The organism is Pseudomonas syringae group sp. J309-1 (assembly GCF_032582135.1).
In the GTDB taxonomy this organism is placed as follows: domain Bacteria; phylum Pseudomonadota; class Gammaproteobacteria; order Pseudomonadales; family Pseudomonadaceae; genus Aquipseudomonas; species Aquipseudomonas quasicaspiana.
In genome coordinates, this window is sequence record NZ_JAWHNU010000018.1 from 1 (window position 1) to 46734 (window position 46734).

At 58.1% G+C, this 46734-nt stretch carries 37 protein-coding genes and 1 pseudogene; 26 read left to right on the forward strand and 12 right to left on the reverse strand.

Going from position 1 to position 46734, the window contains the following annotated elements; genetic code table 11:
- Window positions 1–126 precede the first annotated feature (126 nt).
- From mmsB to RX972_RS12310, 3 genes are all read right to left on the reverse strand, one after another.
- Window positions 127–1014, reverse strand: a complete 888-nt coding sequence (gene mmsB, locus RX972_RS12300) for a 3-hydroxyisobutyrate dehydrogenase (protein ID WP_263268760.1) — start codon at window positions 1012–1014, stop codon at window positions 127–129.
- 135 nt (window positions 1015–1149) lie between these two features.
- Entirely contained in the window at window positions 1150–2676 is a 1527-nt protein-coding gene (locus tag RX972_RS12305; protein ID WP_231676889.1) for a CoA-acylating methylmalonate-semialdehyde dehydrogenase, read from the reverse strand.
- A 36-nt stretch (window positions 2677–2712) separates the two neighbouring features.
- On the reverse strand, window positions 2713–4041 hold the full coding sequence (locus RX972_RS12310) for an MFS transporter (protein WP_099269026.1): 1329 nt from the start codon (window positions 4039–4041) through the stop codon (window positions 2713–2715).
- Between the two features lie 277 nt (window positions 4042–4318).
- Here RX972_RS12310 and RX972_RS12315 point away from each other — a divergent pair, with 277 nt between their 5' ends.
- A complete protein-coding gene (locus tag RX972_RS12315; protein WP_099269025.1) occupies window positions 4319–5266 on the forward strand; it encodes a LysR family transcriptional regulator in 948 nt (315 codons plus the stop codon).
- Window positions 5267–5376: 110 nt separating this feature from the next.
- Here the strand turns inward: RX972_RS12315 and RX972_RS12320 are convergent, their stop codons facing one another.
- Together RX972_RS12320 and RX972_RS12325 are read right to left on the reverse strand one after the other, a co-directional pair.
- Window positions 5377–7317 (reverse strand): putative bifunctional diguanylate cyclase/phosphodiesterase, encoded by a 1941-nt coding sequence (locus RX972_RS12320; protein ID WP_410478226.1) that lies wholly within the window; start codon window positions 7315–7317, stop codon window positions 5377–5379.
- A 166-nt stretch (window positions 7318–7483) separates the two neighbouring features.
- Window positions 7484–10114 carry an EAL domain-containing protein gene (locus RX972_RS12325; RefSeq protein ID WP_316875679.1) on the reverse strand — a complete coding sequence of 877 codons (2631 nt, stop codon included), beginning with the start codon at window positions 10112–10114 and terminating at the stop codon, window positions 7484–7486.
- Between the two features lie 267 nt (window positions 10115–10381).
- Here RX972_RS12325 and RX972_RS12330 point away from each other — a divergent pair, with 267 nt between their 5' ends.
- From RX972_RS12330 to RX972_RS12340, 4 genes and pseudogenes are all read left to right on the forward strand, one after another.
- Window positions 10382–10807: a hypothetical protein gene (locus RX972_RS12330; RefSeq protein WP_316875681.1), complete on the forward strand. Its 426-nt coding sequence runs from the start codon at window positions 10382–10384 to the stop codon at window positions 10805–10807.
- Window positions 10808–11299: 492 nt separating this feature from the next.
- Window positions 11300–12184, forward strand: a pseudogene (locus tag RX972_RS29505) (methyl-accepting chemotaxis protein); the annotation flags it as partial.
- Window positions 12185–12382: 198 nt separating this feature from the next.
- Window positions 12383–13087 carry a methyl-accepting chemotaxis protein gene (locus RX972_RS29510; protein ID WP_410478228.1) on the forward strand — a complete coding sequence of 235 codons (705 nt, stop codon included), beginning with the start codon at window positions 12383–12385 and terminating at the stop codon, window positions 13085–13087.
- Between the two features lie 353 nt (window positions 13088–13440).
- On the forward strand, window positions 13441–14232 hold the full coding sequence (locus RX972_RS12340; protein ID WP_255885599.1) for a substrate-binding domain-containing protein: 792 nt from the start codon (window positions 13441–13443) through the stop codon (window positions 14230–14232).
- 135 nt (window positions 14233–14367) lie between these two features.
- Here the strand turns inward: RX972_RS12340 and RX972_RS12345 are convergent, their stop codons facing one another.
- Window positions 14368–14826, reverse strand: coding sequence for a metallophosphoesterase family protein (locus RX972_RS12345; protein WP_316875686.1), 459 nt, complete (start codon window positions 14824–14826; stop codon window positions 14368–14370).
- A gap of 490 nt (window positions 14827–15316) precedes the next feature.
- Here RX972_RS12345 and RX972_RS12350 point away from each other — a divergent pair, with 490 nt between their 5' ends.
- The 8 genes from RX972_RS12350 (at window position 15317) to RX972_RS12385 (ending at window position 23507) form a co-directional block, all read left to right on the forward strand.
- Window positions 15317–16570 carry an OprD family porin gene (locus RX972_RS12350; protein ID WP_027900142.1) on the forward strand — a complete coding sequence of 418 codons (1254 nt, stop codon included), beginning with the start codon at window positions 15317–15319 and terminating at the stop codon, window positions 16568–16570.
- Window positions 16571–16851: 281 nt separating this feature from the next.
- On the forward strand, window positions 16852–17679 hold the full coding sequence (locus RX972_RS12355) for an NAD-dependent epimerase/dehydratase family protein (protein ID WP_122705403.1): 828 nt from the start codon (window positions 16852–16854) through the stop codon (window positions 17677–17679).
- A 35-nt stretch (window positions 17680–17714) separates the two neighbouring features.
- The gene (locus RX972_RS12360) at window positions 17715–18602 is read left to right on the forward strand and encodes a glucurono-1,5-lactonase (protein WP_122805794.1); all 888 of its coding nucleotides are present in this window, start codon (window positions 17715–17717) and stop codon (window positions 18600–18602) included.
- A 54-nt stretch (window positions 18603–18656) separates the two neighbouring features.
- Entirely contained in the window at window positions 18657–19667 is a 1011-nt protein-coding gene (locus RX972_RS12365) for a TRAP transporter substrate-binding protein (RefSeq protein ID WP_027900139.1), read from the forward strand.
- A gap of 75 nt (window positions 19668–19742) precedes the next feature.
- Window positions 19743–20270 (forward strand): TRAP transporter small permease, encoded by a 528-nt coding sequence (locus RX972_RS12370; RefSeq protein WP_027900138.1) that lies wholly within the window; start codon window positions 19743–19745, stop codon window positions 20268–20270.
- On the forward strand, window positions 20271–21551 hold the full coding sequence (locus tag RX972_RS12375; RefSeq protein WP_316875692.1) for a TRAP transporter large permease: 1281 nt from the start codon (window positions 20271–20273) through the stop codon (window positions 21549–21551). It begins immediately after the preceding gene.
- Window positions 21552–21691: 140 nt separating this feature from the next.
- Window positions 21692–22606 carry an EamA family transporter gene (locus RX972_RS12380; protein WP_231676869.1) on the forward strand — a complete coding sequence of 305 codons (915 nt, stop codon included), beginning with the start codon at window positions 21692–21694 and terminating at the stop codon, window positions 22604–22606.
- A gap of 31 nt (window positions 22607–22637) precedes the next feature.
- On the forward strand, window positions 22638–23507 hold the full coding sequence (locus tag RX972_RS12385) for an aldose 1-epimerase (RefSeq protein ID WP_316875696.1): 870 nt from the start codon (window positions 22638–22640) through the stop codon (window positions 23505–23507).
- Window positions 23508–24098: 591 nt separating this feature from the next.
- On the opposite strand, the gene RX972_RS12390 is transcribed toward RX972_RS12385, so the two are convergent.
- Window positions 24099–24812, reverse strand: a complete 714-nt coding sequence (locus RX972_RS12390; RefSeq protein WP_316875697.1) for a cupin domain-containing protein — start codon at window positions 24810–24812, stop codon at window positions 24099–24101.
- 15 nt (window positions 24813–24827) lie between these two features.
- On the reverse strand, window positions 24828–25691 hold the full coding sequence (locus RX972_RS12395; protein ID WP_316875699.1) for a GNAT family N-acetyltransferase: 864 nt from the start codon (window positions 25689–25691) through the stop codon (window positions 24828–24830).
- A gap of 207 nt (window positions 25692–25898) precedes the next feature.
- Between RX972_RS12395 and RX972_RS12400 the strand changes: the two genes are divergently transcribed.
- From RX972_RS12400 to argE, 11 genes are all read left to right on the forward strand, one after another.
- The gene (locus tag RX972_RS12400; protein ID WP_316875701.1) at window positions 25899–27371 is read left to right on the forward strand and encodes an aldehyde dehydrogenase family protein; all 1473 of its coding nucleotides are present in this window, start codon (window positions 25899–25901) and stop codon (window positions 27369–27371) included.
- A 407-nt stretch (window positions 27372–27778) separates the two neighbouring features.
- Window positions 27779–28447 carry a haloacid dehalogenase type II gene (locus tag RX972_RS12405; protein WP_316875702.1) on the forward strand — a complete coding sequence of 223 codons (669 nt, stop codon included), beginning with the start codon at window positions 27779–27781 and terminating at the stop codon, window positions 28445–28447.
- Window positions 28448–28492: 45 nt separating this feature from the next.
- Entirely contained in the window at window positions 28493–29767 is a 1275-nt protein-coding gene (locus tag RX972_RS12410) for an FAD-binding oxidoreductase (protein ID WP_316875704.1), read from the forward strand.
- A 94-nt stretch (window positions 29768–29861) separates the two neighbouring features.
- A complete protein-coding gene (locus RX972_RS12415; protein ID WP_099269008.1) occupies window positions 29862–31499 on the forward strand; it encodes an ABC transporter substrate-binding protein in 1638 nt (545 codons plus the stop codon).
- A 34-nt stretch (window positions 31500–31533) separates the two neighbouring features.
- Complete coding sequence (locus RX972_RS12420) at window positions 31534–32490, forward strand: ABC transporter permease (protein WP_316875708.1); 957 nt, start codon at window positions 31534–31536, stop codon at window positions 32488–32490.
- Window positions 32487–33362 carry an ABC transporter permease gene (locus RX972_RS12425; RefSeq protein WP_122706587.1) on the forward strand — a complete coding sequence of 292 codons (876 nt, stop codon included), beginning with the start codon at window positions 32487–32489 and terminating at the stop codon, window positions 33360–33362. The genes RX972_RS12420 and RX972_RS12425 overlap by 4 nt, the downstream gene beginning before the upstream one ends.
- 1 nt (window position 33363) lies before the next feature.
- Window positions 33364–35208, forward strand: a complete 1845-nt coding sequence (locus RX972_RS12430) for an ABC transporter ATP-binding protein (RefSeq protein ID WP_316875711.1) — start codon at window positions 33364–33366, stop codon at window positions 35206–35208.
- Entirely contained in the window at window positions 35205–35513 is a 309-nt protein-coding gene (locus tag RX972_RS12435) for a (2Fe-2S)-binding protein (RefSeq protein WP_099269005.1), read from the forward strand. Before RX972_RS12430 ends, RX972_RS12435 begins: the two co-directional genes overlap by 4 nt.
- Entirely contained in the window at window positions 35495–36871 is a 1377-nt protein-coding gene (locus RX972_RS12440) for an NAD(P)/FAD-dependent oxidoreductase (RefSeq protein ID WP_122706590.1), read from the forward strand. Before RX972_RS12435 ends, RX972_RS12440 begins: the two co-directional genes overlap by 19 nt.
- A complete protein-coding gene (locus RX972_RS12445; protein ID WP_027901149.1) occupies window positions 36868–38022 on the forward strand; it encodes an NAD(P)/FAD-dependent oxidoreductase in 1155 nt (384 codons plus the stop codon). Before RX972_RS12440 ends, RX972_RS12445 begins: the two co-directional genes overlap by 4 nt.
- Window positions 38019–39176: an acetylornithine deacetylase gene (argE, locus tag RX972_RS12450; RefSeq protein WP_316875716.1), complete on the forward strand. Its 1158-nt coding sequence runs from the start codon at window positions 38019–38021 to the stop codon at window positions 39174–39176. The genes RX972_RS12445 and argE overlap by 4 nt, the downstream gene beginning before the upstream one ends.
- Before the next feature lie 155 nt (window positions 39177–39331).
- Here argE and RX972_RS12455 read toward each other — a convergent pair whose 3' ends face one another.
- The 4 genes from RX972_RS12455 to RX972_RS12470 form a co-directional block, all read right to left on the reverse strand.
- Window positions 39332–40258, reverse strand: a complete 927-nt coding sequence (locus RX972_RS12455; RefSeq protein WP_316875718.1) for a glyoxylate/hydroxypyruvate reductase A — start codon at window positions 40256–40258, stop codon at window positions 39332–39334.
- A 422-nt stretch (window positions 40259–40680) separates the two neighbouring features.
- A complete protein-coding gene (gene aroA / locus RX972_RS12460; RefSeq protein WP_316875720.1) occupies window positions 40681–41943 on the reverse strand; it encodes a 3-phosphoshikimate 1-carboxyvinyltransferase in 1263 nt (420 codons plus the stop codon).
- 52 nt (window positions 41944–41995) lie between these two features.
- Window positions 41996–42949, reverse strand: coding sequence for a GGDEF domain-containing protein (locus tag RX972_RS12465; protein ID WP_099268999.1), 954 nt, complete (start codon window positions 42947–42949; stop codon window positions 41996–41998).
- A 3-nt stretch (window positions 42950–42952) separates the two neighbouring features.
- A complete protein-coding gene (locus tag RX972_RS12470) occupies window positions 42953–43951 on the reverse strand; it encodes a response regulator (RefSeq protein ID WP_027901154.1) in 999 nt (332 codons plus the stop codon).
- 490 nt (window positions 43952–44441) lie between these two features.
- Between RX972_RS12470 and RX972_RS12475 the strand changes: the two genes are divergently transcribed.
- Together RX972_RS12475 and RX972_RS12480 are read left to right on the forward strand one after the other, a co-directional pair.
- Entirely contained in the window at window positions 44442–45968 is a 1527-nt protein-coding gene (locus RX972_RS12475) for a sensor histidine kinase (RefSeq protein WP_263268832.1), read from the forward strand.
- A complete protein-coding gene (locus RX972_RS12480) occupies window positions 45958–46611 on the forward strand; it encodes a response regulator transcription factor (protein ID WP_316875726.1) in 654 nt (217 codons plus the stop codon). The genes RX972_RS12475 and RX972_RS12480 overlap by 11 nt, the downstream gene beginning before the upstream one ends.
- Window positions 46612–46734 lie beyond the last annotated feature (123 nt).

Genomic DNA, 46734 nt, shown 5'->3' on the forward strand with positions numbered 1-46734 from the left:
CGGGCAAGCGCGCTCCTACAGGGTCCGTGTTTGCTGCGCGACAGCGTGGTGTCAGGGACACCGGGGCGACTCCCACAAGATATTGTAGCCAGACATAGAATCTCCTACACAAGTCTGGCATCAGCTTCAGATTTTCTTGCGATACCCCTCAACAATCGCCGAGAAGTCCTTGCCGCCCTCGCCGCGCAGGCTCATCGCCTGATAAAGCTGCTGCGCCACTGCGCCAAGGATTACCGGTTGATGGGCGACGCGTGCCGCTTCGGTTGCCAGGCCCAGATCCTTGAGCATCAGCTCCGCACCAAAACCGCCGGTATAACCTCGGGAAGCAGGCGCGGTGTCGACGATGCCTGGCCATGGGTTGTACATCTCTGAACTCCAGCAGCGACCTGTCGAGGTGTTGATGATTTTCGCCAACACTTCGGTGTCGATGCCCAGCGAATCGCCCAATGCCATGGCTTCAGCAACGCCGATCATGGTGATGCCCAGCAGCATGTTGTTGCAGATTTTGGCGATCTGCCCGGTGCCGATGTCACCGCAGTGGACGATGTTCTTGCCCATCTGTGTCAGCACCGGCTTGAGCGTTTCGAAATGCTCGTGGCTGGCTCCGACCATGAAGGTCAATGTGCCCGCCTGCGCGCCTCCGGTACCGCCCGATACCGGCGCATCACCGAGGCTGACGCCCTGCTTCGCCGCGATAGCCGCAACGTCGCGAATGGTCTGCGGATCAATGGTGCTGCAGTCCACAGCCGGTACACCGGGACCGATGCCTGCGAGCACGCCGTCTTCGTTCAGGTACACGCTGCGCACATGGGCCGCGGCGGGCAGCATGGTAATGACCAGCTCAGCGCCCTGAGCGGCATGTTTCGGCGATTCGCTGATGCGCCCGCCCAATGCAGCCAGCTCATTGAGGATGGTGGTGTTAAGGTCGAACAGATGCAGATGATGCCCGGCCTTGAGCAGATTACGGGCCATGGGCGCGCCCATGTTACCCAGGCCGATGAATGCGATTTTCATTGTTGTTCTCCTGATTCCGAAATCACCCGGATCTCATGTGGGAGCGGTGCTTGCCCGCGATAAGGGCGACGCGGTTTAAAAGGGAATTGCGGTGCCCTTATCGCGAGCAAGCTCAGCTCCCACAGAGTTGTCCTTCTACTTCAGGTTTATGGTGGTATTCACCCCGTCATTCACACTGTCATCGTCAAACCAGCGACTGGTGACAGTCTTGGTCTGAGTGTAGAACTGCACCACCTGTTTGCCGTACGGGCCGAGGTCGCCGAGTTTGGAACCGCGTGAACCGGTGAAACTGAAGAACGGCACGGGCACCGGAATCGGGATGTTGATCCCCACCTGCCCAACGTCGATCTCACTCTGAAACTTGCGCGCCGCCGCGCCGCTCTGGGTGAACAGGCCGGTGCCATTGCCAAAGGGGTTAGCGTTGACCAGCGCGATGGCCTGATCCAGCGTGTCGACCTCCAGCACCACCAGCACCGGACCGAAGATTTCCTGGGTGTAGATCTGCATCTCAGTAGTGACACCAGAGAACAGCGTCGGCCCGACAAAGTTACCGTCCTCAAAACCCGGCACCTTAATGTCGCGGCCGTCCAGTTCGAGCTTCGCCCCTTCGCGCACGCCACTTTCGATCAGGTCCAGAATCCGCTGTTTGGCGCGCCTGGAAATCACCGGCCCAACATCGGTGCCCGCCTCGCTACCGGCGTTAACCTTGAGTTGCTGCGCCAGGGCTTTGAGGTCCGGCAGCCATTGCTTCGCCGCGCCGACCAATACCACCACCGAAGTGGCCATACAGCGTTGACCGGCAGCACCGAACCCGGCACCGACCAGGGCATTCAGCGTTTGTTGACGATTGGCGTCAGGCAGCACCACTGCGTGATTCTTGGCCCCCATCATCGACTGCACGCGCTTGCCGTGTTGACCGGCCAGGTTGTAGACATGGGTGCCGACGGCGGTAGAACCCACAAAGGAAACAGCTTTGATGTCCTTGTGAGTGCAAATGGCATCAACCACCTCTTTACCGCCATGCACCACGTTAAGCACACCCGGCGGAACACCCGCATCTACAGCGAGCTCGACCAGCAACATGGTCGACATCGGGTCCTGCTCGGAGGGCTTGAGCACGAAGGTGTTACCGCAGGCGATGGCCATCGGGAACATCCACAACGGGATCATTGCCGGGAAATTGAACGGTGTGATGCCCGCGCAGACGCCCAAGGGCTGGCGCAAGGTGTAGGTGTCAACACCGCCTGCGACGTTCTCGGAGAACTCGCCCATTTGCAGGCTACCGATGGAGCAGGCGTGTTCAACCACTTCCAGGCCGCGAAAGATATCGCCCTCCGCATCGGCGATGGTCTTGCCCTGTTCGGCGCTGAGCACTGCCGCAATGCGCGACGAGTGTTCACGAATCAACGCCTGCAACTTGAGCATGATGCGCATCCGCGCACCAATCGGCGTATGACGCCAGCTCTGAAAAGCCTTCTGCGCGGCGGCCACTGCGGCATCCACTTCACCGGTCGTGGCAAACGGCACTTGAGCCAGCACGTGCTGGGTTGCCGGGTTGATGATGTCGTGCCATTCGGTGCTTTGCGATTCAACCCATTCGCCATTGATCAGCAGCTTGACTCGATCCACGGTGTTGTTCTTGTTGTTCGGGGAAGCGTTCATGAAAATCTCCTAATCAAACAGTTATTCAGGACTCGCTCAGGACACCCTGTGTCGAGGCGGATCGCGCTTCATTAGCGCGGTGCAGAACAACGCCACAACGCCCATACCCACCAGATAAACAATCACGTAATGCGGGCTGCCATCGGCATAGGCCAGTAGCTTGGTGGCGATCATCGGTGCGAATCCGCCGCCCAATACACCCGCCAGTTGCACCGATACCGAAATGCCGCTGTAGCGAATTTCTGCCGGGAACTGTCGGGCGAACAGCAATGATTCAGGGGCATAAAGAATCGGGAACACCACACCCACCGCCAGCACCATCGCCCACCAGACCAACAGCGGTTCGCGGGTGCCGAGCATCGCGAAGAACGGATAGGCAAACGCGCACAGCAGCAATAAACCGGCGAAGTACAACCGGCGCTGGCCGACCTTGTCCGAGAGGTAGCCGCAAAACGGCATGGTGATCAGTGACAGCGCTGCACCCGCAGTAATCGCGTTGAGGACGTCGGCACGAGGGATCTGCAATTGATTCGCGGCATACGCCAGGGCGAAGGTCACTGACATGTAGAACCAGGCGTTCTCGGCAGTCCGTGCGCCGATGATCGTCAGGGTTTCCCGCGGGTGTTCACGCAGCACCTTGAGCAGCGGCACCTTGACTGCAATTTTGTCTTTCTTGAGCTTTTCGAAGTCCGGCGACTCCGGCACTTTCAGACGGATCAGCCATCCCACGCCCAGCAGCACGATGCTGGCAATGAACGGCAGCCGCCAGCCCCAGCTGAGCATGTCTTCTTCGGGCAATTTGGCGACCATGCCCATGGCCAGCGTTGCCAATACAAGGCCTGCACCAACACCGGTTTGCGGCAAACTGCCGTAGAAGCCTTTTTTGCCTTCAGGCGCATGTTCGACGGCCATCAACACCGCACCGCCCCACTCGCCTCCCACCGCCATGCCTTGCAGAAAGCGCATGACCACCAGAATCAGCGCCGCCCAATAGCCGATCTGTTCATAGGTGGGGATCAGGCCGATGATGATCGTCGGAATACCCATCATCATCAGGGTCATCAGCAGCATGGATTTGCGCCCGATGCGGTCGCCGAAATGCCCGAATATGATCCCGCCTAGTGGCCGCCCGAGAAAGCCCACAGCGTAGGTGGCAAATGCCGCCAAAACGCCGCTGATCGGGTCCAGTGCAGGGAAAAAGATTTTGTTGAAGATCAGCGCGGCAGCCGTGCCGTACAAGAAAAAGTCGTACCACTCGATGGTCGTGCCCGCCATGCTCGCGGCACCGGCAAGGCGATAGGATCTGGCTTTTTTCGCGGGCCCGGCATCGAGTGCGCCAGCGTCCGCCGTGAGTGCGTCCTTCATAAACTCCTCCGCTTATTTATTGTTGTGCAGGGTGTTATGTCGTGGGGGTGTTGCCTGGGGTTGCAGGGTGACGCTCTAAGGCAATTCAATCCTCGTGTTCCGAAATCCATTCCCTGTAGGAGCTGCCGAAGGCTGCGAGACGTAAAGCCTGACACACCGCCATCGCAGCCTTCGGCAGCTCCTACAGATTCATTCCAACAGGCTCTGTGTTTACCGGCTGCATCGGAGTATAGATGTGCAAACTTCTAACAAGAACGCACATAAAAGCAGGACCAACATGCAAAAAAACATCACCTCCCTGAGCAGTCTGAACTGGGATGACCTGAAGTTTTTCCTTGAGGTGGCCCGTACCCGCAAAGCAAGCAGTGCTGCCAAACGCCTCGCAGTGGATTACACAACGGTGTCGCGGCGAATCACGTCGCTGGAGAATTCGCTGGGGACGCTGCTGTTCGAAAAGTCTCGCGGTAACGGTTTCGTACTGACCGCCGAGGGCCAGCGATTGCTGGGCTACGCGGAATCCATTGAAAGTACGTTGCATTTGGCCTGCGAGCAGGTTTCGGGCTCAGGCCTGGCATTGTCCGGGCACATCCGCATCGGCTGTACCGAGGGCTTCGGCAGTTTTTTCATTACGCCGCAGCTTAGCCATTTCCTGGATGACTACCCCGACATCTCGGTGGATATCCTGCCGCTGCCGCACTTCATCAGCCTGTCCAAACGCGAAGCCGATATCGTCATTGCCCTGGAGCGACCGGAGCATGGGCCTTATGTTTGCTGCAAATTGTGCGATTACAACCTGCGCCTGTACGCGACTCAGGAATACCTGGACAGCCACACACCGCTCAACAGCACGGCGGATCTGGCCGAGCATACTTTCATCAGTTACGTAGACGATCTGGCCTTCAGCTCGGAGCTGCTTTACCTCAGCAACCTGCTCCCCGGCGCTCAGGCTCAGTTACGCAGTACCAGCGTCATCGCCCAATACCTCGCTGCGCTGCAAGGCCGTGCGGTGGCGATTTTGCCGTGTTTTCTTGCTGCCCAGGATTCGCGGTTGATACCGGTACTGGCAGAGGAAGTGAACATCACCCGGCACTTCTGGATGTACTGCAGGGAGGATCTGCGCAAGCTCAAGCGGATTACAGTGCTGTGGGATTACATTCGGGAAGTGACGGAGTTGAATCAGGGGTTGCTGCTGGGGCGGTCGCGGGAAGTGATGTTTGCAGAATAGTCATGTCCACCGAATACCCGTAGGAGCTGCCGAAGGCTGCGAAGCATTTACTCCTGACACGCCGCCATCGCAGCCTTCGGCAGCTCCTACAGAGGCTTTTGAATCAGGAACTAGGCCGCAGAAACCTGCTCATGCTCGAACCACCCTCCAATCTCCTCCAGCGGTATCGGTCGCGAAAACAGGTAGCCCTGTGCGGACATGCAGCCAAGGCTCCTCAGTGCGCCCAGTTCTGCTGTCGTTTCAACCCCTTCGACGATGCATTCAAGCTGCATGTCCTGGCACAACGCAACCAAGGATTTGACGATTTTGAAGCTCGCAGGGTTGAGGTGGATGTCGGTCACAAACGTACGGTCAACTTTGAGCTTGGTCAGTGACAGCGCATGAATCTGGCTCAGGCTTGAGTACCCGGTGCCGAAGTCATCCAGGGAAATACCACAGCCTAGACTGCGGAACAACCCGATGGCCCGCTGGGTCTGGGCAAGGTCCTGAATCACCGCGGTTTCAGTAATTTCCAGATCCAGACACGACGGATCGAACGCGCTGTCTTTGATGGCCTGGACAATAACCTGAGCAGCCTCTTCCGACCCGCAATCATGGGCGGAAAGGTTGAACGAAAGGCGAATACCGGCAGGCCAGGACGATGCCGCCTCCAGCGCCTTGCTCAACAGTGGCACGGTCAAGCGGTTAACCATGCCGATACGTTCGGCGATGGGAATGAACTCACTGGGCGGCACATTCCCCAACTCAGGACTCCGCCAACGAGCCAGTGCCTCGAACGCGACGGTTCGCTGGCTATGAATATCGACGATGGGCTGGAACACCACGTGAAACTCTTCATTCAGGTTCGCCCTGCGCAGCGCTTGTTCGGTCAAACCCTGCTGACTCAGTTGCTGACGATGTACACCGGAGAACATGCACACCGTGCCCGGTCGGTTGCGCTTGCTTTGGTAAAGCGCGTAGTCAGCGTATTCGTAAACTTCGGTTTCGCTGACGGCCAGGTCGGGAAAGGTCGCGATGCCCATCGAAGCGCTGATCTGGATCGGAATATCCACCAGCAGAAAAGGCTCACGCATCCGTGCACAGATCAGCTCACCGAAAGCGCGCAACTGCTCGTCGCTTTTGGCATCGGTCATGATCAACGCAAATTCGTCTCCGCCCAGTCGAGCCAGATGTACGCCATCGTTCAATAAGCCCGTCAAACGTTGGCCCACTTGATACAGCAGCTTGTCGCCAATGCTGTGGCCGTAGAGATCATTGACCGGTTTGAAGCCGTCCAGGTCGATCAAGCCGACCGCCAGGCGCGCATCCTGTACCCGAGCGTCTTCAAGCAAGATGTCGAGCAAAGAAAAAAACTGTCGACGATTGGCCAGGCCGGTCAGGCTGTCCATATTGGCAAGGCGGCGGTTCTCGTTACTGAGCCTTTCAGTGCTGGCCTGCATGTTGACCAGTCGCTTGAAGTCGCCGTACTGGGCCTTGAGGATCACGAGCATCGCGATGGAAACCAGCACGACATCAATCGCGGTCGCAATAAATGTGATGTTGTTGGTCGAGGCGAAGAACACCACGAACGCCGTATTGACCACGACCGTGGTTGCCAGCGCCGCAGGAAGCAAATGCATCATGCAGAAGATGCAGGCGATGACCGTAATCGCCATGAAGAAGGCGACATGAGCCTGACCGTAGCTGTCGCCATAAGGAAACAGCGCCAGCGACCAGGCTGTAAAGCCCGCAGCAACGAGTGGCGCCAGGCGATTTGTGCGTTTCAGGGCGGTCAGCATCTGTGCCGGACTGGCAATGCGTGTGCGCGTACGCCACCACTCCACGGCGCGGATAACACCGAATACCGTCATGACCAGCGGGCAATAAACCGCCAGCCAGGCCGGGGCAGCTGAGTAATGAGTACCCGCTAGCACCAGCGTATTGACCAGCAGGATGAAGTACATCATCGGCAGTTGCCGGGACAACGCGATGTATTGGGCTTTGACCAATCCAGGGTTGTCTTGAGGCACAGACATGAGCGCTCGCAAATTGGCGAACAAGGATTTATTCATCAGGCGTGACTCTGAAAGTTCAACCAGTTATAACCGACCAGATATCCCTTCCAGTTTTGGTCAAGTACATCGATAGACCGTGCACTTATCTATTCGTGTCGGCAGCGCGAGCGGTTTGTGCACGTCTTCCGATGAATGGTGGCATTTTGACTGTAGACCATGATTTTCAAATCAGCACAGACTCAGCCAACCAGGCTTCAAACTCTTCCAGCGGCATCGGTCGGCTAATCAGATAGCCTTGCCCGGTGTCACACCCTGCCTCGCTCAGGAACGCCAGTTGCTCGACGGTTTCGATACCTTCGGCGGTGACGGTGTAGCCCAGCGCATGCCCCAGCTCTATGACGGCCTGAGTGATGGCGACGTAGGCTTTGTCATGAGGCAGACCGGAAATGAACGTGCGGTCTATTTTCAGGTTGTCGATGGGCAAATCTTTCAGGTAAGCCAGAGAGGAATAACCGGTACCAAAATCATCAATGGCTACGCTCAGGCCCATGTTGCGCAGTTGACTCAGCACCGTGTGCGCCAGCTCCTGACGATTCATGATCAGGCTTTCGGTGACCTCTACCTCCAGCGCCCAGGCGGGCAAGTCATAGCGCGCCAGGGCCAGCCGTACGTCCTCGACAAAATCGCTGCGTTCTATTTGCATGACGGCCACGTTGATTGCCACGTGCTGGTTGTACTGCCCGGAGTCGAGCCAGAGCCTCGACTGCCTGCACACCTGGTCGAGCACCCATTGGCCGATCGAGACGATCAACCCTGTGCGCTCAGCCAGCGGGATGAAATCGGCAGGCGACACCAGACCCAGCGTCGGGCTGCGCCAGCGAATCAATGCCTCTGCGCCTTCGACCTTGCCAGTTCTCAGATCGCGCTTGGGCTGGTACCAGACTTCAAATTCATTGCGCTCAAGCGCCTGACGTATCGCTGCCTCCAGCGCCACCCGCGCCTGAATCAGGGTGGTCATATGCGGCTGGTAGAAACAGAAATCGTCACGACCGGCCTCTTTGGCGGCGTACATTGCCGTATCGGCCTGGGTCAGAAGCGCCTGGGCCGTGGTGCCGTTTTCCGGATACATCGTGACGCCGATACTGGCAGTCACTAACGCGGCGGTCCCGTCCAGATCGAATGGCTTGTGCAGCGACTGCAGGATCCTGCCCACCACCGGTACCACGTCCGCCTCGCACTCAAGCCCGTCAAGGATAAAGCCGAACTCGTCGCCACCCAGTCGAGCGACAACATCCCCAAACCTTGCTGCGTCGACGAAGCGGTGGGTGGCCTGCTGCAACAACAGATCGCCCATCGGGTGGCCCAGGCTGTCGTTGACCATCTTGAAGCCATCCAGATCCAGCATCAGCACGGCCATGCAGTTGTTCTGACGTTTGGCCTGCTCGATGCCCTGGATCAGTTGCGTGTGAAACAACACACGGTTAGGCAAGCCGGTCACCGAGTCGAAGTGAGCCAGCCGCTCAAGCCCGCGTTCGGCTTCTCTACGAACCGTAACGTCTCGCACGATCGCGTAAGTCACCAGCTCTTGCGCCAGTTGCATGGTGCACAGCGTCACCTCGGTTGGAAACACGCTGCCATCCACACGTTTGTGATCCCACTCGAAACGCAGCGAGCCCTCACGTTCTACTTCGACTCGAAGCGCTGCGGCTTTGACTACCGAGGACTGCCCGTCAGGCTGGAACTGTGGAGAGATGTCGGCCACGGTGACACTGGGGAACGAGTCACCCTCGAACCCCAAGGCCTTCATTGCGGCAGTGTTACCCAGATTGATCCGCCCATCCTGGCCCCTGATCCAGATGGGGTCCGGTGAACGCTCGAACAACATGCGGAAGCGATCTTCACTTTGTATCAGCGAAGAGGTCACAACTTCCCGCTCGGTAATCTCTTTACACAGCTCGGCGTTTCGCCGCTGAATAAGTCGGTGATTCAGACTGGCCTGCAGAATGAAGAGGCTCAAGAGTATGGACGTCGAAATTGCCAGGAGGAAAAGCGAGGAATCAAGGATTGAACGTTCTACCCAACCGTTTTTGGGCTGGGCCGCCAACTGCCAGCGGCCACCGGGGATACTGACGTCGACCATGATCGGATCGCTGTCGAACAAAGCTGGATCACCATAAATCAACTGACCTGCAGCACCGAGGCCATCGTGGCCGCGCAACGCGATTTGCAGCCCTTCCTCCTCTTCAAGTCCGGCTGCCTTCAGCAAGGCGTCAGTACTGGTGACTACGGAAATAACGCCCCAGTAAGCCTCATGCTCCCGATGTGCAGAGAGGAAAACAGGACGGCGATAGATCAATTCCCTGCCCCCCTGATACAGCGTCAAGGGCCCGGCCAGCAACGCGGCCCCGGTCACGCGGGCTTTTTCTATCAGTGGGTACTGGTTGAGCAGGCTTCGATAGTCCAGGCCGATGATGCCTTCATTGCCTGCCAGGGGGTACGTATCCAGAATCACTTCATCGGGCGCGATGACGATGTTGCGAATGTAAGGCACAGCGTCAATAGCGCTGTGTGCCATACGCCTGAAATGCTGAGGCGAGATACTCCCGTCAATACTGATCAGTTGAGCAATGCCTTCGGTGCCGCTGAACGCAAATCGCACACGCTCCGCCAGTTGCGTGCCGAGACTGCTGAGTTGAAGGGCCAGGCCTGCCCGATCGTTATCACGGTGACGTGCATTATCCAGTGCCCCCAGGCCATAGGATAGAAATGCGCCGATGAGCAGCACCCCGAGAGGTAAAAAGAAGGTGCTATACGAGCCCTTGTCACGGCTCGCTGGTGCCTGGGCTTTACTCACATGCTGCCATCCGGTTGGGTAATTCAAAGAACATTAATACCCGATGCACTATCCGCGCTCGCGCAGGACAGTGGCTGATAGCTCAAGGGCAATGTATCCGTATGAGTGCATATCGTCATCGACCAGAATGACAGATCCTTTAGAGACATTTTCAACTATCAATTTGGACGATGATGGGTAGTAATCGCATTGACTTCTTAATAAATACCAGCGGCGTAGCATTGCCTCCATACCGAGTTAACAACTAACCGATCTGGAGCAACTACCATGAAAACTTCAAACGTGATTTTTGGCTTTACCTTCTCCCTGCTGGCTGCAAGTGCTTTCGCCCTTCCAGCCATAAATGTACAAAACCAGTTGAACGCCCCGATAGTTGCTGAAGGCGGTTCGGATCATGTCGGTGCAAACCGTGTAGCTGCTGACGGTGCTGACCGCGTAGGTGCAAACCGTGTAGCTGCTGATGGTGCTGACCATGTCGGTGCAAATCGCGTCGCTGCTGATGGTGCTGACCATGTCGGTGCAAATCGTGTAGCCGCTGATGGTGCTGACCGCGTAGGTGCAAACCGTGTAGCCGCTGATGGTGCTGACCATGTCGGTGCAAACCGTGTAGCCGCTGACGGTGCTGACCATGTCGGTGCAAATCGTGTAGCTGCTGACGGTGCTGATCGCGTAGGTGCAAATCGCCTAAGCTGATTTCTGATCTGCTTTTCTACAGCCCGGCTTAGTGCCGGGCTTAATTTTGTCCGTAATAAAGTTGTTTCACTCAGCACATATATACAAAGTTATAATCACCCCGTTATTAAACACGATAATTGGATCCAATTATCATTAGCCATTCTCCTCGACAAGTATGACGTCTGATCACAAACCGGCACACTAAAAAGCCTGATCAAACAACTGCTTGAAACTTTGTCCTGCTTTTTGACAGTCGGCCATTAAGGTTCGAAAGTCAGTGCCGATAGGGTGTTGTACAGATGCCCTCGCTGCCTTAAAAAAATAATGCTCCGGCTGTGATTGATCTTCAAAGCAAAAAATTCGTGGAGAAACACAATGAACAGCTGGTTTGCCAACATCAGCGTCAACATGAAGCTCGCCCTTGGTTTTGGGCTGGTGCTTGTTTTTACTGCCATTCTTGCTCTGACTGGCTGGAACAGCCTGAGCAAACTCATCGACCGTAGTAACTGGATGAGTGACATCACCGAACTCAATGCCCAATTGACCAAATTGCGGGTCGCGCGCCTGCAATACATGGTTGCCGACGGCGACGACGCCGTGGCTCAGAGCGTTCAGGTCGCTTTGGACGGCTTCAAGGCACAGCAGGAAAAACTGCTGAAAAGCTTCAAGAGCCCGGAAAACATTGCGCTATTGAAGCAATTGAGCACCGTAATCGCCGAATATGAAAAAGGCCTCGCTGACATGCGCTCTGGCTACAAGGCCAGCAACAGCGCGCGCGATTCAATGGGCGGCCATGCAGACAAAGGCACCGCGCTGATTGATCAGCTTTACGCAGACGTACTGAGCCTCGGCGCAGAAGACGAGCGCCGCTTCGAGCAGTATCAAGCCATCAGCAAGGTCAAACAGGACCTGATGCTGGCGCGTTACGCGACGCGTGGTTACACCGGCAGCACCACTCCGGAGAACGAACAGAAAGCATTGAGCGAGATCGAGAACGCAATCAAAGGCCTGCAGGCTACACAGTCAACATTCAGCGGCGTACAAGCTGACCGCCTTAAACAGCTGGAAGCCGAACTGGGTGAGTACCGCAATTCATTGATGGCCTTCAAGACCACCATTGGCAACCTCGCTGTGCTGCGCAAGAACATGACGACCCAGGGCGCGACCATCGTCAAACTCAGCGATGACATGTACAAAATCCAGCTGGACCGCCGTGACATCGAGAGCGCCGACGCCCGCAATATGCAGCTGATCTGCACCTTGCTTGCACTGGTGCTGGGTGTATTGGCAGCAATTATCATCACCCGTCAGATTACTCGTCCGCTGAGAGACACCCTGGAAGTTGTGGAGCGCATCGGTTCTGGCGATCTGTCGCACACCATGGTGGTGACCCGTCGCGATGAATTGGGCGAGCTGCAACAAGGCATTCAGCGCATGGGCACCACGCTGCGCGACCTGATCGGCAATATTCGTGACAGCGTTGTGCAAATTGCCAGCGCCGCTGAAGAGCTGTCTGCCGTTACTGAACAGACCAGCGCCGGTGTGAACAGCCAGAAGGTCGAGACCGATCAAGTAGCCACCGCGATGCACGAAATGTCGGCCACGGTGCAGGAAGTGGCGCGTAACGCCGAACAGGCCTCTCAAGCAGCATCGGTCGCCGATAAAGAAGCTCGTAACGGTGACAAGGTTGTTGGCGAAGCCATTGTGCAGATCGAGCGTCTGGCAGCTGAAGTGGGCCGCTCCTCCGACGCGATGACCCAGCTTGAACAGGAAAGTGACAAAATCGGCAAGGTCATGGACGTGATCAAGGCCGTTGCCGAACAAACCAACCTGCTGGCGCTCAACGCTGCGATCGAAGCAGCACGTGCCGGTGAAGCCGGACGTGGCTTTGCGGTGGTGGCTGATGAAGTTCGCGGCCTGGCGCAGCGCACTCAGAAGTCCACCGAGGAAATTGAAGCCCTGGTCGCCGGTTTGCAGAACGGCACCCGTCAGGTTTCAAGCATCATGCTCAGCAGCCGTGAGCTGACCGAAAGCAGCGTAACCCTGACTCGTAAGGCTGGTACCTCGCTGGAAAGCATCACCCTGACGGTTTCCAACATTCAGGCGATGAACCAGCAGATCGCCGCAGCCGCTGAAGAGCAAAGTGCAGTGGCCGAGGAAATCAGCCGCAGCATCATCAACGTACGAGATGTTTCCGAGCAGACCGCTTCGGCCAGCGAAGAAACCGCCGCATCCAGCGTTGAACTTGCCCGCCTGGGCAATCAGCTGCAAATGCTGGTCAGCCACTTCAAGGTCTGACCCTCGGCAAGCAGTCGCCACACACCTCAAGCCCGGCTATTTGCCGGGCTTGAGCGTTTCTGAAGTTCATACTTTCGATACGCCCTTTAGATTTGAGAGTGGTCGTGGGACCGGCTTTAGCAGGGAAGAGGCCAACACAGCCACTGGATATCAATTGTCAGAAATTTCTGACTTTCCGATCAAAACCAGCCAGCCGGGTAACAGGCATCACGCCAAGCAGGTAGACAATCGATACTTGCTTGACGCCGCTTGACTCAAGGTACCGGCTCTCCACTCCCTACCGATAGACGCGCATTATTAAGGGCTTTGCCACATAATCGTCGGGCTTTCTCCACTGCAAGGTCTATCTTCACATGCCAAAAATTCTTTCCTGCCTGCTCGGCGCTGTCCTTTCTTTCTCTCCTGTGGCGCTGGTCAGCGCCGCGACGGTAGCCAAGCCAGTTTCTCTGGTCGTCCTCAGTTCCGGCGGCATCATGGGCGCGTTCAACGCGATAAGCAGCGATTATGAGCAGCGCACGGGCGTGCGTCTGGTGGCGGAGGCTGCGCCGTCAATGGGTGCTACGCCCCAAGCGATACCTAACCGCCTGGCTCGCAATGAACCTGCCGACGTTGTTCTCATGGTTGGCTCAGCACTGGATAAACTGATCAAGAACGGCCAGATCGATCCCAAGAGCCGCGTCGATCTGGGGAAATCCTACATTGCCATGGCCGTGCGTCACGGTGCCCCCAAGCCTGATATCAGCACCATGGAAGCCTTCAAGCAGACGCTGGTTGATTCAACCTCCATCGCTTATTCAGACAGTGCCAGCGGCGTTTACCTGTCCCGTGTGCTCTTCAATCAGATGCATATCGGTGAGCTGATGCAGACCAAAAGCCGCATGATTCCTGCTACCCCGGTGGGTGAAGTGGTCGCACGTGGTGAGGCCCAGCTTGGCTTTCAGCAGTTGAGCGAACTCAAGCAGGTTGAAGGCATCGACATCGTTGGTTTGATTCCCGATCAGGCTCAACAAATGACCCTGTATTCAGGCGGGGTTTCTTCGCGCAGTACTCATCCGGAACAGGCTAAACAGCTGCTGGAATACCTGGGCTCGCAGGCTGCAGCTGACGCGATCAAAAAAAGCGGGCTGGATCCCGTGGCGAAGTAACGGCTCATTATTGCCTGAGCTGACGCAATTTGTAGGAGCTGCCTAAGGCTGCGATGACGGCGTGTCAGGGAAAAAACATCGCAGCCTTCGGCAGCTCCTACAAGGATATCGTCAAGCCAAAGACTTAGAGATCGTTCACACCACCAACTCAATCAGCTCGGCCCTTATGCCTTGCTCGTCGATATGCAGCAAAGCGGCTGAAATCGGTAATTTGAAACGCCGAGGGCCAGCGCTGCCCGGGTTGATGAATAACACACCGTCCCGCTGTTCGATCAGCGGTTTGTGAGAGTGCCCCACGACGACGACCCGTATATCGTCCGGTAAGGATTGGGGGACATCAGCCGGAATGTGGGTGACGTATATCCCGATGCCTGCCACGCGCAGCACCGCCGAATAAGGCACGTCGCTGGCCCATGCATCGTCCTGGTCGTTATTGCCGCGTACAACAGTCAGCGGCGCGATGGCGCTCAAGGTTTCCAGAATAGAGGCCTTGCCAATGTCACCGGCATGAATCAGTTGCTCACAGCCTTTGAGTGCGTCCAGAGCCTGCGGGCGCAAAAGGCCGTGCGTATCGGATATCAGGCCAATTTTCATCGTGGATACTCGGTCTTTTTGAAGATGGAAGTACGAGGATATCGATAATCAGCACGACCGCACACCTGCAAAATCCCGAGCTTTGCGCCGCCCGGTCATTCGTCAAACACGTCCGAATGGCTTATTGACAAACATCAGGCGGACTGCAAATATCGCGAAAAGTTGTACGACGACAGATAACAAAAATAACAATAATCAGGGAATCACACGTATGACGAACCTCGTTCGCACCCCGCAATACTCGCGCGTCAAGCGGCCCGTACACTCAGTGTCCAGCGGTAGCTTTTGCTCGCGTTCCCGATCAAGTCCGGGATCCCCCCTCTTTTATCAAATTCGCTGACGGTTAATCCGTTTCGAAGTGAAGACTCGTCTGCAGTAGCGGCCCGAGTCTGAAGCCCCAGCATGGGGGCACCTTGCACTTTTCCACAGGACAGGCCGTTCAAGTGCCGGAGGAGAAGTGCTTTGTCAAAAAAATGGGAGCACTACAATAATGAGATCTAAAAACAAGCGTTCGCTGGCCCTTCTCGGGCTGGGCACCATGAGCCTGACGTTCCCGCTGATGGGCATGGCCGAAGGTTTTGTAGACGACACCAAAGCGACGCTGACTTTTCGTAATGCCTACTTCAACCGTAACTTCGTCGACCCGGCGAATGCACAGAGCAAGGCGGAAGAGTGGACGCAAAGTTTTATTCTTGATGCCAAATCCGGGTTCACTCAAGGCGTAGTTGGTTTCGGGATCGATGTTCTGGGCATGTACTCGGTGAAACTCGATGGCGGCAAAGGCACAGGCGGCACACAACTGCTGCCGATCCACGATGACGGTCGTCCGGCCGATGACTTTGGACGCCTGGGTGTCGCGGCCAAAGCCAAGGTTTCCAAAACTGAATTGAAAGTCGGCGAGTGGATGCCGGTTCTGCCAATCCTGCGCTCGGATGACGGCCGTTCGCTGCCACAGACGTTCCGTGGCGGGCAGATTACCTCCAAAGAACTCGATGGCCTGACCCTGTACGGCGGTCAGTTCAGGGGCAACAGCCCGCGTAACGATGCGAGCATGGAAGACATGTCGCTCAACGGTCGGGGCGCTTTCCAGTCTGACCGCTTCAACTTTGGTGGCGGTGAATACGCCTTCAATGAAAAGCGCACTCAAGTCGGCCTGTGGTACGCCCAACTCGAAGACATCTACAACCAGAAGTTCATCAACGTGCTGCACAGCCAGCCTATTGGTGACGTGACGCTGGGCGCGAACCTGGGTTACTTCTGGGGTAATGAAGACGGCAACAAACTGGCTGGCGATCTGGACAACAAAACCGCATACGCTTTGTTGTCTGCCAAATACAAGGGCAACACCTTGTACGTGGGCCTGCAGAAAGTCAGCGGTGATGACGGCTGGTTCCGGGTCAACGGGACGAGCGGCGGCACGCTGGCAAACGATAGCTACAACGCCAGCTATGACAACGCCAAGGAAAAATCCTGGCAACTGCGTCACGACCTTGACTTCGCCATCTTCGGCGTGCCCGGCATGACTTTGATGAACCGCTACATCAGCGGTGACAACGTCCACACTGGCGCGATCACCGATGGCAAGGAATGGGGTCGCGAATCAGAACTGGCGTACACCGTACAAAGCGGCACGTTCAAGAGCCTGAACTTCCGGTGGCGCAACTCTTCCATCCGTCGCGACTTCAGCACCAACGAGTTCGACGAAAACCGGGTATTCATCAGTTATCCGCTGTCGCTGCTTTAAGCAACAAACTCTACTCCCTGTAGGAGCTGCCGGAGGCTGCGAAGCATTTGTTCTGACACACCGCCATCGCAGCCTTCGGCAGCTCCTACAAGTATCCTGTTGGCCGGGCGACTGTGGTGTGTCAGAGATACAAGACGATCCCGGCGGTCGTTCGTCTTCGTTTCGCCAACCAGCCATCATTTCGACCTAAGTCGCGTTGACAAAGCCATACACGACTGCAAATAATCACCGGAAGTCATACGACAACAGATGACAACTAATAAGAATTGCAAGGGAATCTCATGACAACGACTCATACCGCCCAAACTCCCTTCAATCGCCTGCTACTGACAGGTGCAGCAGGCGGTCTGGGCAAGGTTCTGCGACAAAGTCTGCGGCCTTACGCCAAGGTCCTGCGACTGTCCGATATCAGCGAAATGGCCCCCGCCGTTGACGCCAGCGAAGAAGTACAACACTGCGATCTCTCCGACAAGCAAGCCGTTCATCAACTGGTTGAAGGTGTAGACGCAATCCTGCATTTCGGCGGCGTCTCGGTAGAGCGTCCGTTTGAAGAGATCCTCGGTGCGAATATCAGCGGTGTCTTCCATATCTACGAAGCCGCCCGTCGCCACGGCGTGAAGCGTATTATTTTCGCCAGCTCCAACCATGTCATTGGTTTCTACAAGCAGGATGAGACCATCGACGCGCTCTCCCCTCGCCGTCCGGACAGTTACTACGGTCTGTCCAAATCATACGGCGAGGACATGGCCAGCTTCTATTTCGACCGCTACGGCATCGAAACCGTGAGCATCCGCATTGGCTCGTCGTTCCCGGAACCGCAAAACCGCCGAATGATGAGCACCTGGCTAAGCTTCGACGACCTGACGCAACTCATCGAGCGCTCGCTGTATGCGCCGAACGTCGGCCACACCATCGTCTATGGTGCTTCCGCCAACAGCAACGTGTGGTGGGATAACCGTTACGCAGCCCACCTCGGCTACCACCCCAAGGACAGCTCGGAAGTTTTCCGGGACAAGGTTGAAGCGCAGCCGATGCCTGCTGCTGACGACCCGGCGATGGTTTATCAGGGTGGCGCCTTCGTTGCATCAGGCCCCTTCGGCGACGACTGAGAACCGATAAAAAAACAATAAAAGGACAGGGCGACATGGATGCTGAATTGATTCTCGACGCACAAAACGCCACGGGTGAAAGCCCGGTGTGGAGCGCCAGGGATAAGGCTCTTTATTGGGTTGATATCCCGGCGGGTAAGCTTCATCGCTGGGACTCGGCCCATGACAGCACCCAAAGCTGGAAAGCACCGCAAATGCTTGCCTGCATCGCTCGTTACGATAACGGCGACTGGATTGCCGGTATGGAAGACGGTCTGTATCGCCTGACCGAAAGCGCCGACGGCACCCTGAGCAGTCGTTCTCTGGCCAGCGTCGATCATGCGTTGCCTGGCATGCGCTTCAACGATGGACGCTGTGATCGCCAGGGCCGCTTCTGGGCCGGCACCATGTTGATGGACATGGCCGCAGGCGCATCGGTCGGCGCGATGTATCGTTACAGCGCAGGCCAGAGCGAAGCGCTCACGGCACAACTTACCGACTTCATCGTACCCAACGGCCTGGCGTTCAGCCCGGACGGCAAGACCATGTACTTGTCCGACTCGCACCCCAGCGTGCAAAAAATCTGGGCGTTCGATTACGACACCGACAGCGGCACGCCCCACAACCGCCGCCTCTTCGTGGACATGAACCACTATCTGGGCCGCCCTGATGGCGCAGCGGTCGATGCCGAAGGCTGCTACTGGATCTGCGGCAATGATGCGGGGCTGATTCACCGCTTCACACCGGCTGGCAAGCTTGACCAGTCACTGGTTGTGCCGGTGAAGAAACCCACTATGTGCGCCTTCGGCGGATCGAATCTGGACACGCTGTTCGTGACCTCGATTCGTCCCGGTGGCGACATCAGCGACCAGCCACTGGCCGGTGGCGTCTTTGCCCTGAGACCCGGAATCAAAGGCTTGGAGGAGCCTGCCTTCAAGGGCTAATGCATCACACACAAATCCACCAGCACCACAAAAACAACAAAACTGGAGTTATCCATGGATTTCAAACGCAAGCTTCTCATCGCTGCACTCCCGCTGGCCTTCTGTATGTCGGGCCTGGCTCAGGCAGAAGTCAAAATCAAATTCGCCGAAGTTCACCCCGCCGGTTATGCCCCGGTAGTGGCCGAACAGAACATGGGCAAAAAGCTCGAAGAGCAGTCCAAAGGCGAGATCAGCTTCAAGATGTACGCCGGTGGTGTGCTCGGCTCAGAGAAAGAAGTGGTTGAGCAGGTACAGAGCAACGCCATCCAGATGACCCGCGTCAGCCTGGGCATCGTGGGTCCCGTGGTGCCTGACGTGAACGTCTTCAACCTGCCGTTCGTATTCCGCGATCAGGCGCACATGCGCACCATCATCGACGGTGAAATCGGTCAGGAAATTCTCGACAAGATCACCAACTCGAACTTCAACATGGTCGCACTGGCGTGGATGGATGGCGGCACTCGCAACCTCTACACCAAAAAGCCGGTACGTCAGATCTCTGACCTCAAAGGCATGAAGATCCGTGTTCAAGGCAACCCGGTGTTCATCGAGACCATCAATGACATGGGCGGCAACGGTATCGCCATGGCCACTGGCGAGATTTTCAGCGCTTTGCAGACTGGCGTTATCGATGGTGCCGAGAACAACCCGCCGACTTACTACCAGCACAACCACTATCAAAACGCCAAGTTCTTCACCATCACCGAGCACTTGATCCTGCCTGAGCCGATCGTGATGGCCAAAGACACCTGGAACAAGCTCAAGCCTGACCAGCAGGCACTGGTAAAAAAGCTGGCCCGTGAGGCACAGGCTGAAGAACGCGTGCTGTGGGACAAATCTTCTGCTGATGCCGAAACCAAACTCAAGGCCGCAGGCGTGGAATTCATTACCCTGACGCCTGAGCAGAAGAAAGCCTTCTACGACGCCACCCAGCCGGTTCGCGACAAGTTCGGTGCACCTTACAAAGACTTGATCAGCCGTATCGAGGCTGTGCAAACCGACGCATCCCTGGCCGCCAAAAACTAAGCAGCCTGACAAGCCAGTCCGATAACGCCGCGGGGGCGAGCGCAAGCTCGCTCGCCGCCGCAGTGGTGAGCCTCCATGAAAAATACGCTGCTACGTCTCAACGATGTTCTTTATCGGGTCTGCATTGGAATCGCCGGTATGTCGATTCTGATCATGACGCTGATTATTCCATGGGGCATTTTTGCCCGTTATGTCCTGGGCAGCGGCTCCAGTTGGCCAGAACCCACTGCCATCCTGTTGATGGTTGTATTCACCTTCTTCGGAGCTGCAGCCAGCTACCGTGCCGGGGCACACATGGCCGTCTCGATGGCCGTCGATCGTATGCCCGCTCAGGTGCGCAAAATAGCTGCGGTGGTGGTGCAGGTTCTGATGGCCACCGTTGCCCTGTTCATGATCATCAAAGGCTTCAAGCTTTGCGGTACGACCTGGAATCAATACATCGGGGAGTTGCCCTTCCTGCGTGTTGGCATCTCCTACCTGCCGATTCCGATTGGCGGCATCGTGACCCTGATTTTCGTCCTTGAAAGACTGTTTCTGGGCGACCAAAGCCACCGGGCTGTCATGCGGTTCGACGTGATTGAAGAAAGTGAAGGGGCCGCATAAATGGACGCTCTTATACTGTTAGGCAGCTTTATCGCGCTGATCCTGATCGGCATGCCGGTCGCTTACGCGCTGGGGCTTTCAGCGCTGATCGGCGCATGGTGGATCGAGATTCCCGCAGACGCACTGATGATTCAGATCGCAGGGGGCGTGAATAAATTCTCGCTATTGGCGATCCCGTTCTTCGTCCTCGCGGGTGCGATCATGGCCGAAGGCGGCATGTCTCGAAGGCTCGTGGCGTTTGCTGCGGTACTGGTCGGTTTCGTGCGCGGCGGCCTGTCGCTGGTGAACATCGTTGCATCGACGTTCTTCGGCGCTATCTCCGGCTCCTCGGTCGCGGACACCGCCTCGGTAGGTTCGGTACTGATTCCGGAAATGGAACGCGCAGGTTATCCCCGTGACTACTCCACGGCCGTGACGGTCAGCGGCTCGGTTCAAGCCTTGCTGACACCGCCGAGCCACAACTCGGTGCTTTACTCGCTGGCGGCGGGCGGCACGGTCTCCATTGCTTCGCTGTTCATGGCCGGTATCGGTCCGGGTCTGCTGCTCAGCGCGGTGATGATGGGCCTGTGCATGATCTTCGCCCGCAAGCGCAACTACCCGAAAGGTGAAGTGATCCCGTTGCGCCAGGCGATCAAAATCGCCGGTGAAGCACTCTGGGGTCTGATGGCCATGGTCATCATCCTCGGCGGTATCCTGTCGGGTATTTTCACGGCGACCGAGTCGGCGGCGATTGCCGTGGTCTGGTCGTTCTTCGTCACCATGTTCATCTACCGCGACTACAAATGGCGTGACCTGCCCAAGCTGATGCACCGGGCGGCGCGTACCATTTCCATCGTGATGATCTTGATCGGTTTCGCCGCCAGCTTCGGTTACATCCTGACGCTGATGGAAATCCCGATGAAGATCACGACAGCGTTCCTGACGCTGTCGGATAACCGTTACGTGATCCTGATGTGCATCAACGTCATGTTGTTGCTGCTGGGCACCGTGATGGACATGGCACCGTTGATCCTGATCCTGACGCCGATCCTGCTGCCGGTGATCGTCGGTGTGGGCGTAGACCCTGTGCACTTCGGCATGATCATGCTGGTGAATCTGGGTATCGGCTTGATTACACCGCCGGTTGGCGCGGTGCTGTTCGTGGGTGCTGCGGTGGGTAAAGTCACCATCGAAGCCACCGTGAAAGCCCTGCTGCCGTTCTACGTAGCATTGTTCATGGTGCTGATGCTGGTGACCTACATCCCTGCAATCTCCCTGTGGTTGCCGAGTGTGGTGTTGTAAGAAACACCGATGATCCAGGGTTGGAACGATGATTTGTGGGAGCGAGGCTTGCCCGCGATAAGGTACACACCGATCGCGAGCAAGCTCAGCTCCCACCGTTGCCTGGATTCGCGCCCCCCAGCCAAGGAGGCTGGTTGCTCATGTCTGCTCCTGCTTTGTTTCCCCGCCACATCGCTGTATTGCTCCTCGCCCTTCTCGCCTGTGCTTTTGCAGGCAATCACATCGCCGCGCGTATCGCCTTCGATCATGACACCGGCCTGCTGCTGGCGATTTTGTGTCGATCGGGCGTGACCTTGCTGGTCCTTACTGGCCTGGTGCTCTGGCAGCGGGAACGCCCGAACCTGACCGCCAGAACGTGGCGCTGGCAACTCCTGCTGGGCGTGCTGATTGCGGCACAAAGTTTCTGCATCTACTCGGCTGTTGCTCGCATTCCAGTCGCGCTGGCGTTGCTGATCGCCAACGTGGCTCCCATCCTGTTGGTCTTGCTCACATGGGCGTTAGGCGGCGCAAGGCCGACCGCTCGTGCCGCGTTGCTGATGGGTTTTATTCTGATTGGTCTGGTCTTTGCGCTGGACGTACCAGAGCGCCTGTCCAGCCAGCACAGTACCGAAGCTCAGTGGCTCGAAGGCATTGCCTTCGGCTTTGGCGCTGCCGGGGTTTTCGCCTGTGCGCTGTGGATAACAGACCATAAACTCTCGTCCTTACGCGGCACCGTACGCAGCATGCTGACCATGTTGATTGTGTTCAGCGCCGCTGCATTGGCGGGTTTCAGCGGCGTGCTGCCTGGAGGTGTTTCATTGCCATCCACCGCCACCGGCTGGACCGCACTGGCCTGTCTGGTCACGCTTTATGGCGTTGGGTTTTCCCTGCTGTTCATTTGCGTCAACCGTCTGGACATGGCCCGCAACGCGCCGGTGATGAACATCGAACCGGTGGCGAGTCTGTTGTTTGGCTGGTTAATCCTTGATCAATTGCTCAGCGGCGGCCAGATCATTGGCGGCCTGATCGTGGTCACCGGTATTGTGCTGCTGACCTGGCGGCGTAAAACGGCTTGAGCCCTCATCTGTACTCATACGGCGAATCATCATGCTCCCGGCAATCCTGACGCTTGAAGATGGCATCACCCGACTGACGCTCGCCCCGCAAACCGGCGGCAGCATTGTTAACTGGAATGTGATCGCCAGCGGCCAACCGCTACTGCGCCCCAGCAATGACGAAGCACTGGGTGCCGGGACTGCACGGAAGCTGGCCTGCTATCCGCTGGCACCGTGGTCCAACCGGATCAGCAACGGAGGCTTTGAAAGTCCCGATGGCTGGCTCGCGCTTGAGCCCAACAGCCCCAACGACGCGTTGCCGATTCATGGCAGCGCCTGGCAGCAGCCATGGGAGGTGATTGAGCAAAGTGCGCAACATGCCTGCCTGCAACTGAACAGCAGCATCCCTTTTGCTTATAGCGCGCAACTGCGCTTCAGCCTGCTGGACGGCACGCTGAGCATCACGCTGAAGGTGACCCATCTGGACGCGCGGGCCGCCTGGCACGGGCTGGGCTTGCATCCTTATCTGCCACGCACCGCCAACACCCGGTTACGGGCCACGGCGTCACAGGTCTGGCTGACCGATGAAGCAGGTCTGCCCACGCAACTTGAGAATCTGCCAGCCGAGTGGGACTTCAATGCGTTGAACAGCCTGCCGCACACCCGACTGGACAACGGCTTTACCGAATGGGATGGCAGCGCCCTGATCAGCCAGCCGGACCTGGGTTATGAGCTTGAATGCCGGGCAACGGGCAGTGAGTTCTTTCTGGTGTTCTGCCCGCCCGGGCTGGATTTTTTCTGCTTCGAGCCTGTTAGCCACCCGGTGAATGCCCACCATTTGCCGGGGCATCCAGGGTTGCGGCTGTTGCGACAGGGAGAGTCGGCTGAGCTGGGTTTCAGCCTGAGTTACCGCGCGCTGTAACAATTTCATTCAGGCGGATCGCAAATCCCTGTGGGAGCCGGGCTTGCCCGCGATGCTGGCGACTCGGTTTCAAAGCCATACCGCGTTATCGTTCATCGCGAGCAAGCTCAGCTCCCACAGGTGGGTAGCCTCTCAAGCTCATGCAAAACCTGTGCAGACTGTGTGAAAACCCTCAGACAAAAACAAACTGCGCGCGCTCACGTGAAATCTTTAAAAGTTTGTGTGGGTCACAGACCTCAAACTCACGTAGGAGCGCGGTTTTTTGAGCGTTTTTTAGCCAGCTAATTGGCTCGTAAGGTTTTCACACAGCCTGTGTGGGACCGAACTTATTCGGCAAAGGGCTGGCAGATTCAATACTTCTGTTGCCTGACATGACGCATTCGCGAATGAATTCGCTCCCACCGGGATCAACCCTTGCAGGCCAACATAGAACCTCCCGCAGACAACCGTCTCAGGCGGATCGCAAAATCCCTGTGGGAGCCGGGCTTGCCCGCGATATAGGCGACGCGGTTTCATGGCTATAACGCGTTATCGTTCTTCGCGGGCAAGCCTCGCTCCAATAGGGAAACGTATTCCAAACGATACGGCCAATCAAACCACCACGTAGTACTTGCGCACATACACCGTGCTTTCCCATGCGCAGCTCGCGCCTAGCGGAACAAACACGGTGTCGCCGGTGTTCACGATCAGCGCTTCGCCGTCTACACCGGTGAGCGTCACCTGACCTTCGATCAGATGCATCAACTCATGCACTTTGTGCGGTCGGCCGCCACGGGCATAAGGTGTCGAGTCCCAGACGCCGATGCGCAGGGAGCTGTTCGAGGCTTCATAGGCGTTGTGTGAGCGGCACTGAGGCGTCGGGCCAATCAGGATGCTGGCCTCGGGGGCTGCCGAAGGTGCCAGTGGAACTCGCTTGTCGATCCAGGTCAGCGCCGGTTGCGTCGATGGCGCGGAGTCACTGATTGCGCAAAAAGCCCAAAGGCTGCCATCTGCCGCATCAACCTGACAGGCGACTCCCTGCTCCACTACAACGCTTTCGCCGGGGCCGACTTCGAGGGTTTCACCGTTAACGTGCAGGCTGACGCGCCCGCGGTGGACCACCAACATTTCCGTGAATGGATACGATTGACTGCTACGTACGCCAATGGCGCTGACCAATCCGGCACTTACGCCATCATCAGCGACATAAGCGATATCGCGCACGTCGGCAAACGGATCGCCAGCGCTCAAAGCACCGCGCTTCAACGGTGCATCGGTTTGACTGCCGTCAGCGCGGACCAACAACAAAGCTTTTAGCTGTGACATTAAACACTCTCCGGATTAGCCAACGGCCTGGGTGACTAGGGCAAACTGTGCGACGCCAGCAGTGGCCTGCGGAGCCTTGCCTTTAGCCATTTGTGTGACGCTGTCGACAGCTTTAAGACCTGCAGCATCCAGCCAGTCTGCCAAGCCGCTATTCGTAGGAATATCGATACGCACAAAGGAATACGGCACTCGCGACAGCAACTGACTGATCAGGTACCTGGCCTGCTCTACGTTTTGAGCGATCACCGGGCCGATGCACAGGCCGCGACCAAAAGGGCGCAATAGAGCAAACGCCTGTAATTGCCCATTGCGCTCGATAGCTGCCGAGTGTTCTACGCTCGGCAGCAGGTCTTTGAGGACCGCAGTGCGATCAAGCCCGCTGCCCACGTTGGCCAACTCGAACAGGCGCTTGTAATCCGCCTGGCCCACTGAGCGGCAGCTTTCGCTGAACGCGAGCGCGGGCGCTGACGGTGCTTCGGCTGGAGCCTGACCCTGACGTTGTTCGACGCTGCCGAAATCAACAAATCCCAAACTGGCGTACAGCGGGGCTCCGGCCAGGGTCGCGTTGAGAACAGGAATACGAGGTGTGGCGGCCTCAATCGCCAGGTTCATCAGTTGCCGACCAATCCCCTTGCCCTGATATTCGTCGCTGACGATCACCAGACCAATGGTTGAGAAATCCCCCTGATGGCAAGTGAATGCACTGCCGATCACCCTCCCCTTGTCTTGCGCAACGAAACCCTCGCTAACGCGTTGCAGCATCGCCCAGTCCTCACGACGATGCGGCCATTTCAACTGCACTGAAAGTTGGTGTGCAGCATCCACATCGGCCGCAGTCATAGGGCGATAGGAACATGAAGAACGTTGCGAGTCAGCCATGAAAAGCTCTCCGGTCAAAGGGGCACTAATGCCTGTATCCCATCTGTTTACCGCTCATGGCAAGAGCCCCGGAACGATTCGGCAGATTGCGCAAAGCGCGCTGCCGTTTACCACAGTTACTGCTTAAATCGACACTAAGGTCGGCAGCAAATGCTTGGGCTTTTTTCCTAGGATGGACGTCTCGCTTTTTATCGGCTGGAGTCCTTCATGGATAGCTTTGATCCTCGTCAAATTTCTGTTCGCAGCGCGCACTTCATCGGCGGTCATTATCGCGATGCCCAGTCAGGCATGGACGTCTCACGCCCCTCCGACGGGCAGGTCTACGCCGGGCTGCCGATTGCTGACGCGGACATGGTGGACGAAGCCGTCAGTAATGCCTGGCAGGCGTTCAAGCACAGTGACTGGGCCAGCCGCCCGCCTCGCGAGAGAGCCCGGGTCATGCGTCATTGGGCCGACTTGATTGAAGCCGATGGCGCGATCCTGGGGCCACTGGAAGCCGTCGGTTCGACGCGTCCCCACAAAGACGTGCTCGCCTGGGACATTCCTTATGTCGCCGAAGGGATTCGTTTTTTCGCCGAGCTGGCAGACAAGCATGGCGGCGAAGTGGCGGCGACTCAAAGCGACCGGCTGGGCATGCAGATCGCCGAACCTTACGGCGTGATTGCCGCCATTGCACCGTGGAACTTTCCGCTGAGTATGGGCCATTGGAAAGTCGCCCCGGCGCTGGCAGCGGGTAACGCCGTAGTGCTCAAACCTTCGGAACTGACGCCATTTTCCAGCCTGCGCTTTGCCGAGTTGGCCGTGCAGGCCGGGCTCCCTGCCGGGATGTTCAACGTGGTTCAGGGTGACGGACGCACCACAGGCGACGCGCTGTGTCGTCATCCGCGCATCTCGAAAGTAACCTTCACCGGTTCGACGGCCACAGGCTCCAGCATCATGTCCACTTGCGCACTGGTCGGCCCCAAACCCGTGACACTGGAGCTGGGCGGTAAAAGCCCGCAACTGGTGTTTGCTGACGTGCCTGATCTGGCCAAAACCGCACGCACCGTTGCGCTAGCCATTACCGGTAATGCCGGACAGGTGTGTGTTTCGGGTTCACGACTTTTGATAGAACGCTCGATCATGGCGCCGTTCATTGAGCATCTTCAGGGCTACTTCGCTTCTTTGCGCCCCGGCCCGACCTGGTCACCAGACGCCACGCTGCCGCCGATCATCTCCCATTTGCAGGGCAGCCGCATCGACAACATCGTCCAGCGTGCGCGCCAGGCCGGAGCCGAAGTGCTGGCCGGTGGCAGGCTGTTCGAAGGCATGGGCGGCGCTTATTACCAACCGACATTGCTGACCGCAGTGGACAGCCAAAGCCCGGCAGTCTGCGAAGAGATTTTCGGCCCAGTGCTGACCATTCAGGCATTCGACACCGAAGAACAGGCGCTGCAAATGGCCGAACACGACACCTATGGTCTGTGCGCAGGCGTGCATACGGCGGACCTGAATCGCGCGCTGCGACTGATTCGTAAACTGGAAGTCGGCACCGTCTGGGTCAACCGCTACGGGCGCAGCAACGACTACATCCTGCCGACCGGGGGCTATAAACGCTCCGGCATTGGCAAGGACCTGGGACGTGAAGCGTTTGAAGCCAATCTACGCTTTAAAAGCGTGTTGATCGATATCGCGGAGTAACAGCAATACGATTTCTGTGGGAGCCGGGCTTGCCCGGCTCCCACAGGAACTACGCAATTTCAGGACTATGTCTACAAATCAACGGGAGCAGCTTTCTGGCTGCTCCCGTTTTTTATTGGTTTGACGCAGTTTGTGCTGCGCTGGCACAGCATCTGTTCGGCTTCAGCACCATAAGTGCTCATAAAGGCACATAAACACGAGGCTCGCCCAAGGCTGGAGCGCTCCGCAAAGTGTGCTGAGGGCAACCCCTAAAACGGCGTTTTCTATCAAGCAGCCGACGCTTTTAACGTCATCTGCTGATTTCACGGTGTTGTAATGAAGGTGTGGTGCAGCGTTGCATCACGCGCTTTGAATCCGAAGCACAGAGATGCCTCGCCCAGACTTAACGAACTTCAGGACCGCACTCAATGAGCTTTCTTCGTCCCAAATTCATTACGTTCGATTGCTACGGTACGTTGACCAACTTCCACATGGGCGCCATGACCCGCGAACTCTTCGCGGACCGTGTCCCCGCTGAACGCATGGAAGAGTTCGTCAAGGATTTCTCCGCCTATCGCCTGGATCAAGTCATGGGCGACTGGGTGCCTTATGACGAAATCATCAAGACTGCGCTGGAGCGTACCTGTAAACGTTGGGGCATCGAATACCGCCAGGAAGGCCAGCTTTACTACGACGCGGTTCCAACCTGGGGTCCGCACGCCGACGTTCCGGCAGGTCTGGCAAAAATTGCCGACAAGATCCCTCTGGTGATTTTCTCCAACGCCAGCGACAGCCAGATCATGTCCAACGTGAACATGCTCGGCGCGCCGTTCCACAAAGTCTTCACCGCTGAACAGGCTCAGGCCTACAAGCCTCGCCTCCGTGCGTTCGAGTTCATGCTCGACAACCTCGGCTGCGGCCCGCAGGACGTGCTGCACGTTTCCTCCAGCTTCCGTTACGACCTGTTCCCGGCGCATGACATGAAGATCAAGAACCGCGCATTCGTTGCCCGGGGCCATGACGTGCCTGCCAACGAGTCCTATGGCTATCACACCATCAAAGACATCGGTGGCCTGCCTGCGCTGGTCGGTCTGTAAGCAGAAAAGCACTGGTCACCCAACGCCACAGGTAAGGACAGCACCATGCGAAGTGAATCCTACTGGCTTGATACCGCACCGGCATTTGCCGGGGCGCAGACCGGCGCGGTAGAGGGCCAGGTGGATGTCGCCATTGTCGGGGGCGGCTTTACCGGTCTTTCGGCAGCCCGCGCCCTGGCGATGAAAGGCGCAAGGGTAGCGGTCCTGGAAGCTGACCGGGTGATCGGCGAAGCGTCCGGGCGTAACGGTGGCCAGTGCAATACCGGCGTGGCTCAGGATTATTCAGCGCTGACCGCCAGTCTGGGCGCCGACCAGGCCCGCGCGTATTACCGGGCTTACGAAAGCGCTGTAAAGAGTGTCGTCGCGGTGGTCGAGCAGGAGCAGATTGCGTGTGACATGACCCGTAACGGCAAGCTGAAACTGGCCGCCAAACCGATGCACTTCGACGGCATGGCCCGCACCTGCGAGCTGATCCGTCGGGAAGTGGACGCGGACGTCGAGCTTCTGTCCGCGCAAGAAACCCGCGCCGAAGTGGACTCGGCTGAATTCCACGGCGGCTTGTTACAGCGCAACGGCGTGCAGATGCATGTAGGGCGCTTTGGTGTCGGGCTGGCCGATGCTGCCGTGCGTCACGGCGCACAGGTTTTCCAGAACGCCGCCGTAAAAAGCTGGAAAGCCAACGCTTCAGGCTATCTGCTCAACACGGCCAAGGGCTCTATTCAGGCCAAACAGATCCTGCTGGCGACCGGTGCTTGCCAGCATGGCGGTCCAGGCTGGTATCGACGGCGCATCGTGCCGGTGGGCAGCTTTGTGATTGTGACCGAGGTGCTGCCTCAAGCTTTGATTGATCAATTGCTGCCGCAGCATCGCGCCTATGTCACCAGCCGCATGATCGGCAATTACTTCCGCCTGACGCCGGATAACCGTTTGCTGTTTGGTGGCCGGGCGCGTTTTGCCATGTCCAATGCAACCTCTGACGCCAAGAGCGGCAAGGTATTGCGTGCCGCCATGGTGCAAATGTTCCCGCAACTGGCCAGCGCCAAAGTGGATTACTGCTGGGGCGGTCTGGTGGACATGACCTCCGACCGCTTGCCGCGTGCGGGTGAACATGAGGGCGTTTTTTACTCCATGGGCTACAGCGGCCACGGCGTACAGATGTCCGTCCACATGGGCCAGGTCATGGCCGACGTCATGGATGGCAATCCGCAAGCCAACCCGTGGCGTGAGCTTGACTGGCCAGCCGTTCCAGGACATTTCGGCACCCCGTGGTTCCTGCCGCTGGTGGGCGCGTGGTATCGATTTCAGGATGCCCGGCACTAGATTTTGCGCTTCACCGTCGTTGTGTGCGTTTCAAGGACGCTCCGGTCAACCGTGAGCAACTCATGCATTCCCTTAATCGACAGGTAGAACTGATATGGCTGACAACAAAGACGATTCCCCATTGATCTCAGGCCAGGACAGCCTGCGCGTATTCGAAGGGCTCAATCGCGGTCTTTCACGTCGTGATGCATTACGCATGCTGGGCGTTGCTGGCGTCGTCGCCAGCGGTGCGACGAGTCTGTTCGGTACCGCGGGCAAAGTCTTCGCCGACGAAGCGGCAGCGCCTGGCAAAGGCAAACCCGGTGGGCGTATTCGTGTAGCAGGCATGTCCAGTTCTACCGCCGACACCCTTGACCCCGCCAAAGGCGCACTGTCCACCGACTATGTTCGGCACTTCATGTTCTATAACGGCCTGACCCGCTTCGACTCCCATCTGGTGCCGCAGATGGAGCTGGCCGAGCGCATCGAAAGCGACGACGCCACCCTGTGGACCGTGACACTGCGCAAGGACGTTACGTTTCACAACGGCAAACCGCTGACACCTGCCGACGTGGTCTTCTCGCTGAACCGCCATAAAGACCCGCTGACCGGTTCAAAGGTCATGCCGTTGATGGCTCAGGTCAGTGAAGTCAAAGCCAGCGGTCCGAACGAAGTACAAATCCGCCTCAGCGCCGCCAACGCCGAGCTGCCGTCGATTCTGGCGGTATCGCACTTGTTGATCGTTCCGGAAGGCACCACCGACTTCAATCAGGGCATCGGCACCGGACCGTTCAAGGTCAAGGAGTTCAAACCGGGCGTGCGCTCGATCAGCGTGCGCAACCCGAACTACTGGAAGCCGGGCCTGCCCTATCTGGACGAAATCGAATTCATCGCGATTGGCGACGAGCCTTCACGGGTCAACGCGCTGCTGTCCGGCGACGTGCACCTGATCAACGAGGTCAACCCACGCTCAACCGCGCGCATCACTGCCAGTGCCAAGCACAGCGTGTTCGATGCCCCCTCGGGCAACTACACAGACCTGATCATCCGTCAGGACCAGATGCCGGGGCAGAACCCGGACTTCACCCTGGCGATGAAGTACCTGCTGGACCGCGAACAGGTCAAATCGGCGGTGTTCCGGGGTTATGCCCGCGTCGGTAATGACACGCCAATTTCTCCAGGGTCGCGCTACTTCAACGCTGATTTGCCGCAGCGTGTGTACGACCCGGAAAAAGCCCGCTTCCACCTGAAAAAAGCCGGTATGGAAAAAATTACGATGGCCGTGGCGGCATCGCCTGCGGCCACCGGTTCAGTGGACATTGCGGTATTGCTGCAACAGTCCGCCAAGGAGGCAGGCCTGACGCTCAACGTCAACCGTCTGCCCAGTGACGGCTACTGGTCCAACCACTGGATGAAGCACCCGCTGAGTTTCGGCAACATCAACCCACGGCCGAACGCCGACGTGATCTTCTCGCAATTTTTCCAGTCCACCGCGCCCTGGAACGAGTCGGCCTGGAAGAACGAGCAGTTCGACCAGTTGCTGATGCTGGCACGCGGTGAAACCGACGAAGCCAAGCGCGCCAAGATGTATGGCGACATGCAGACGCTGGTTCATGACCACTGCGGGATCGGCATACCGGTGTTCATCAGTAATATCGACGGCGTCGACAAGCGCATCAAAGGCTACGGCAGTAACCCGCTCGGCGGCTTCATGGGCTACATGTTCAGCGAGCAGATCTGGCTGGATGCTTGATTGCGGGTAGTTTCCCCTTTGCCGGAGCAATGCCATGAATAGCAACACACTCTGGTTGATCGGCAAGCGCTTCGGCGCTGCGATCCTGACCCTGCTGATCGTTTCCATGGTGGTCTTCGCCATTACGGCGGTGCTGCCCGGCGACGCGGCTCAAGCTGCCCTCGGGCAGTTCGCGACGCCTGAACAGGTCGCGGCATTGCGGATAAAAATGGGCCTGGATCAACCGGGTGTGGTGCGCTATCTGAGCTGGTTGATGAACCTGCTCAGTGGCAATTTTGGCGAGTCGGCGTCCAACGCCATGCCGGTTGCCGAACTGGTTGGCAGCCGCTTCCCCAACACTTTGATGCTGGCCGGGGCCACCGCGCTGGTTTCAGTCCCGGTGGCATTGGTGCTGGGCATCGGTTCGGCCATGGGCCGTGGCGGCCGACTGGACAGCGCATTGAGTTTCATCACGCTGGCGCTGGTCGCGGTACCGGAGTTTCTGGTGGCGACCCTCGCGGTGCTGATTTTCGCGGTTAACCTGGGATGGTTGTCGGCGTTGTCCTATGCCAGCGATACCCACTCCCCTCTGGAATTCATCCGCACTTATGCACTGCCGGTGATGACCCTGTGCTGCGTGATTGTTGCGCAAATGGCACGCATGACCCGCGCGGCCGTCATTGATCAACTGGACAGCCCGTACGTGGAAATGGCCCGCCTGAAAGGCGTCAGCCCGATGCGCATCGTGTTGCGCCACGCGTTACCCAATGCCATCGGTCCCATTGCCAATGCCATCGCATTGAGCCTGTCGTACCTGCTGGGCGGCGTGGTAATCGTCGAGACCATCTTCAACTATCCGGGCGTCGCCAGTTTGATGGTCGACGCCGTGACCAACCGGGACATGGCCCTGGTTCAAGCCTGCACCATGTTGTTCTGCTCAGCGTATCTGGGCCTGGTGCTGATTGCCGACCTGTGCGCCATTCTCTCCAACCCGAGGCTGAGAACCCAATGAATAACCTCATTGTAAAATCGACGCCACCCGGTGCTGATCTGTCATTGGGCAAGGTCGCGCACAGCACATCCTGGCTGGGGCTGGCAGGCGCGTTCGTGTGCATCTTCTGGCTATTGGTGGCGCTGTTAGGGCCATGGCTCGCCCCTCACCCGGTCGGTGAAGTGGTGTCCAACAACGTATTCGACAGCATGAGCGGCATGTACCCCTTTGGCACCGATTATCTGGGCCGCGACATGCTCAGCCGGGTGCTGGCCGGATCGCGCTTCACTGTCGGTCTGGCGCTGATTTCCGCTGTGCTGGCGAGCGGTCTGGGCACCAGCCTGGCGCTGCTTGCCGTGGTCGTACCGAAATGGCTGGATGAAGTGATCAGCCGCCTGATGGACGCTTTTATCTCGATCCCCAGCAAGATGCTGGCGCTGATCATGGTCTCCGCGTTTGGCTCATCGGTCACGCTGCTGATCACTACCGCAGTGCTGAGCTTTGCTCCCGGCGCATTCCGGATCGCTCGTAGTCTGGCGGTCAACATCGAAGCGCTGGAGTACGTGCAAGTCGCCCGCACCCGCGGCGAGCGCCGCTTGTACATCGCCTGTGTGGAAATCCTGCCCAACATGCTCAATCCGGTGCTGACCGATCTGGGCTTGCGCTTCGGTTTCATCGTGCTGCTGCTCAGTGGCATGAGCTTTCTCGGCCTTGGCGTGCAACCGCCCGACGCCGACCTGGGTTCGCTGGTTCGGGAAAATATCGGCGGTTTGAATCAAGGCGCGCCTGCCATCGTGATTCCGGCGCTGGCCATCGGCACCCTGACGATCGGAGTGAATCTGTTCATCGACAGGCTCTCGTCACGGCGCAGCCGACGTTCCGGGGGGCATTGATATGAGCCAATTGATCAAGGTCCAGGACCTGCGAGTCGTCGCCAGCGCAGACAGCGGCGACATTGGGATCGTCAAAGGCGTGAGCTTCGCCCTGGAAAAAGGTGAAGTGCTGGCGCTGATCGGTGAGTCCGGCTCTGGCAAAACCACGATTGCGTTGGCCTTGCTCGGCTATGCCCGACGCGGCTGCCGTCTGGCCAGTGGCACGGTGCAGATCGCCGAACACAACATGCTCGACTTGCCGGAAAGCATCCTGCAAGGGCTGCGCGGCAATCGGGTTTCGTACATTGCACAGAGCGCAGCCGCGGCATTCAACCCGGCAAAAAGACTGATAGACCAGGTGATCGAAGGTGCGTTGATTCACGGATTGGGCAAGCGCGCGGCGCTGGAAGCCAAAGCCATCGAACTGTTTCGCGACCTCTCGCTACCCAATCCGGAACAGATTGGTCAGCGCTTCCCGCACCAGGTCTCCGGCGGCCAGCTGCAGCGGGTCATGGCGGCCATGGCACTGATCAGCGATCCGTTGCTAGTGATCCTTGACGAACCCACGACCGCACTGGACGTCACCACTCAGATCGATGTGTTGCGCGCTTTCAAGCGTGTGGTGCGTGAGCGCGGGGCGACGGCGGTCTACGTCTCTCACGACCTGGCCGTAGTGGCGCAAATGGCCGATCAGATTGTGGTACTCAAGGGTGGCCAGATCGTCGAGCAAAGCAACACCGCGGCGCTGCTCAAAGGCCCGGAGCATCCTTACACTCGCAGCCTGCTGGCCGCCGCCAGGCCGGATGCAACATTGCGCCCGGCCAGTGAGGTTGCACAAGACAGGCCGTTGCTGACCATCACGGGGATGTCTGCCGGTTATGGCAATAAAGACCTGCAGGGAAGGCCGATGATTCGCGTGCTGGAAGACATTGATCTGACCATCAATCGGGGCCAGGCGATTGGCGTGATTGGCGAGTCAGGCTCCGGCAAGTCCACCCTCGCCCGGGTCGTAGCCGGGTTACTCGATCCTGCGCGGGGCAGCTTGAGATTTGATGGCGAGCCGCTGTCAGGCGATCTGGCCGGTCGTACGGACGATCAGTTCCGGCGCATTCAAATGGTCTTCCAGAATGCCGACACCGCGCTGAATCCAATGCACAGCATCAGCACTATTCTCGGCCGCCCATTGAAGATGTACTTCAATCTCAAAGGGGCTGCCTTGCGCGAGCGTATCGATGAATTGCTCGATCTGGTGCGCCTGCCCCGGGACATGGCTGAACGACGCCCCGGCGAACTGTCTGGTGGCCAAAAGCAGCGCGTCAATCTGGCTCGCGCACTGGCCGCCAAACCAGACCTGATCCTCTGCGATGAAGTGACGTCAGCACTGGACACTGTGGTCGGCGCAGCGATTCTCGAATTGCTGGGCGACTTGCGCCGGGAACTGGGTGTCTCCTACCTGTTCATCAGCCATGACATCTCCACCGTCCGGGCCTTGTGCGACGACATCGTGGTGATGTACAGCGGTCACAAGGTCGAAGAAGGCAGCCGCGAATCCTTCAGCCAGACACCGTTTCATCCCTACACCGACCTGCTTGTGCATTCGGTTCCCGAATTGCGTCAGGGTTGGCTGGAAACCTGCGGCACCACCACTTGCGGTACGCTGCCAACCATCAGCGCGCCGACCAACACACGGGAACTGTGTACCTTTTTGAACCGCTGCCCGCAACGCGTCGAAGGGTTGTGCAACCGCACCGCGCCGGGTCGCCGCGAGATCACTGGTGGCAGTCAGGTGCTCTGCCATCTGGACAGCGGCGAACTGCGGCAAAATCAACAAGAACTGGAAAACATGATCGTGGGAGCCTACGCATGAACGGGCGTTTTGTAAGGCTGGGCGAGCGCGACCGAACCACCGTGAATCTCTTGGTAGATGGCGCGCCGATTGAAGCGTTGCAAGGCGACACCTTGATGGTGGCGCTGCTGACCCAAGGCGTATCGCTGCGCCAGTCGGAGTTCGATCCGGGACGTCGCGCAGGGTTCTGTCTGATGGGCGCGTGTCAGGACTGTTGGGTCTGGACTCGCTCTGGGGAGCGTTTGCGTGCCTGCTCCAGCGAGGCCCGCGAGGGTCTGGATATTGTCACCACACAACCGGAGGCGACATGGCCACTCCACGGGTAGTCATTGTAGGGGCCGGACCAGCCGGTACACGTTGCGCACAGACGCTCCTCGCCGCCGGGATCAAACCGATCCTGATCGATGAAAATCGCCGCGATGGTGGGCAAATCTATCGTCGTCAGCCTGAAGGTTTCAAACGAGATTACGCGGCGCTGTACGGTTCCGAAGCCGACAAGGCGCGGGATCTGCACCAGAGCTTTGACCGCCTGCGCGAACACATCGACTACCGTCCCGACACGCTGGTCTGGAACCTCAGCCAGGGGCAACTGTGCTGCGTCCATCAGGGCCAGCATTCAGTTCTCAACTACGACGCGCTGATTCTCTGCACCGGTGCCACTGACCGGTTGATGCCCATCAACGGCTGGCAACTGGCCGGGACTTACAGCCTCGGCGGCGCGCAGATTGCACTCAAGGCGCAATCCGTTTCCATCGGCCACAAAGTCGTGTTCATGGGCAGCGGTCCTTTGTTATATCTGGTCGCCAGCCAATACGTGAAGGCCGGTGCCGAAGTCGCTGCGGTGCTGGACACCTCGCCGCTGAGCAAGCGGATCATGGCCACGCCCAAACTGCTGGCACGCCCCGGCGTGCTGCTCGAAGGGATGAAGCTACTCGCGCGCCTGCGCAGCGCCAAGGTGCCGGTCCATTTGGGTGTCGAGCCTTTGCAGGTACTGGGCGACGCTCAGGCCGGTGTCAGTGGTGTGCGCTTCAAGGACGGCAAAGGCACCCCGCAACAGCTGGATTGCGACGCCGTGGCCCTGGGATATCACCTGCGACCGGAAACCCAACTGGCAGATCTGGCCGGGTGCCGCCTGCGCTTCGACGAGGTTTCCAGCCAGTGGCTGCTGGACGTCGATGAAGCAGGCCGCACCTCGGTCAGCGGTGTTTATGCCGCAGGCGACGGGGCGAAAATTCGTGGCGCGGACGCCGCTGAGCAAGCTGGTCGTCTGGCGGCGCTGGCAGTTCTGCAGGACCTTAAACTTCCGGTAGATGTCGCCGTGATGCAAACGCAAACGCGCCAGCTGGCGGTCATGGATCGCTTCCGGGTCGGGCTCGCCGAGGCCTTTCCATGGCCGTCGGCACAAGCCAGGGCGCTGCCTGACGAAGCGATTGTCTGCCGCTGCGAAATGATCAGCGCAGGCGAACTACGTGGCGTAGTCCGGGAAAAAGGTGCCTGTGAAGTCAACCGTGCCAAAGCCTTCAGCCGGGTGGGAATGGGCCGTTGCCAGGGGCGTTATTGTTCGCAGGCCGGGGCAGAAGTGATCGCTGCCGAAGCGGGCGTCGCCGTGGAGCTGGTCGGCCGTCAGCGTGGACAGGCACCGATCAAGCCGTTGTCGATGCTTACTGATGAGGTCGTGTCATGAAACAGCAAAAATCCGATGTACTGATTGTCGGCGGCGGCTTCATGGGCTCGGCTACGGCGTTTTTCCTGCGCCAGCGTGGCCAGTCGGTGACGTTGCTGGAACGCGACATGATCGGCCAGTACGCCAGCGGCGTTAACTTCGGCAACGTGCGGCGCCAGGGTCGTTTCCTGGGCCAACTGGAACTGGCCAACCGCTCCCGCGCCTTGTGGGGCCGTCTGCCGGAGCTGATTGGCGAGGATCTGGAGTTTCTGCCGAGCGGCCACATGCGCGTCTGCTATCGCGAGGATGAAATCGCCGAGCTGGAAGCCTATGCCGCAGCACCCGAAGCCCGCGAGCTGGACCTGCGTATTTACAGTGGCCGCGAACTGCATCAGCGTTTTCCATTCCTTGGGCCGGTGGTCAAAGGCGGCTCTTATGCGCCTCACGATGGTCACGCCAATCCACGCCTGGCGGCCCCCGCCTTTGCCCGCGCAGCGATCCGCGCCGGGGCGCGCATTGAAGAACGCACTGAAGTCACCGAGGTGCAGAAAGTCGGCAGCCAGTTTGAAGTCACGACCCGCGACGGTCGCGTGTTCAGCGCCGATCAGCTGCTGATTACCGCGGGCGCCTGGGGACAAAAGCTGTCCACACAGTTCGGCGAGCCGGTGCCACTGGAAACGTTTGGCCCGCAGATGGCAGTCACCGAACCCGTGCCCTACGCCCTGCCAACGGTCATTGGTGTCTTCACCAAAATCGCCGAGGAGGTGATTTATTTCCGCCAGATCCCCCGTGGCAACATCATCATTGGCGGTGGCTTTCGCAGCAAGCCGGACATGGTCAACAAACGGGCCGTGGTCGAACCACGCAGCACCATCAATCAATTGCAGCAGATGCGGCGTTTATTGCCCGGCGTCGCCAACCTGAACATCATCCGGGTATGGAGCGGCATCGAAGGCTATCTTCCGGATTCGCTGCCAGTCATGGGCCGTAGCGGCAATGTCGATGGCCTGTTTTACGCGTTCGGCTTCTGCGGCCACGGCTTTCAGCTCGGCCCTGGTGTCGGCGATGTGATGGCCGAATTGCTCAGTACCGGCAGCACCAGTACCTCCATTGCGCCTTTCGATATCCGTCGCTTTGCCAGCGCCAGCAATCAACAGAGCAAAGCCTCATGAAGCCGCGTGTACGGGAGATATTCAACCGCCTGCTGGCATTCGATACCGTGTCATCTCAGTCCAACATGGCTCTCATTGAATACGTGCGGGATCTGCTGGCTGTCAAAGGGATTGACGCGCTGATCGTCAAGGATGAAACCGGGCTCAAAGCCAATCTGTTCGCCAGCACCGGACCAAAAGATCAGCCGGGGATTTTGCTCTCTGGTCACACAGATGTGGTGCCGGTCGCGGGCCAGGCCTGGACCATGCCAGCGTTTCAGGCCACCGAGCGCGACGGGCGGATTTACGGGCGCGGCAGTTGCGACATGAAGGGCTTCATCGCCTTGGCTATTGATTGCATGCTCGATGCCGCCGACCTGAACCTGACCCGCCCGCTGCAACTGGCGTTGTCCCATGATGAAGAAATCGGCTGCGTGGGTGTGCGACGCTTGCTGGACGTGTTGCATCTGGCGCCGCAACGGCCGTTTCTGTGCATCGTCGGTGAACCGACCAACATGCAGTTTGCGCTGGGTCACAAAGGTAAAAGCTCCTTCCGGACCTTCTGTCGCGGCCAGGAAGCGCACTCCTCTCTCGCACCGCTGGCCGTCAACGCCATTCATCTCGCCAGCGATTTCATTGCCTCGCTGCGTCTCAGTCAAAAGCAACTGCAGCAACATGGCGCACAGGACGCCGACTACGACATTCCGTACAGCACAGTGCATGTCGGGCGGATCGACGGCGGCAAAGCGCTGAACATCGTGCCGAATCTTTGCACGCTGGATTTCGAACTGCGCAATCTCAATGCGGATGATCCAGAACTGTTTCTCGACCAGTTACGCGGACAGGCTGAAGCCATCGTTCACGAAGCACGCAAGGTCTCGGCAGTGGCCGCCATCGAGATCGAAACCCTGAACGAGTATCCCGGTCTGGACACCCATCCCAGCATTGAAGCCGTGCGTTTGCTGCAAGCGTTTGTCCCGGCGGAAACCTCACGCGTCAAGGTGTCCTACGGTACCGAAGGCGGCCTGTTCGCTCAGCGTCTGAATGTTCCGGTTGTGGTCTGCGGCCCTGGTTCCATCGAGCAAGCGCACAAGCCGGACGAGTTTATCGAGGTCAGTCAAATGATTGCCGGGGAGAAATTTTTAGGCGGTTTGCTGGGATCGTTGATGCGTTGATGTGATCGCGATTCCTGTTGGAGAGATGTCCCTGTGGGAGCAGAGCTTGCTCGCGATAAGGCTGGAAGCTATTTACTTTAGATCGCATCCAGCCTTATCGCGGGCAAGCCCTGCTCCCACAGGGATTGTATTTACAGATCAATGTAGAATCGCCATCAATACCCCTGCCCGCGATCCACCTGACCCAGCATCGGCTCGCCACGCTCGAAGCGGCGAATGTTTTCCAGCAGGCCGGGGAACGCACTGTCAGGCTGGGTCATCGCAGCAATATGCGGCGTAAGCAGTATCTGGGGGTGATTCCAGAACGGATGCGCAGGATCAGCAGGCTCCTGCTGCAACACATCAAGCACTGCCCCGCTGATCTGCCCGCTGTCCAGCACCTGCAGCAGATCCTGCTCAATCAAATGCCCACCGCGCCCCATGTTCACCAGCGCAGCGCCTTCAGGCATCTGCTCGAATAACTCGCGATTGAGAATGCCCGTGGTCTGCTCGGTCAACGGCAGTACGCATACCAGAATGTCGCACTGCCCCAGAAATGCGGACAACTGTGCGCTGCCCGCATAACACGCGACACCTTCAATCTGATGCTCACTGCGCGCCCACCCCGATAACTCGAAGCCGAAATTCTGCAAGCTGGCGAGAATCTGTTGCGCCTGTAATCCCAGGCCCATGACACCGACTCGACGTTTGCTGGCTGGCACCAGCCGATGCGCCTGCCAATGGTTTTCAATCTGTTGCTGCCGATAACGCAACATGTCCCGGTGCAGGCTCAACACTGCGAAGCACGCGTATTCACACATGCCCCGACCAATCCCCGGATCCAGCAAGCGCACTACTGGCAATGTATCGGGAAGGCGGCTCAGATCCAGTTGATCGACACCCGCCGACAAGGCAAACACCACCTGCAAGTTCGGCAACAGAGTTTGCACGTCATCAGGGGCGAGCCAGGCGGCAAGGTAAGTGATGTCCTGCGGATCGCCAATATCAGGCCAGGCACGCCACTCGATATCGGGGGCATGTTCGGCAAACAGAGCCTTCCACTGCTCGCCCCTTGCGGGATCAGCTTTATAGAGCAACGCCATGAATGAGTCCTGAACGTGAAGGTGTCATTCATGATGCCTGAGATGCATAGCAGCATTGGCTGAAAGGACCGCGTTTACGGCGTTGCGTGCTGTTTATAAGAGATGGCGCGACAGATTCAAGCATGTAAACGATGAACCTGTAGGAGCTGCCGAAGGCTGCAATTGCGGCCTGTCTGGTAAACAGCTTTCGCAGCTTTCGTCAGCCCTTATCAAACAACGAATAACTATCTGGTTTAAATGCTTTTTACTGTAGGAGCGCTTGGTCTGGGAAGATAGCGACAGCACAGGCGATAGAGTCATCGACTGACAGACCGAATCGCGGGCAAGCGCGCTCCTACAAGTCCTATGTTTGCCGTGAGACAGCGCGGTGTCATGGACAGCGGGGCAGTTCCTACAGGAGAAGCATTTCGAGTCAAATAACCTCAATCCTGCCGCTGAACCTTGACCCCCAACGACTGCAACGCATCCCAATAACCGGGGTAGGTCTTGCCGACGCAGTCAGGGTCCTGAATCCGGATACCGGCGATTTTCAGTCCGGCGAGGGCGAAGCACATGGCGATGCGGTGATCAGCGTGAGTATCAATCAACGCATCCACGGTGCGACCTGCCAACTGAGGATCGGCGTGGACGATCAGGTCGTCACCCTCCTCCACTGCCAGCCCCGGCGCAATGGCACACAAGCCGTGGGACAGGGCGGAGATGCGGTCACATTCCTTGACCCGCAGATTCGCGATGCCAACGAAGCGGACCGGCTGATTGTTGAAAGCGGCAAGCACGGCCAGGGTCGGAATCGCGTCCTGCATTTGCGAACCATCGATAACGGACGGCATGTTCGGGAAACGCTCGATCAACTGGCTGGCCAAGGCATCAGGCTGAGTGAAGTCTTCGGTCGCAACACCCAGGTCGATATTGCCGCCGGTGATGGCCTGCGCCGCCCACAAGTAAGTGGCTGCCGACGCATCCGGCTCGATATGAAAATCCGTCGCCTTGTAACCGGTAGCCAGGACTTTCCAGGCGGTGTCGCTGAGCGACTCGACTTCAGCGCCAAAGGCTTTCATCGCGGCCAGTGTCAGGTCTACGTAACCGCGCGCGCCGATATCACTGCCGGTCAGCGCCACTTCAATTGGCCCCTTGCCACAGGCACCCGCCATCAACAGTGCCGAGACGTACTGACTGGACAGGTTACCGTCGATTTCGATACGCCCGGCCGCCAGACCGCCCTGCCCTTTGATCGCCACCGGTGGGCAACCAGTCGGTGAACTGACATCGACGCCCATGCGCTGCAAGGCATCGACCAGTGGGCCGATAGGACGCTTACGCATGTATTCGTCGCCATCAACGACAAACTCACCGTCAAAGTTGGCCAGCGCCGCCGTCAGAAAACGCGTTGCGGTGCCCGCATTACCCAGAAACAGTGCTTGCCCGGGTGCATGCCACTGGCCGTTGCTGGTGACCACAAAGGTGCTGTCGTCCGGCTCATCAACCTGCACGCCCATGAGGCGCAAGGCTTCTGACATCACGCGCGTGTCGTCACTCTTCAGCGCACCGCTCAAACGGCTGGTGCCTTTGGCCAGGCCAGCCAGCAACAGCGCGCGATTAGTGATGGATTTCGAGCCCGGCGGGCTCACACGCCCGATCAATGGCTGGTCGACAGGGGTTACGGTGAGAGTGGATTGTGGTCGCATGATGTCCGTGATCGTCGCCGGAAAAACACCGATGCTACCAGCAATCGGCGCCTTATTCGTCCACCGAAGCCTGATTGCGACCGTTTTTCTTCGCTTGATGAAGTGCCTGTTCGGCCCACGCAATGACAGTGCTGTAATCAGTCGTCGGCCTGGAGAGGTCAGCAGCGCCCAGGCTGATCGTGCACTTGATCGCGTGCCCTTCGTAATGCACGGTCTCAGCCTCGACCGCCAGACGCAGCCGCTCACAGAACACTGCAGCACCGGCCTTGTTGGTATCCGGCATCAGGACAGCAAACTCTTCGCCACCATAACGCCCGGCGATGTCTGCATTGCGGATATGGCTACGCAGGACCTCAGCGACACGCTGAATCACTTTATCGCCCGCCTGATGACCATACGTATCGTTGATCCGCTTGAGATGGTCGATATCACACATCACCAGCGAGGACACCGCGCCGTATCGGCTATGGCGGGCGTATTCAAGCTTGAGCAGCTCTTCCCAGTGACCCCGGTTATAGAGGCCGGTAAGACGGTCGGTGCTGGAAAGTTTCTGCAGTTCACTGTTGGCCGTCTGCAACAGATGCCGGTTACTGGCAACGTCGGTCACGTCGTAGATCACCAGACAGATATGGGTAATCTCGCTGGTGGTCGAGCGCAGCGGGAACATCGTGGTGTTCTGGTACATAAAGTCTTCCCGGCCAGTGATTGGCTGGTAGTTCTTGAACCGCACCAGATATGGCCGCTGCTCCCAGATGGTGAACGCAGGCGTACCCAGAGTAATCACGTTGTCGACTTTCTTGCTGAACCACATCGGGTTGAGCTCAGGGAACAACTTGAAGATCGACTGTCCGGCCGCGTCATACGGCACCACGCCGGAGCGGTTTTCCATGAACGTATTCCAGACCTGGACCCGGTAGTCCCGGTCGAGCACTACGATCCCCACGTCGATGTTCTGGGTGACCGTCAGTAACCAATGAAGCTCTTTGATATCGATCTGATTACTCATGGGTCAGCTCATCAAGTACGCAAGTTTTTTAGTCAGACGGTCTACCGAATCTTCGGTGAACAGCATGAGCAAATCGAAGTTGATGCTATGCCCTTCAACGCTGTAGCTGATCTCTACGGCCAGGGTTTTCTGCCAGCGTGTCTGGTTGATCCGGATCAGGTCGTCAATCCCGCCCTGAGAACCCAACATCTGCGGGTGCCCCTGGGAAAACTCTACGTCGATCTGCTCGGCAATGCCGCTCAGGCAGGCACCGATCAGAATCGTGGACAGATCGAGGAGCATTTCCTCGTCGGTGTAATCCGCCGAGTCGCGATGCATCAGCGAGCCCATGTCCGCGATGTCCGAATCATGAAAAATCAACAACGCCTCGCCCGCGATGCCACCACCGATATACCCCTGACAGATGGCGGTCAACCGCTCACTGGTGTGTGCATCGGCCAACGCCATGTGCAGCTCACCCACTTCGAACATGTTGACGGTGGGAACCGGCAACTGCACGAACACGCCCAATACCTTGGCCAGCAAGGCTGCTGCCCGGCCCATGGCGACGTTGATGGTTTCGCGGAATGCATCCTGAAAGCTGATGATTGCGCCTGTCATGGCGGGCGCGATGGTAGGGACTGGCGCAGGCTCACCCAGCAAGCCCAATCGGGTCAGGGTGTTTTTCAGTTCATCGGGATCAGCCGGCTTTTTGATAAATGCCAGCGCGCCCAACTCCATGACGCGGCGCACAGCCTCGTCCTGAACGTCGCCGGAGACGACGATGATCTTCGCCTCAAGATTTTCTGCGCGAATCGCCGCCAGCGTCTGATAGCCATCCATGACCGGCATGGTCAAATCCAGCAGCATGACCTGGCCCAGTCCACGGCGCACCGCTTCAAGGCCTTCGAGCCCATTGGTCGCCTGCGTGACCGACACGCCCCACTCGGCAGGTAAAGCCCTGAGCAACTGCTTGCGGGCCATGTTCGAGTCGTCGCAAATCACCAAGGGAATCATCGGCATTGCATTGTTTCTCACTGCAAAAGAGTTCTGGCGCAAGTATCAGCGGGTTTGATTTCACTCGCGAGGAAATGGAACCGTATTGAACACATTCCTTATTAAACAATCAGTTGGATCATTTAATCGGCGTCAAATAGATACGCTCATTCGCTCACGCAACATCACAGACACTGCATTACCTGTGGTCATGTATTCATACATCGGCAGTGGCAGATAAATCTGCAATTAACCGGCCAGAGAATTGGCCCTTTAAAAATTTCACGATTCAAACATTCGTGGGTCTTCAACGGGCCATTACTGCCCGCTGAAGCTCAAGCAAAAGCACAAGCGTTCCAAAAATAACCATTCTGACTATAGGTTGAAACAACGGCGCCGCTTAAAATTCGTCCCACACTGGCACGCGGTCGTCGTTGTTTTTCCGTTGCGCCCATTCAAGGATCAGAAGCTGTCCAGTGCGGTTGTCGGCCAGCATTCAAGGACATGATGCGTTCCAATGAATACACCCGCTACGTTGCCTGCCGGGCATGCCGCTGCAGCCCCCAACGCCCGCGCTTCATCCTTATTGCTTCGCCTGGGCGCTGTCGCCATTACCACTGCGGTGTTCATCATCGATACGGTGACTTCACTGGACGTTGCGGTGGCGGTGCTTTATGTCATGGTCATTCTGTTGTCGGTGAACATTTTCAGTCGCCATGGTTTGACTATCGTCGCCTTGAGCTGCCTGTTTCTGACGATCACTTCCTTTTTGCTGACCCACGGCCAGGACGCCGAGTTACCCGCGGTCGCCCGTTGCCTGGTGAGCATCGCCGCAATCGGAATTACCACTGTGCTGGCGCGCAGCAACAAGGCGGTCAATGACCGGTTACAGGAGCAGGTCTGCCTGCTCGCCGAGGCGCACCAGGCATTGCGTCGCAGCGAAGCTTTTCTGATTGATGCCCAGCGTCTGAGCCGGACCGGCAGCGTCGGCTTTCGGGTGCCTGATCTGGAGATGCACTGGTCGGAAGAAACTCAGCGGATTTTCGAGTACGAAGCGGGTGCTCACGCGTCCATAGACCGTGTCCTGCAAAGAACCCATCCCGATGACCTGGCCCTCGTGCTGGATTGCATTGCCCAGGCACGAAAACTGACCCCTGACCTGAGCGTCGAGCACCGTCTGCTGATGCCTGACGGACGCATCAAACATCTGCACATGCTCGCGCACCTGACCCACGATCAGGACGGCAACTGCGAATACGTCGGGGCCTTGATGGACGTGACCGCGTCCAGGCAGGCCGAAGAAGCGCTGCACCGCTCACAGACCGAACTGGCCCATGTCACCCGCGTCACGACCCTGGGCGAACTGACCGCCTCGATTGCTCATGAAGTGAATCAACCTCTGGCGGCGGTCACGACCAACGCCGAAGCGTCGCTGCGCTGGCTCAATCGCAGAGAACCGGATATCACCGAAGCCGCGCAGGCACTGGAGCGCATTCTCAGTGAAACCTTCAGGGCCAGTGAAGTGATCCGGCGTATTCGCGCCTTGTCGCGTAAAGCCGACCCGCAAAGAGCCCCCGTGGACTTGCGGGAAATCATCGAGGACTCAGTGAGTCTGGTCGCTCGGGAAATCCAACGCGCCCGGGTCGAACTGGTGCAGGACATCGCCCGCGATGTACCCAGGGTCATGGGCGACCGCATTCAGTTGCAGCAAGTACTGGTCAATCTGTTGATCAACGGTATACAGGCCATGGGCGGCAATCAGGGCTCGCTACGCAAGATGAGCGTGCGCTTGCACCATGAGTCGCAAAATGAAGTAGTGGTAGAGGTGCGCGACAGTGGGCCGGGTATTCAGCCGGACGACATGGGACGTCTGTTCAATGCGTTTTTCACTACAAAGCCTGAAGGCATGGGAATGGGATTGTCTATCTGCCGCTCGATCATCGACGCACACGGCGGCAGGATCTGGGCCCAGAGCAAGCTTGGCGAAGGGGCAGTGCTGCTTTTCGCCCTCCCCGGAGAACCAGAGCCCCCTCATGAACGATGACCGCACGATGAACCTGAGCGCTGTCAAAATCAGCCACGATCCGATCGTTTTCATCGTTGATGACGACGCAGCCCTGCGCGATGCGTTGAGCAGCCTGCTGCGCTCAATCGGCCTGCGGGTCGAAACGTTCCCCTCGGTGGCCGATTTCACTCAGTTTCAGCGGCCCGATGTGACAAGTTGCCTGGTACTCGATGTTCGCCTGCAAGGCACCAGCGGTCTGGATTTCCAGAACGAACTGGTGCTCGCCAACATCGACCTGCCCATCGTGTTCATGACCGGCCACGGCGACATCGCCATGACGGTACGCGCCATGAAAGCGGGTGCCGTAGACTTCCTGGCCAAACCGTTCCGTGAGCAGGACTTGCTGAACGCAGTGTCTGCGGCGCTGGAAAAAGACAAAAGCGGTCGGCAGGCCAACAGGAACGTTCATGAAATACGCACTCGTTTCGAAACCCTGACGCCACGCGAGAAAGAGATCATGGCCCTGGCGGCTTCAGGCCTGATGAACAAACAGATCGCCGGTGAAATAGGCCTGAGCGAAATCACCGTCAAAATCCACCGCGGCCATGCCATGAAGAAAATGAACGCAAAGTCATTTGCGGAGCTGGTGCGCATGGCCGAGACGCTGGAGTTGGGGAAGTGATGTGGTACCTGGTCTGGGCCGCATTCCTGACGGCACAGATACATCCAATGTACCGGACCCTTCGCGAATAAATTCGCTCCCACGGATTTTCGTACGGCTTCAGGTTCATGAAGAGCCTGTGGG

Excerpts from the sequence above, each read along its gene's own strand:
- mmsB (WP_263268760.1), bottom strand. The coding sequence starts at position 1,014 with ATGAAAATCGCATTCATCGGCCTGGGTAACATGGGCGCGCCCATGGCC.
- RX972_RS12305 (WP_231676889.1), bottom strand. The coding sequence starts at position 2,676 with ATGAACGCTTCCCCGAACAACAAGAACAACACCGTGGATCGAGTCAAG.
- RX972_RS12310 (WP_099269026.1), bottom strand. The coding sequence starts at position 4,041 with ATGAAGGACGCACTCACGGCGGACGCTGGCGCACTCGATGCCGGGCCC.
- RX972_RS12315 (WP_099269025.1), top strand. The coding sequence starts at position 4,319 with ATGCAAAAAAACATCACCTCCCTGAGCAGTCTGAACTGGGATGACCTG.
- RX972_RS12320 (WP_410478226.1), bottom strand. The coding sequence starts at position 7,317 with ATGAATAAATCCTTGTTCGCCAATTTGCGAGCGCTCATGTCTGTGCCT.
- RX972_RS12330 (WP_316875681.1), top strand. The coding sequence starts at position 10,382 with ATGAAAACTTCAAACGTGATTTTTGGCTTTACCTTCTCCCTGCTGGCT.
- RX972_RS29510 (WP_410478228.1), top strand. The coding sequence starts at position 12,383 with ATGTCGGCCACGGTGCAGGAAGTGGCGCGTAACGCCGAACAGGCCTCT.
- RX972_RS12340 (WP_255885599.1), top strand. The coding sequence starts at position 13,441 with ATGCCAAAAATTCTTTCCTGCCTGCTCGGCGCTGTCCTTTCTTTCTCT.
- RX972_RS12345 (WP_316875686.1), bottom strand. The coding sequence starts at position 14,826 with ATGAAAATTGGCCTGATATCCGATACGCACGGCCTTTTGCGCCCGCAG.
- RX972_RS12350 (WP_027900142.1), top strand. The coding sequence starts at position 15,317 with ATGAGATCTAAAAACAAGCGTTCGCTGGCCCTTCTCGGGCTGGGCACC.
- RX972_RS12355 (WP_122705403.1), top strand. The coding sequence starts at position 16,852 with ATGACAACGACTCATACCGCCCAAACTCCCTTCAATCGCCTGCTACTG.
- RX972_RS12360 (WP_122805794.1), top strand. The coding sequence starts at position 17,715 with ATGGATGCTGAATTGATTCTCGACGCACAAAACGCCACGGGTGAAAGC.
- RX972_RS12365 (WP_027900139.1), top strand. The coding sequence starts at position 18,657 with ATGGATTTCAAACGCAAGCTTCTCATCGCTGCACTCCCGCTGGCCTTC.
- RX972_RS12370 (WP_027900138.1), top strand. The coding sequence starts at position 19,743 with ATGAAAAATACGCTGCTACGTCTCAACGATGTTCTTTATCGGGTCTGC.
- RX972_RS12375 (WP_316875692.1), top strand. The coding sequence starts at position 20,271 with ATGGACGCTCTTATACTGTTAGGCAGCTTTATCGCGCTGATCCTGATC.
- RX972_RS12380 (WP_231676869.1), top strand. The coding sequence starts at position 21,692 with ATGTCTGCTCCTGCTTTGTTTCCCCGCCACATCGCTGTATTGCTCCTC.
- RX972_RS12385 (WP_316875696.1), top strand. The coding sequence starts at position 22,638 with ATGCTCCCGGCAATCCTGACGCTTGAAGATGGCATCACCCGACTGACG.
- RX972_RS12390 (WP_316875697.1), bottom strand. The coding sequence starts at position 24,812 with ATGTCACAGCTAAAAGCTTTGTTGTTGGTCCGCGCTGACGGCAGTCAA.
- RX972_RS12395 (WP_316875699.1), bottom strand. The coding sequence starts at position 25,691 with ATGGCTGACTCGCAACGTTCTTCATGTTCCTATCGCCCTATGACTGCG.
- RX972_RS12400 (WP_316875701.1), top strand. The coding sequence starts at position 25,899 with ATGGATAGCTTTGATCCTCGTCAAATTTCTGTTCGCAGCGCGCACTTC.
- RX972_RS12405 (WP_316875702.1), top strand. The coding sequence starts at position 27,779 with ATGAGCTTTCTTCGTCCCAAATTCATTACGTTCGATTGCTACGGTACG.
- RX972_RS12410 (WP_316875704.1), top strand. The coding sequence starts at position 28,493 with ATGCGAAGTGAATCCTACTGGCTTGATACCGCACCGGCATTTGCCGGG.
- RX972_RS12415 (WP_099269008.1), top strand. The coding sequence starts at position 29,862 with ATGGCTGACAACAAAGACGATTCCCCATTGATCTCAGGCCAGGACAGC.
- RX972_RS12420 (WP_316875708.1), top strand. The coding sequence starts at position 31,534 with ATGAATAGCAACACACTCTGGTTGATCGGCAAGCGCTTCGGCGCTGCG.
- RX972_RS12425 (WP_122706587.1), top strand. The coding sequence starts at position 32,487 with ATGAATAACCTCATTGTAAAATCGACGCCACCCGGTGCTGATCTGTCA.
- RX972_RS12430 (WP_316875711.1), top strand. The coding sequence starts at position 33,364 with ATGAGCCAATTGATCAAGGTCCAGGACCTGCGAGTCGTCGCCAGCGCA.
- RX972_RS12435 (WP_099269005.1), top strand. The coding sequence starts at position 35,205 with ATGAACGGGCGTTTTGTAAGGCTGGGCGAGCGCGACCGAACCACCGTG.
- RX972_RS12440 (WP_122706590.1), top strand. The coding sequence starts at position 35,495 with ATGGCCACTCCACGGGTAGTCATTGTAGGGGCCGGACCAGCCGGTACA.
- RX972_RS12445 (WP_027901149.1), top strand. The coding sequence starts at position 36,868 with ATGAAACAGCAAAAATCCGATGTACTGATTGTCGGCGGCGGCTTCATG.
- argE (WP_316875716.1), top strand. The coding sequence starts at position 38,019 with ATGAAGCCGCGTGTACGGGAGATATTCAACCGCCTGCTGGCATTCGAT.
- RX972_RS12455 (WP_316875718.1), bottom strand. The coding sequence starts at position 40,258 with ATGGCGTTGCTCTATAAAGCTGATCCCGCAAGGGGCGAGCAGTGGAAG.
- aroA (WP_316875720.1), bottom strand. The coding sequence starts at position 41,943 with ATGCGACCACAATCCACTCTCACCGTAACCCCTGTCGACCAGCCATTG.
- RX972_RS12465 (WP_099268999.1), bottom strand. The coding sequence starts at position 42,949 with ATGAGTAATCAGATCGATATCAAAGAGCTTCATTGGTTACTGACGGTC.
- RX972_RS12470 (WP_027901154.1), bottom strand. The coding sequence starts at position 43,951 with ATGCCGATGATTCCCTTGGTGATTTGCGACGACTCGAACATGGCCCGC.
- RX972_RS12475 (WP_263268832.1), top strand. The coding sequence starts at position 44,442 with ATGAATACACCCGCTACGTTGCCTGCCGGGCATGCCGCTGCAGCCCCC.
- RX972_RS12480 (WP_316875726.1), top strand. The coding sequence starts at position 45,958 with ATGAACGATGACCGCACGATGAACCTGAGCGCTGTCAAAATCAGCCAC.